Below are 57671 nucleotides of genomic sequence, written 5' to 3'. Positions count from 1 at the left end.
TTTAGTAAAGTATAACAATCAAAAACTGAATTTATAGACGTTACTTCTTTTGCAATTTTTGAATACGAAGTGTTGTATGCTTCTTTATTTACTTTGTAGGCGGGTGTTTTTCTTATTTTGCTGTCTAAAAAGGTTAAATCAGTCTTGCAACTGCAATCTTTGTCTTGCGAGTAAACACTTGTTGTTAAGTTACTTAAGAGGAATAATAAAAATATTCTACTTTTCATTTTGGTTAAATTAATGCAACGGTCTTTTACAAGAATAGTTGGGTGGTTAAGCATCTAATTTAATAAATAAAAATTGAATAGAAAATCAGTGTAGTTTTGTAAATAGCATAGAACCAGTAAATTAATTGTGTATTTTACTAAGTGTAAATTTTAATAAATGTTTTAGAATTTTTAAATACTTCAAATCTAATTTCACTTCCTATACTTAAACTAGAAAAACTTTGCGTTTTAGATGTTATAGAACGGGGATTACCCGCCTCTAGCTTTAGATAGTAATTACCTTTATGATAACCTGCTCGGCTAACAATACCATATTGCCTTAATTTCTTTTGTTCTAGTACATCTTTTTTTAGTTCGCCAATTTTTAAGGTTTTAAAGGCTATAAAAGCAATAATACCAGTAACAACAAATAAACCTAAAAGCATATTAAATAAACCGTATGTATTGTATAGGCTAACTTCGTTTTTATCTGGAAGAGCAAATAGACCTGAGTAGATTACAAAAAGGACAGTAACCCAAAGTATTATATTGCGTTTAGACTTCTTTAAATGTTTTTTTAAAAAGGTAATTTCAGATCTAGTTCTTGTGTTTCTTTTTTGTTTTTGTACGGTTTCATTTATGTAAGTAGGCTTAGCTTTTACTTTTTTAGTTCATATTCATTAAGCTGACCGTCAGATGTAAGGTGTTCGGCATCTTTTAACTCAAAAGTTCTACCAAATATAGAATTTATGTCATCAAAATACACTCGTATTTTATTGTCTTCTATAACATAGGTGCCTTTATTAGTTATTGTTTTTTGGGAGTAGTTCCAGTATGTTGCCGTAATATTTGTTTGGTCTACAAAAGTAATAGTAGCAAGGGTTGTAAGTATTTCTTTTGCAAATTCTGGGTTTGCTTTGGCATCATCAGGAGACATTTGGTCTTCTGCGTAGCCTTTATCTTCAAAGATTTTACCATCTAAATAAGCGGTAGTAACCTCATAATCTCCAATACAAGAAACCAGTAAAAATGTAATAAGTAGAAAGGGTATTTTTTTCATATATTTTTGTTTTTAGTCCCAAATTTTAATTAAAAAGAACGGTGTGTTTTTATTTCCATTAGAAGTTTTTCAGCTTCCTCTACATACCTTTTTGGCACAGGAAATGTATGTATTATAGTGTAAATACTATCTGGGCCATCTTGGTTACGTGACAACTCACTAGACGTAAACACTATTTTATTTGTTGCTTTATCATAGTCTATCTCAGTTAATTTTTTAAGTTTTATATTAAAAGGACACGTAAATGATTCTGAAACAACAATACCTTCTGTTGAAAAAATTACGACAATATTTTCGGCTTTTAATGCTTGTCTAAAACTATTAAAATCTCTGATAGATAATACTATTATAAGAGAAAAAGTAAGTAGACCAAAAATTGTATCAAGACTATTTATGCCTGCAGCAAAAAATATAATGGACATAAATAAAATAAATAAACCTATATATTTTAAGCTTTTTATAAAGTCTTTCTTAAAAGAATTATTATAATCTTTTTTAAAATTAGATGACTCATCTTTTGTATAGATCCATTGGGCAATATGTTTGTTTTGGTTTAAAATTATATTTTTTACATCGTATGTAGCACCATACATTAAAAGTCTAAAAAACCTGAAGAAAAAATAAGAAAAATAGACTGATAATGAATAGTTAAAAAGATTGAAGAAACTTTTTTCCTCCATAAAACTTCGAAACAAAAAAAGAGAGTAAAAATAAAGTATCACACCTAATAACACACCAATTGTAGTTATTACTACCTTAATTTTGAAGCTTTTTATATTTAATATTCCTTTATAAATAAAATTCATCTATATCCTTTCTCTTAAATAAGGTGTAACGCTTTGGCTTAACTAAGCAGATAAAAACAAGGAATTAATTATATACTGACTTGTACTTCCTGTTTTTTAATATTTAGCCAATAATAAGGTTTTTCTTATAAAAAAGTATAGATTAGCTAAGATTTAAGATTAAAAAATATGAAAATCTATAAAATTACAGATCAGCAAAGGCTTCAAGAATTAGCAAGTAAAACCAAAAAGAACACTATTATTTCTACCATAATAGTACTTGTTATAATAGCGTCTATTACTGTTTATTTAATAGTAAGTGGAGATGCAAAAGTTCCTGTAATACCTTTAACTTTAGTAGTGTTATTATTTGTTGTGCTTTTTTCATTAATGATAAAACAAGTAAACGATTTACTGTATAAATTAGCAAAGTATAAATATGTTAGATTAGATAGTGCTTCTGTAACTATTGGTACAAGTGCAGAGTTTAAAGAAGAGCTTAATTTTATACAAAAACACTTATTTAGCCGTGTTAATAGGTTTGGTGCTCATAATGATAAAACATTTTATGCCAATAAAATAAAGTCTATCCAGGATAAGAAAAATGCGGTACAAATAAAAGTTTCTGGGGTAGTTGGTAACGTAGTAGCAATACCAAAAGAAATAGATAACCTATCCGAAATTAAAGAAGAAATTACCAGAATGATGCGGTCTTAGTGTTTCTGTTTTTTATGAAGTTCTAGTTTTGTCAATCCAATCAATTAAGTTTTCAGGAGGTATATCATACCCAACAGCTTTTTTTCCGCTCCAGTTTAAACCAACTAGTTGTTTATGCGTTTTTAATACTTTTAACCAGTAATTGTAAAACGTATTTAAATCTAACTCTACGGGCTCAAAACCCTCATAAGCTTTAACCGTTTTTATAATTATTTCTGCTCTAGATTTACTAGACCAAAATGGCATAGCTCTAATGCCGTCTCCGTTTTTTGGCGCAGGAAACCCACCATTATCTTTTATAGTCCATACTTTGCCGGAAGATGCTACATCTTTATAAAATAGTGCGGCTTGTGAAGCAGATTGTGACATATTTAATTTTTGTAAGGTATTTTAAGTAAAAACTGAATGAAATTTTGACGCTTCGGGACTATTATGTAGACGAAAACCATTTTCTATTTTTCTATCCACCACTCAATTCCATCTTTAAATTCATTTTTAACAAAATCATAAGCAATAAAGAACCCAGATTGTAGAGATGGATGTTCACTTTGCAGAAGTTCTCTTTCTTGGTTTTTCATTCGCCAATGTGCATCAAGTCTTTTTAGTTTTTTGAGTTCTAAAATTGGTTTATAATTTTTGTCTCTTATTGATGCACAAGACATATCAAGTTCAATTAGTTCATTTAAGTCTGTAAAAGGTTCAAGACTATTTAGCATTAAATTTTTTGGAGCAAATGTATCCCCGCCAAGCTCCAAGGATTTTAACCATTTCATTTTTCCAATTAATTCATAATTAGCGACTTTAAAAGACGCGAGAATTGAAAGACTCTCTAATGATTTTAATTCAATTAATGGAGAAACATCTTCTAGTCTTGAAAAATTACTTAGATACAAGGCTTTCAGTTTTGTTAGCTTTTTAATTGAGCCTATGTCTGTAACGGTAGAAGACCAAATGTTTAAAACTTCTAAATTCTTCATTTTGCATATAACATCAAAGTAGTCTTGGTCTACTTTATGCCTAAGGTTTAGTCTTTTTATATGGCCAAGTTGCGGTAGTTTTTCTTTCCATTGTTCATCAATTTCCTTTCTTTTTTTTAAAGAAGTATTTGGAGGAAAGTCCATAGCCAAAGTGGAGATAAAAATGTTGTTTGTCTCCAAGATTCTATCTTTGTACTCCTGAAAAGTCTGCTCTTTATCCAATTCCGCTATGGTAGGGTAATAGGTATCTGCTATCTGGTCTTTTCCAATAATTGGTGTCTTCATGTAAAGTTTTCTAATTACCTTTCTTTTCTTAATTAGCCAAAGTTAATGATTTTCGGTTTGGCATAGACTTTAGCAATTCCGAGTAGATTAGGACGTAGTCGAATCTAACTTAATTGCGATGTTGGCGGTAGTGGTTCTTTTGTCCGACCGTCAAAATTCTTCTTCTGTCATTACGTTGTTTACCACAGCACCTGTGGTATTTCCTGTTGCTACTGCAATAGCGACAGAACGCATAGGACTTGAATTATCTCCACAAGCAAAAACATTTGATAAAGTTGTTTTCTGAAAAGAATCAACTTTAATTAAACCTTGTTCTGTTAGTTCACACCCTAACATTTCGGGAATTTTACAATGTTGTTTAAAATCAGGATAGGAGTAAATCGCATTGAGTTCAAATGCGGAATTATCTTTAAAAATAAGTTGTTTCAGGTGACCGTTTTCGTTTTGCAATTCGGTAATTTCTTTCTCAATTATCGGAATATTGTGATTCCTGATTTTATCGGTTTGTTCTTTCGTAAGAGTGGATTTTCCATTGGTAAAAATGGTAAGTTGTTTTGTCCAATTACGAATAAGTTGCGCGTAATGATACGCAAAATCTCCATTGGCTAAAATTCCTGTGTTTTCTCCTCTTACTTCGTAACCGTGGCAATATGGACAGTGAATGACAGAAATGCCCCAACATTCTGAAAACCCTTTAATGTTTGGCATTATGTCTTTTACACCTGTGGCAAAAATCAGCTTTTTGGCTGTAAATGTTTCGTCTGTTTCAGTGGTAATTGCAAAACCGTTTTCGATTTTCTTTCCGTTTACAGCAAGGTCTTTGTGAATTCTTATGGTATCATATTTCAAAACCTGTGATTGTGCTCTTTCTGCTATTACGCTGGGCTTTTCTCCGTCCTGTGTGATAAAGTTATGCGAATGTGGAGTTTGTCGGTTGCAAGGCAGACCGCTGTCAATGATTAAAACATTTCTTAAAGCTCGTCCTAAAGCCATTGCAGAAGAAAGTCCTGCGTAACTTCCGCCTATAATGATTACGTCAAAGTTTTTATTGTCGGTCATAAGATTGATTTTTGAGAATGATATCAACGGAATAGGTAAAGCTAAAGCAGTTAAAGCAAGTCCGCATTGTTTTATGATATCTCGTCTTGTCATTATTTTAATTTTTAGCAAAGATAGAAAAGTTTTACTTATTGCGAAATAGTCGCAATAGGTAAATGCGAATAATTTGCATTAACTTTGCAACAGAAAAAATGAAATGAAACGCAGGAATACACCATCAAAAGAAGCTGTATTACATTTATTGGTAAATACAGGAAAGGCAATGAGTCGTGACGCTATTGAGCAAAAATTAGAAGTAGAAATTGACAGAGCTACTATTTACAGGGTTTTAAACCGATTTTGTGAAGATGGAATGGTACATAAAATTGTTGCTGAAGACGGGAAACAATACTTTGCGGTATGTATTAAATGTGATGAAAAACAAATACCCGATAATCACTTTCATTTCCGCTGTAAAAACTGTGAAACTATTGAGTGTTTGCCAGAAGCTGTTCAGTTTTCTGCGCCTAATGGCTACAATGTCGAAAGTGTTAATTGTGTGCTTACAGGAATTTGTAAAGATTGTTCTTAAATCTATTTTTTTTCGAAAATTTAAAGTTTGCACAGTGTTTACCATTACCGCCAACGCTCTTGTGTATGAAACGTAGCATATAAAAAGACACTACTTTTTCGGTTAAACACAAAGCCGAATTTTTATATTTTATTTTAATTTTTCCTGTCCAAAGCAAAATCCCAAAGATTTTTCGACTCAATAAAAATAAGCTAACGCTGCGAATAAATAGCTTAGCCCGCATTACGTTTAGGTTTTGTTGTGTGTAGTTTTTATTTTTTTCATACTTACATATTCAATAATTTTTCCACTAATAAAAACAAAGAATGATATAATTCCAGAAAAAATAAGTCCAGTTAAAAATGAGAAGTTTTGTCCTGTATCCGAAATCATTTTTTGCATAGCTTCTTTTTGTTCAGGCGTGATTTCCTCTCCGTTAAAAAATCCGTCTCCATTCAAGTCAAATTTTTGTAGAGTCAGTTCCGATGTAATGTCAGAATAAGTCGCTCCTCCAACAATCAGAAGATAAATTCCGAAAAATACAGTTGTGCTTATCCAAAACCATTTCCATTTTCCATTCGCGAATAACTTTTTTCTTTTCAGAAATATTATTCCTAAAACCAATATTGAAATTAGGCTTGGAATTATTAAGTGATATGGTAAACTTATTTGGCTCATTAATTTCGTCTCGGTTTTGTCAAATTAGATACAACGTGATTGTGTATGGTTAGTACGGGAATTATAATTACTGAATTTCCGATTAAGCACTTAGCCAAAACTTTTTATTTTGTTTTATCTTTTCATTTTAAAGCTAAATCAAAAAGATTTGGCGGACTTAGTTTAAAAGCACTAAACTTTGAGTTAAGCACTAAAACCTGTATTAATTATAGCCATTGTTACCACACATTTTTTTCTTTCGGTGTTGATTTATATTCACTATTTGCACTTTCCAAAATTTTCTTTTCAAATATTTTCGGAAAGTATTTCATTATTATTTTTGATTTTAACTTTGTTAATCCGCTAACATTTTGGTCTGATTCTTTCCACAAGTTTTCTGCATCTTTTTTAGTCAGTATTTTTTCAATTCCGTTTTTAGTGTCAATTTTTATTAGTGGAAATTTAGGTTGATTTTCTCCACAAAGCGTTATCTGTTTTTCTAATTTCGAACTGATGGATTTCATAAAATAGGTAATCGTATTAAATTCCAATTCCGTTTTAATTTCAGTTGGATTTATGTCAAATTCGATTTGGTTTTCGAGGAAAAAGTAACATTTTACTACAATTCCATTTAAATCAATAGTAGCAGATTTAGTTTCTAATTGTCCAGTTTCGTCCGCAAGCATTATTTTTACGAATTCAAAGTCAATTTTATCCGTCAAATTTTCCTCATAAACCCCAAAAGTCAATTTGTATTCAGAGTTTAACAAGTCAACTACTTTTTCCCAATCCGAAATCGTAGTGTTTTGGATATAAATGTCTCTTAAGGCTCCATCCTTTTCAAAAATCCATTCTATGTTCCTCCAATTTTTCAATATCGATTTTTTAATGTGTGGTAACGTTTATGTATAAGAATAGTTGCGGGTTTGTATGCGAGGATTTTCAGAAGGAAAATCAGACGTTACAAACACGCAACGACCTTTGATTAAGCAATAAACCGCAATTATTTTTATACGGTGTTGTGCAACGTATTTATAATTTCTTTGTAATCCAATTTGATATTTTTTCAATTCGGAAAATTAATAATAAGGCTAAAATAGTTTTTAAAATATAATTAGAGGTTGCAAAATCAGGCAATTCAACGTCCTCATTTCCACTCAGTTTTGAAATCAATATAACGCAATATTCGATAAAACTTGGAATCAAATAGATTGAAGTTGCTAACCAAACAATTCCGACTGTCAACAAAATTACTTTTGACAGTGATTTCGGATTTAGTTCTGTAATGATTTCTTTTTCCGATTTGATTAATTTTTGAGAAATCCATTCCGCTTTCACGAATAGAAATATGGAAACGACAATGTTCGCTATTATCAGAAATGTTCCTGTAAAATAGAATTTGTCAATCGGTTCAATCAACATTTCGTCAAATCGAGCTATAGTTGCAGATAAATAAATTGACAAAAAATAAGAGCCAAAATGGTCAAAAATTTTCGTCAGTAAAAATATTCCAGCAATTCTAATTATTAGAGCTGTTAAAATTCGGTTTGTCATTAACTTTCGGTTTTGGTCATATGTTGCACAACTATATATAAACTCAATTTATTGCGTTTATTCCGCCAATATGGGTGTGTAAACGCACATTTAGCTTTTTAGTTGGTTTTTTTAGGTTGCTAATTTTCCTACAATGTAAAATTATTTTTTGTACTACAATTACGGAAATGTGTAATTGGTTCATTTTTTAATATAAATGGTAATTATAAACACAAAAAAAAATCTAGAGAAACAAGCCCTCCTAGATTTTTTAACTACTATAAATGTTTTAAAAAGTGTGCTACATATTGTATACGCCACCGTTTATGTCTAGTGTAGCGCCAGTTATAAAACCATTGTACTCAGACGCTAAATATACTACCGCTCTGGCAACGTCATCTGCATTACCTGCACGTTGTATTGGTATGCCAGCTGTTGTTGCTGCGGCAGACTCTTTTGTGGTGTGTGTGTTATGAAAAGAGGTGCCTAGAATAAGCCCTGGTGCAACTGCATTTACTCTTGTGCCTTGTGGGCCTAACTCTGCAGATAATGCTCTTGTAAGCGTTAAAATTGCGCCTTTGCTGGTAGAGTAGGCTAATGAACCTGGGTGTCCGCCTTTACGGCCTGCTAAAGATGCTAGGTTAACAATACTACTGTTTTCGTTTTTTGCTAAATAGGGTGCTGCAGCTCTGGTTACAAATAACATAGAGGTTAGGTTAATGTCTAGTACTTTGTGCCAAAAATCTGCATCTATCTCATTCAGCATTTTACGAGCCACTAAAGAGCCTGCGTTGTTAATTAAAATGTCTAGGCTACCAAAATTTTCAACCGTTTTGTACACCAATGTATTTGCATCTGCTTCTTTGGTTAAGTCGCCACTTATAGCTACTGCTTGTTGCCCTTTGCTTGTTGCATATGCAACTAGTTGGTTAGCCGTATCTGCACTAGAAAAATAGTGTATGGCTACATTGGCACCACTGTCTATAAAATGTTTTGTTATTGCTTCTCCTATACCTTGTGCACCTGCGGTTATAAGTATGTTTTTGCCTGTTAATTTAGTAGTATTCATAGTATTATAAATTAAAAGTTTTAATCGTTTTTTTCAAAATAACCTTTGTTAGTCACAGCAGCATCACTTACTGTTATACTTGCTGTTTTAAACCAAACTTCTGCATAGTTACCGTCTGCATATTGTTTTTGTATATCGCCACCGTGTGTTTCTGCACCAGAACACCAGTTTTTATTTATTTCTGGAGATTTACCATTGGTTTGGTTGTATGCACCAAGTTTAAAAAAGCAACCTTCGCCTGTATAGGCTTCTTTACGTTCTAGGCCATCTTGACCAATAGGTATAAACAAGGCTTGTGTTTGTAGTGGTATATTTGCCTTTGTAGTATAGTTAGACGTTATTAAGTTTTTTGTAAATGTTTTAGTCTTGTGCCCTTGGCTCATAAAAGTTAAGGTCATAATACCGTCTTTAACTTCTACGGTATAACTAAATTCTTCATCTAAGGCTATGCCATCTTCTGGTTCTTCTGGGTAGCTGTTTTCTGTGTTGCCAACAACAGAAAAATCGTTGCCCCAAACTGCAGTAGAATAATCCCATCGTTTAGAGTTATCCTCTCCAGCAGTATTAATTTCGTAATGCCAAAAAACAGAACCTTTTGTGTGTCCAGGGAATTTCTTGTAAAATATTTTTAATGGTTCGTTCTCGTGCTTATCTGCACTGTGTATTTGACCAACAACCACAGCGTAAGATGCTGCTACACGTGCGTCTCCTGTTGCAGAAACATTCATTACTTTTAAAGTAGCCGTTAATTTATCGTTGGCAGTTTTTGGATACCATTTTTTAGCTTGCGCCAATTCTGTTCTTGTATTATTAGACGTTCCGTGAGTGTCTCCGCCATTTGGCGCTTTAAAAACAACCCAATTGTCTTTGCCATCGTTTGTAGTGTAAAAAAAATCTTTGTTCTCAAAATTATTGGCAATACCAGCGTTAGAACCATCACCTAGAATAAGTTTCCAATGGTCAAAAAAAGGAATAACGTCACTAGCAAAAACAGGTTTTTGGTTCTCTGTAGTACTTGTAATTTCTGGTGTAGTTGTCTCTGCTTTTTTATCCTTACAACTCGTTAGTGTTAGTATAAAACTAAGAGTTAAGATTTTTACTGCGGATGTAACAGTTTTTCTATGGCTTATATTAATTGTATTCTTCATCTAAATCTATGTTTTTTATATGCATTGATAATTTAAAAAAGTGATCGTTCATCATTTGTGTGGCACCATCAGGATCTTTAGCTTCTATGGCTAAAAATATGTCTTCATGCTTTCTAATTTCGGTGCCCACACGGTCACCTTCACAAACGGTATCTCTTTCGTACGTTTTTAATATAGGCGGAATTAATAAGAGCATTAAAGACACCATACTGTTGTTCTTACTTGCTTTTGCTATGGCTAAATGAAATAGTAAATCTTCCTCTAGATAATCGTCGCCAACCGAAATTTTAGCTTTAAAAGCGTTAAAAGCTTCTTTAATTTGTTCTAAATCTTTAGCTGTACGTCTTTTAGCAGCTAGCCTAACCGTTTTTAGTTCTAAAGAAATTCTAGTTTCTACAAGGTCGTTAAAAGAAGGTGCATCTAGAGATACAATTTCTTCTACCATACCATTAAAACCAACCAAACCAATGGCTAGTATAGTACCGCTTTGCGACATAGATTTTACAACACCGTAAAACTCTAACTTACGAATGGCTTCTCTTATGTGGTTTCTTTTAACATCAAACTTCTCAGACATTATTCGCTCTGACGGTAGTTTATCGCCGCGCTCTAGCTTTTTAGCATTTATAAGGTCTCTAATGTTGCAGATTATAGCATTCTGCATTAATCTATTAGAGTTTTCATCTATCAAACTTATTTTCATAGAAATGTGTTTTTTATATGTGAATTACACAATTTTAGTATGTTACTTTCTTGGTTACGCAGCGTTATAAAAATCAATTTTAATAATCTAAAAGCGCTAGTATGCCGTTGTATGAGATTACTAAAGAAAAGAATAAGGCAGCAAACAACCCAATGTACACACCTAAGCTTGTCTTGTAGTTTTTCATAATTTTTTTATTGCTAAGTATTAATATAATGCCAAGTACAACTATGGGCAATACAAATACATTAAATACCTGTGATAAAATTTGTACCTCTATAGGGTTTGCTCCAAAAGCAGGACCAATTAGCGCTACCAAACAAGCCACAGCCGTAATAATTCTAAACTGTTTAGAGTTGGTGTCTAATTCTCCCGACTGATAATCTGCAATTAATAATGGTGCAATTAACAGACAAGGAAATATAGAAGATAAACCAGCACTTAATGCGCCAAAAAAGAAAATAGTAACCGCCCATTTACCAGCAACAGGTTCTAAGGTATTTGCCATATCTATTACCTGTGTAACTTCTGTGCCTTGGTAAAACAGTGCGCCAGCAGCTACCGCCATAATTGTTGCGCTAATTATAAATATTAAGATTGATGCTGTAATGGCGTCTTTCTTTTGTTGTTGTAGGTTGTTAATTGTCCACCCTTTTCCTTTTACAAACAAAGGTCTAGATAAAAATGTAGCTGAAGCCATAGTGGTGCCAACAAACGCAGCAACTAACATTTTGCCTCCAGGAACATTTGGTATGGTAGGTATTAAACCTTTAACAACATCTATAGTAAGTGGTTGTACAAAGAAGAATGATAAAAAGAACGATAAGCCCATTATGGTTACAAAGATGATAAGTACTTTCTCGAAAAAAGTATACTTACCAACCAACATTAACAGGTAAAATGTAATAATAATTACGGTCGCAATTATTAATATAGTCTGATACTCAAACGCTCTTAGACTCTCAAAGTTTATGGCTAGGATTTCAAAAATAATATTAGACGATATTCCTAAAATGCCCATTAAAGAATTCCATTGCCCAAACGTAATACCCACAATAATTAAAATGGCTAAAACTTTACCAAATTTAAAATGTTTTTTAAACGAGTACAGGGCAGTTTCGCCAGTAATTAAAGCATAATTACCGTAGGCAAATATTAGTACTCCAGAAAAAATACAACTTAGTAAAAGCACCCATAATAATTGCATACCAAACTTACTGCCGGCAACAATCATAGAAGTTACGCTACCAGTACCAATGGTGTAACCAATGGCAAAGATTCCAGGACCAAAGCCCAAGATAAGCGCAAGTATTTTTTTAAATAATGATTTTTTAGTTTTAGTTGTTGGCATATTTTAGTGGTTTTTCCAGTCGGTATGGTAAAATTTGTTTGTGTTATTGTCTATTCTTTGGTAAGTGTGCGCACCAAAATAATCTCGTTGTGCCTGTATTAAATTTGCAGATGAATTTGCTACTGCAAAACCATTTAAAAAATTAATAGATTCACTAAAGTTAGGAATAGGAATTTCGTTTAAAATACACGCTGCAACCACTTTTTTAATGCTTGGTTTTAGTGTGTTTATTGTGCTAATTATATCTTTGTCTGTAAGTATGTTGTTGGTGGTTTTAAAAGTTTTTACCAAGCCAGACATAAAATCAGACCTAATAATGCATCCGTTAGTCCAAATTCTGGCTAGTTCGCTTAAATTTAATCCCCAATTGTAACGTGCAGAAGCTTCGTCTATTAATCTAAAACCTTGGTAATGATTAATTATTCTTGCAAATTGGTATGCCTCTAAAATAGCTGCAACACTAAGATCTAGGTTTGCATCTGTAGTTGTACTAAAATGTTTGCTGGCGGCAATTCTTTCGTCTTTAAAAAACGAGATGTAACGTGCAAATAGGGCAGAAGCTATCATTGTGCTTGGTACGCCCAATTCTGCAGTAGCAATGGTTGTCCAGTTGCCAGTACCTTTGTTCCCAGCCTTGTCCATTATTTTGTTTACCAACCAATCATCGCCTTCTTTTTTTCGTAGAATATCAATGGTAATTTCTAGCAAATAACTGTTTGCAGTATCTTTATAACCCTCTAAAATAGTAGCAATTTGGTCAGGGTTATTCCCCATTGCTGTAAGCATTAAAAATACCTCTGCTAACAATTGCATTTCTACATACTCTATACCATTGTGTACCATTTTTACAAAATGTCCGCTACCTTCTGTGCCAATATGTGTGCAACATGGCATATTATTGGCGTCTTTGGCTGCAATTGCTTCTAAAAAGGGCTGTACCTTTTTGTAGGCTTCTTTATGGCCTCCAGGCATAATAGACGGACCTTTTAAAGCACCTTCTTCTCCGCCCGAAACTCCAGCGCCTATAAAGTGTATGTGTTTAGACGTTAAATAATCAAAACGTTCTTTTGTTTTGTTGTAGTTAGAGTTTCCGCCATCTATTAGAATATCACCTTCGTCTAAAAAAGGCAACAAATATTCAATAACATGGTCTACAATTTTACCTGCATTAACCATAAGCATAATCTTTCTTGGTTTTTGTAACGAGTTTACAAAAGAGGCTATATCATCAAAAGGCAAAGCAGTGGCCAATTCTTTAAATTCGTTTTTAAAATTTACTGCAACATCTTCTTCTTTACCACTAAGGTGTCTGTTAAATAACGATATATTAAATCCTTTGCTTGCTAGGTTACGACTAAGGCTTTTGCCCATAACGCCTAATCCAAACAAACCAAATTCAGCTGTATTTTCTAATTCTTTACGTATCACTTTTACAATAGTGTTAGGTGTTAAACTTATAGCTACTTTAATGGCATTTTTTGGTTCTTCTAATGTGCTAAACTGAGATTTTAGTAAATCTGAACTCATAAAATGACCTTTGCGCTCGTTAATTCTTTTTTCAATTAGCTCAAAAGAACCTGTTAGAAAAACCCATTTTGTACTGTTTTTAATAGTAGCGCTTAAAATAGTACGGTAACTCTCTTTTAAAGCAGAACAAACTATAATGCAACCTTTGTCTTTAAGTTGTTGTATGGCAAGCTTATTTAAGGTTTGTAGCCAACCCAATCTATCGGTATCGTTTAAAGGTTCTCCTTTAGACATTTTTAAAATGTTTTCTTTAGGATGATAATCGTCTCCATCAAAAAAAGGAATAGAAAGTTCTTTAGACAATAAGTTGCCTATGGTGCTTTTGCCTACACCAGAAACTCCCATAATAAAGATAATTTGTGCTTCGATTTTAGATTTATTTTAAATTGGGCACCCAAACTGGGTACCCAAATATATGTTTTTTATTTTTAATAATTAGTTGATAGCGTGATTATTATAAAATTGGATGTAAGAGGGATGTATAAAGAGTATAAAAAAAAGGATGCTTTTTATGCTTTAAAAGAGAGAGAAATAGCATAAGAAAAAAGGAAAGTAGAGGCAGAAACTAGAAGTGTCTGTTTCTGCCTGTGTTTTGGGTTGTACGTATATTTTAGACTAATATACTTTACCGCTTTCTTTAATAATTGTGTCTAAAGAAGGACTGTTAAACTTATGAAAATCTGTATGGTTATTATCTAAAAAATTAGTTAGATGAGTTAGCGCATCTGCTTGTAAAACACCTATAGCGGCGGTTTTTTTTTCTTCAACTGCTTTTTCTTTAGATCCTCCAAAAAACTGACTAAATTTTGAAGTAGGAACTATTTTACACGCCCTAAATTCTACAACTAGTTTAATTTCATCTGGCTGTACACGTGTACTTGGGTGTAGGTGCGGATGAATATGAAGAATATCTTCTCTTTTATGATTTTTAAATGTAACCGAAAAATTCCAAGAGTTGTTATCAACTATATCAGAATCGTTTTGGTTTTCTGGTGTAGCTTTAGTTAGTAAGTTAAACCAATTTATACTTTTGTATTCTTCTAATACCTCTTCTGGCGAAGAAACTATTTTCTCTGTCTTTTTTTCATTAGACATAAAGTTTTTAAAGGAAATAGAATATTTTACCATTAGTTATTTTTTGAGGTTTATAAGACTAATTTAGTTATTTTTTACTACAGTATTTTGTTGGCAACCGTTTTTAATTTTCATCCCACGACATTCTTATTTGACTTTGACCGCACCTTTCTAGAGATTCAATAAGATCAGCTTTATCATAATACATTTTAAATTTATCCGGAACAATTTCATTAATCAATTCAACAGTTGGGCTCAATTCCGAGTGATAATAATTTTGAATCTGTATTCGCTTAGTTTTTGATCCTTTTATGAATTCGTAAACCTTAATGTCTCCGTCTGCAATACAAGGATTTGAATAGAATACTCCCAAACTGTCAACATTTATTTCCGATAGTTTGCGGATTTTACTAGAAGGTAGATTAGTTGTTGCGTATAATATACTGTCTTTTTCATTTTCAAGTTCTCCTCTAAAAGTTATTGTCAATTCTTTATCAGTCAGTTAATACAGAACTGAATAAGCCAGAGAATAATTATAATCAGCAACGGACAATTCGAAAGGATGTATTGGCTCCTTTTCACAAGAAATTAGCGTTAAAATATATACAGAACAAATAAGGATTCGATATTTTCTCATATGGTTGCCAACGGTTAGTATATAGAAAGTAGGGCAATTGATAAGCACTATCGTTTCGGTTTATTACTTAGCTAAATATAAATATTTTGCTTTTATATTTTGTTCTATAAACGCCAAATTTTATAGTTAGTGGACTTTGTTAATATGCACAGAACTTTCTATTAAGCCACAAACGCCCTATGTTTTTTATACACTTTTGGCAACTTGCTTTTTTCAATTTTCAAGGTAAGGTAAAATGTATTTTTTAAAAATTGCTTCTGGTTGTTGTGTTTTTCCATTTCTATAATTTCCAGATGTAACAACAACAACTACTTTTAAATAAGGAATAACAAAAATATACTGTCCACCAGCTCCTCTTGCTTCAATAGATTTTATGCTCTTTTCGTTAACTTGATAAGTGTTGTGCCACCATAAATAACCATAACCGTTTTTATCAACTACATTCTCTAAATTACGATAGTTTTTAAAGGAGTTTTCAACCCATTTTTTAGATATCACACGTTTTGATTTTCTCTTTCCTTTATTAAGATAAAGTTCGCCGAATTTCAACATATCTTTAGGGGTAAGATACATTCCTCCACCAAAATATGGTTTATCTTTTAAGTCGGATTGAATAATGTAATTTGAAATTCCTAGTTTTTGAAATAAAAACTTATCAATAAACAATTCCAAAGGCTCAGAAATTACTGAATCCATAGCAACACCAAGTAAAGCTGGGTTTGCAGAACCATAATTTGCTTTAGTGTTTGGTTTATGAATCATTGGCGCTTTTAGAATTGCCTCAATCCAATCTGGTGTTCTTTGATAATTTTGCTCTGTTGCAGAAGATTTTGGATTTGCATTTATACCATAATCAATAGCATCTATACCAGAGCTCATTGTTAATAGACTCTGAATATCAATTTTAGTTTTTAGACTATCTTTATGTATTTGATATTTTTTAGGTAGAAAATCAAAAATAGATTGCTCAACATTTTTAAATAATGATTTGTCTTTTGCAATTCCAACTATTGAAGATGAAATACTTTTAGATGCTGAAAGCATATCGTGCGGGATGTTTGCATTGTATCCATCAAAGTAATTTTCATATATAATTTTTCCTTTTTTTGAAATTAAAACGGAATGTGTATTAGGTAATGAATCCTTGGAAATAAGTTTTTCCATTTCGGTAAGTTGTAGAATAGAAGTTTTATTGTCATTTTTAAAACCACCAATTTCCCAATCTGTTGTAGATTTGGTTAAACCTATTTGTGTAAGTAAATTGTTTCCTAAATAGATATCTAATAGTATTTCATTTGTGGCTAACTTTCCTTTAAACTGCAAGCCTGTTTTAAAATCGGTAAACGAAAGCGAGTCATTTTCTTTTTTAAAATTATCACACCAAGTTCCTGTAAATCGGTTATCTCCAAAAATTGGGTAAGCTTCATATTCATTTCCTGCTCCATTTTCAACACTTAAATAAAAATTTAACGATTTTAACTCATCTACCATTAATATATTCCAAATACCAACAAAAGTATTATTGTCTGATTGTGTAAGTTTTAAGTGATAAAGAAGCATTCCAGACTTGATAAATCCGTTAATTTCTTTACCGTTTTTGGACAAAACACCTTTAAAATAATAATTTTCAGAAAAAGGTATTTCTATTAAAGAAGCACTTTTTATATTAAAAGGATAATCAATAATATTTGTTCTGTTAAAAATTTTAAATCTAGCTTTTTCAAGCCCTAAATTTTCTATTTCTACTTTTAGGTTGAATGTCTTTGAATTTTCTATTTTTCCTTCCCAACCACTTGTATATTCTACCATATTCTGCGTATAGGCAGAATATGAATAAATAATGGCAAGTAATAGTATCAAATCTTTGACTCTCATTTTGTGATTGATTTTTAGATGAATTGCAAAGGTGATATTATTCTATTTACCAAAATTGTATATAATTAACATTAGTAAATATTCTTTAAAAATTTTGTTGGCGTTGAATTATATGTTTTCTTAAAGTTTGAAATAAAGTGGCTTTGGTCATAGAAACCACACTGATAACAAATTTCAGTCATAGAAAACTTTTTAGAGAGAAGTAAATGAAACGCTTTATTTAATTTAATCAATCGGATGTAATTACCAAGACTTGTTCCAAAATAGCGGTTAAATTCTCTAGACAAATGGATTGGATGGATGTTTAATTTTGAACTTAAACTTTTTAAAGAATAGTCTGTTTTTTCCTCAATCAATAATTCTTTTAGTTGACTTACCCAAATTGGTTTTTTTTGATTCCCTTTTTTTGATTCTTTTATAGTATTAAATATGTCAATCAAATTACTCTCAATACTTAAATTTGAATACTGGTCGTTAATTTTAGTCTCAATAAACACCTGATTCATCAGATTCTTTATCATTGGATTCTGTAGATTGATACTTCCTTCAAAATCTGTTATTTGAATATCAAAATTTGAAAACCAATTCTCATTCAGCTCAATGTGAAAACCTCTGGTAAATTCAGGAGGTTTTATATTGTAATGTGAGTCTTGCCAATTATGAAACAGTAGATTTCCAGGCTCTAAATAGTAAGATTCTTTTTTGTTAGATTCAAATAATTTACCTTGAAGTAAATAAGTGAAATATGGATTTTCGTGATAATGCCAATCAACCTTACTATGTGTATATTCTGTATCTGTAATTATTAGATTTTTAAAAGCTGATTTTTGATAATGACTTCCGTAAAATTCTCCTTTTTTTAGTTTATTCATTATTTTTTTAGCTTGTTGCCAACGTTTAGTATAAGAAATGTAGGGCAGGTGATAAGCGCTATCGTTTCGGTTTATTACTTAGCTAAATATAAATATTTTGCTTTTACCTTTTCTACTATAAATGCCAAATTTTATATTTAGCGGACTTAGTTAATATTCAAAGACCTTTCGGTTTAGCCACAAGCAAAATCTTTTTAATTTGTTTTATCTTTTTTGTTCTAAAGCCAAATCAAAAGATTTCTCGGACTTCGTTTAAAGCTCTAAACTTTGGATTAAGAACCAAAACCCGTATTAATTATAGCCATTGTTGGGCTTTCGTTTTTTTATTTTTTCCTTAATTCTTTCTAATATTCTTTCTTCAAATTCATTTTTAGCTTTAGAGTTTTTCCACCACCAAAAATATTCATTTGCATCAATCCAATTTCCGAGGTCAGTTTTGTTTTTATAATTTGCAAAGTAAAATGTTGTCGTTGTTTTGTTTTTCGGTCTTGTTAATGCGTGAATTATCTGATTTTTATCTTTATACTCAAAATAGATTGAGTACCAATGTTTACTTTTATGGTCAGCAAAACTATTCGTGTTTAAATTGTTTTCCGATTTCACCTCATTTATAATTTCGATAAGAATTCTTTCAGAAACATTCAATTCATAAGTTTCAGCTTTTCCATAACTTCCTGGGGAAAAAGACCAACCGATATAATAAAATAAAAGTCCAACCGCTAAAAGTCCGATTGTAATTAATAAATATTTTCTTTTCAATTTTTTCTAAATTTTCTTTTCAGAGTTCGATTTTCAAATGAATCCCAACGGTCTAGTGTATGATTTCGTTGCGTGTTTAAGCTCTAAAGTTAGCAAATAAATCCAGATAGAAAATCCGCGAGTCCCAACGCTTCGGGATTTGTAAATTGTAGAGGACTAAGCCTTTGCTATTGCAAAATTAGGACTAATATATGATGATTCTTATAAAAGTATTTTAGTTAAAAATTAATGAGTTTTTACTTGTTTTTTACCACAGTACTTTGTTAGCCATAGTTATTCTATCAGTTTAATGTTTTTCGCACATTCTCCTTGTGGATTAGTTCCGATTTCAAAACTAACTAATTGACCGTTTTTAATTTTTTTCCATTCTGTTCTATTCTCAACATCAAGGAAGTCATACATATTTGCATAGAAACTGGTTTTATCTTCTTTTTGTATGAATACAAATGGTTTACTAGCATTATTTTGATTTCGGCTAATTGTTCCCATATGCTTTAAAGCATTATCGTCAGGATTGAATTCTTCTAATAACGAACTAAGGGTATAATCATCAAATTTTTCTGAATATCTATGAATTATTTTTGGTTTTAAGAGAGTTAAACCAATTTTAGTATTGTTGTTAGTTATAACTTCTTTAAAATAGCTTTGTTCATCTTGTAATGTAGTTAATGGGACTAGTTGAAAACAAGATAAAAGAGCTTCGCAAAAGTTCTTTATCATTTTTGGGTCTAGAATTTTCTTTTCAGAACATTCATAATAAACACTTATAGCCTTTTTAAAATGACGAACTGAATTATCGAAGTCCCTTTCTATAGTAGCAAAACTTTGTCCCATATGATTATACAAAGAAATCAACTCTGTATATGCAATTCTCTCACTCTTTGAGTCTAATTGATTTTCAAGTAATCCTTTTAATTTGTGAATAGCTTTGTTATATTCTCGTTTTCTATTATAAATCCTTACAAACAGAAATGAAACAGAAGGGTTGTCTGATTTATATTCAAAAAGTTTTTCAGCTTGAATAAGAGCATTGTCTGGGTCTTCCATTTGAAATAATAAGAACTGCGAATAGAAGTATAATAATTTATGATTATCAGGTTCTACTTCTAAGCCTAATTGATAATCATCTTCTGCTCCCAGTAAGTCTCCAGATGTAGCTTTTATGAATGCCCCAACTCTATATGATTCAAAATGACTTGGCACAATATTTCTAGCTTCATTTACTTTGATTAGAGCATTTTCGTATTCTTTCTTCCAAGATAAACCTAAAGCTTCTTGCAAAAATTTAGCTGCAATCTTTTCATTTGAATTTCTATAAGTTATTGCATTAATTTCAAAAATATTATAAGAATTTATCTTTTTCAATTGAGAGGCACTAAGTGTTAACTCTCTAAGTTTTGCAGAAATGTTCTTAATGAATGCAATGTCAATTGTATAATTTTTTGTCAGATAATCTTTTGCAAAATCAGAGATGAAATAGTTTGTTTCCTCAATGTTTTCCCCATCAATAATTTCCGTACTTATTAAAGTAGTTTTAAACAGTTCTAAGAGATGTTTTCTAACTTCAATTGGTTTTAATTCTGATAAATAAATAATCTCTGCTGTTCTTAGGCTTTTCCTTGCAGCTCTCAAAGTATTCAAGATATTTATTGCACCTGTACTTAACTTATCATACACGTTAGTAAGACAAAAATTGAGTAAATCTTCTTTGTTGTTTAAAACTTCTGTTGGGCTGATACCAGCTTCTACAGTATTTACAAACCATTTTATAGCTAGAGGATTATGATATAGTTTTGTTGAAATATCAATTAGAGTTTTTTGAGGTAGTTTTAAAAGTGTTTCGCTATCTCGTATTCTTGCAATCTCTCTTATTAATTTTGCAGATTCAGAATCACTAAAACCTTTAAGCTTTCTTCTGTATTCTAATTCCCCTAAACCTATTCTTGATGTAATTACAATATTGCATTTCATTTGAGCTTCTCTAATAAACTCAATAACATCTTCACTCTGAATTGTTTCTAAATTATCAATTATTAGAAGTGTTTTAAATAATGAAAAGTACTCCAGTATTTCTTCTAATTTATTAGTGGAAGTTTTTTCTACTTCAAGTGTTGTAGAGATTAAATCTACTAAACCAGTATAGTTTGTTATGGCATCATAAATTTCTTGTATTCCTTTTGAAGTTAGCATTGTAGTTTTTGCAGAAGTCCAGATTACTAAATCGAATGGACTATCTTTTCCCATATCTACAATGTCATATGCAATTTTTAATGCTAGTGCAGTTTTCCCTATTCCTCCATCTCCAATAATACTGACAACTTTATTTGAAAAAATTAATTTTTTTATATCTTCTACATCATTTTTTCGCCCAATAAAACCGGTTTCATCAAAGTCCGGTTTAGGTAAATTATGCACGACTATTTGCTCAGGCTTTTGATACTCTAGAGTTGGAAGTGTCAATGTCAAAACATAAGTTGGGTCACTCTCAATTTTGTTTTTTGTCTCTAAAGTAATTAACCAGCGAATTGGATTGCTTTGCTTTAAATCAGAAACAAAATTGTAAACAGTCGTAAAATCGCCACCTAAAAGTGGCCTAGTGTGCATTACTCTATTGCGTATAGGTGTCAATTCTTCTAGTGCTCCAAAAATACTTTTTAAGTAAGTGCTACTTTCTTTTGTTAGAAAAGTGTCGTTTTTTCTTAATATTACAAACGTGTCGTGAAAGTCTAAATAGTCAATTGAATCTTCCAAATTTAAGTATATATCTACACCTGGATTCTCTTTCGTATATCTTTCAACGACTTTATTAATTAGTTCCTCATTTTGAAAAAAACTTAAATCAGAAAAGTAAGGAACTACTTGTTGTCTTATAGTAGATTTTAAATCAATTTCGATTCCATATATTAAAGCAGCTAGAGTTAATCTTACTTCTGTTATTTTTGACATATATTATTGTTTTTTTCTAATTATGGCTAACGTCTCGTATATGAAAAGTAGCACTGAAAATAAGCGATAACTTTTCGGATTAACACAAGCCGAATTTTTAAATTTTTCTATTTATTTTTCTTTTCTCAAATAGCCAAATTTAAAAATTTGGCGACCTCGAAAAAGTGCCCGAACCTTTGTGTTAGCAACTGCTCGCGCTATTTTTTATATACGTTGTTGCCACTAGTACTTATTCCGTGTTTAAGGATTCTAGTTTTGAAATTGTTCTGTTCAATACTTGAGTGAAATATCTATACTGTGAGCGAATCTCAATATACAACATTCTTAAATGATTATATTGATGAGAGATATCTCTACCTAAAACTGATATTTCTTTACCAACTGGATGCGTTCTAAATAAATTTGTGCTAACTATTTGCGCTTGAATTGGTCGGATTATGTTTTTATAATAATCAGTCAGAGCTCTTTTTCCAATAATATTTTGATGATAATATTGCACTTTTGAATCTAAAAGTAGAAATGTAGGATCTTGAAGATAATTTGGATTATTATTCTTTTCATACTCGGTAAATTCAACAACCTTGTCCAGATATTTCTTGTCTAATCCGACAAAAACAGATTTGAGTGTTTCACTTCTTTGCACTACTATCGAATGATAATCATCAACGACAACCATTAAATTTTTAATGAAATCAATTTGAGAGAAAGCAGTATTAAAATCTGAACTATTTTTAAATGTTTTGAATAAAAGAGGCGATTCCAAATTAGAAAGTCGGTCGTAAGTATTGGTTAAAATCTTTGGTGCAGTCGTTGGTACTCCGTTATCTAAACTAATCGTTTCTTGGTAAAACTTTTTGTAGCCATTTCTTAATTCAGGAACTATATTTTTCTTTAAATCATCAAATTGATTGTTGAAATAATCCTTTAATTTTTGTAATTCTTTTTGTTCATTATTTCTTTTAAGCAATCGGTCAATTAAAATTCCAAGTGCGAAAATTAAAATAGTAAAAACAACTGTGAAGATTGTATCATTGGAAACACCAAAAAAGGTGTCAGTTTTTTGATTCAAGTGACTATGTAAATCCGTATGAATCGAAGAAATATTTTCGTTGAGATTTTTGACTTGAACAAACAAACTATCTTGAATTGAGATATTCAAAGAATCATTCGTAATGCTTGATGTTGGTTCGTTTTGCAATGTTCGTTTGTATTAGTGGCAACTATATATAAACTCAATTAATTGCGTTTATTCCGCCAATATGGGTAAATAAACGCACATTTGGCTTTCTAGTTGTTTTTTTGGTTGTTAAATTTTCCTACAATGTAAAACTATTTTTTGTGCTACAATTACGGAAATGTGTAATTGGCATATTTTTTAGTATGGTTGGTTGTTTTTTACATATTTTGTGGCTAAAACGTATACCTAAACTTTTTGTTAATTTCTTTCTGCCTTAACTTTAAATACATCCACTAATAAAATCCTATTTTTACACCTTGCTATGAAAGTATGTATTGCAGAAAAACCAAGTGTTGCCCGTGAAATTGCCGCTGTATTAGGAGCTAATACAAAGTGCGATGGCTATTATGAGGGTAATGGGTATGCAGTAACCTATACTTTTGGTCATTTGTGTACCTTATTTGAGCCTAACGACTACAAGCCACATTGGAAAAGTTGGGATATTAACAACTTACCAATGTTGCCAGATAAGTTTAAAACCAAAGTGGTAGATAACGCAGGTATTCAAAAACAATTTGGCATTGTAAAAAAATTATTTGACAAAGCAAGCTTGGTCATTAATTGTGGTGATGCCGGGCAAGAAGGAGAATTAATACAACGTTGGGTAATAGACCAAGCAGCCTACAAAGGAGAAGTGCAACGCTTATGGATATCATCATTAACCACCGAAGCTATAAAAGAGGGTTTTGAAAAACTACAACCTTCTGCCAAATACGATAATTTATACTATGCAGGTTTTTCTAGAGCCATAGGAGATTGGCTTTTGGGGATGAATGCTACGCGTTTGTATACCGTAAAACACGGTGGTTACAAGCAAATGCTATCTGTGGGTAGAGTGCAAACACCTACATTGGCAATGATTGTTAGTCGTTACCAAGAAATTGAAAACTTTAAACCACAACCGTATTGGGAGCTGCAAACCTTGTACCGAGATACGTTGTTTAATTGTGAAAAAGGTCGGTTTTTAAAGAAAGAAGAAGGTGAGGCTTTTGCAAAGCAAGTAAAAGAGAGCGATTTTGAAATTGTATCTACCACCAAGAAAAAAGGAAAGGAATATGCGCCAAAGCTTTTTGACCTTACTGGCTTGCAGGTATATTGCAACACAAAGTTTGGGTTCTCGGCAGATGAAACCTTAAAAATAGTACAGAAGTTATACGAACAAAAAGTAGTTACCTACCCTAGAGTAGATACTACCTTTTTACCTAATGATATATACCCAAAAGTACCTGGTATTTTACAAAAACTAACCAATTATAAAAAATTTACTCAGTCGGTTTTAGCAGGTAAAATAAGAAAGTCTACCAAAGTATTTAATGATAAAAAAGTAACAGATCACCACGCTATTATTCCTACAGGAGTACAAATAAATTTGCAGTACAGTCAGCAACAGGTGTACGATATTATTACCAAGCGTTTTATTGCTGTTTTTTATCCAGATTGTATAGTGGCCAATACAACTGTATTAGGAAAAACGGATACTGTACCATTTAAAACTACAGGAAAAGAAATTTTAGAAAAAGGATGGAGGGTTGTTTTTGAAAATCCGGATTCTAAAACCAAAACAGAAAAAGGAATATTACCTTCTTTTGTAAAAGGAGAAAAGGGACCACACGAGCCATCTTTTTTAGAAAAGGAAACCAAGCCACCAAATCAGTTTACAGAAGCAACTTTGTTACGTGCAATGGAAACAGCAGGTAAGCAGGTAGATGATGATGAGATGCGAGAGTTAATGAAGGAAAACGGAATAGGAAGACCTTCTACCAGAGCCAATATTATAGAAACTTTATTTAGACGCAAATACATAGAGCGTAAAAAAAAGCAGTTATTACCTACCCAAACAGGCATACAGCTTATTGCTATTATAAAAAACAAATTGTTAACCTCTGCCGAGCTTACTGGGTTGTGGGAAAAACAATTAAAAGAGATTGAAAACGGAAATTACCATGCTGGTGTTTTTATAAAGAACATGAAGCAGATGATAGACGATTTGGTATACGAGGTGCGTATAGAGAAAAGGCATATCAAAATTTCTGAGGCAACAGTTGCAGCAGCTCCAAAACCAACAAAAGAAAAGAAAACAGCAACTGTACAAGGTAAACCGTGTCCTAAATGTAAGCAGGGCGAGTTGTTAAAGGGAAAAACGGCTTATGGGTGCAGTGCCTATAAAACAGGTTGTAAAATGGTATTGCCTTTTGTTTTTCAAGAAAAGAAAATATCTACAAAGCAGTATTTGCGTTTGTTAGATAAGGGGTGTACTGTTAATCTTAAAGGGTTTAAAACAGAGAATGGCACAAAAGAAGGCTTGTTGCGTTTTAATGACGATTTTGAATTGGTTTTAGAAGAAAAGAAGACCGCTGTAAAAGTAAAACAAGATGAGGTACCCAATCCTATGCCTTGTCCTTTATGTAGCCAAGGAACGGTATTAAAAGGGAAAACAGCTTACGGCTGTAGTAATTACAAAACAGGTTGTAGTTTTAAGTATCCTTTTGCTGTTCTAAGAGAAAAAGCAGCAGGCACACCCTTAACTAAAGAATTGGTTTTTAAGTTACTTAATAAAAAGTAATGATTGGGGTTTTTATATGATAAAGCTATAATTTATTACATAGTTTTTTTAAGATTTTAAATTGATAGATACGGCTCTCCTTTTAAACCAGGTAATTTAACAAAAGCAGTTTTGATTTTATGTAGCTAGATTTTTATTCTTTATAGATAATACTGTCTAAAACCCAATATTTAGGTTTTCTGTTATCTCTATATTCATTTATTGCAATTATGCCTTTTTCTAAGCTATAGTAAAAATCGATAATATCGGAATTTTTCACTTCTAAAAGATTCTTATATGTGTTACCGTTTATTATAATCTCTTCTTTATTTTTTGGTTGTGAGTTCATAATATTAGGGTCTGCACTTTTTATATCGGTTATTAATCCAGTAGTACTGCTACCGCCTCTGTAAAAAGCCATACGATCATGCTCTGTAAAGTCAAGTGCTTCTTTTAAATAAAATTCGGTTTCCAGTTCAAAGAAAAAATCTTGAAGTACATCTGAGCTTGTTTTCAAAGATATCTCTTGATACTCCTTGGTAAATTTTAACGTAGTTTTTTTGTTATCTGTTTCCTCTGAAGGAATAGTCGTTTCTTTGGGCCTGTTGTAATTGCTAAAATTCACAATATTATAAGTGATCTTATTTCCTAAGGAATCTTTAAAAATTAGCTCATTTTCCTTATTTTGATAAGGGAAAAGAGCTTTAGATTTTTCAGATATTTTAAAATCTTCTAAGTTTAATCCTGACTGGTTTTGCTGTTTACATGAAACAATGGTAAGGATTAGTATAAGTAAAGCTTTTATTTTCATACCGTTTTTATATTAGAGGTTTAAGTATGTTTTAATCAAAATACTCGTTTCCGTTAGCATCTATATAGCCTGTTTTATTGTTGTTGGTTGTAAATTTAGCCAATCCGTTAGCAAAAGGTTCTAAGTCTTTGTATGTAACTTCTGTAATGTTGTAATACCCAACTTTATTGTTTGTCTGTACTTTTAAAACGCCGTTTACGTAGCTTACAGCATCAAAATAACGTACCGTATTGTTGTATAAAACACCTTGTTTTTTGCCTTTACTAAGTAGTACAGCATTTAAAAATATTTCTGTAGCGTAAAACATAGATTCGTTAGCATCAAACGTTACTTTTTTTGTTCCATTTGGAAAATTAATTTTATCAATTCCCGCAGCACTTATACTTTCAATTTCTTTGGGCGCAACGTTTTCTTCTCCATCGTAACCCACTAGTTCTGTTACAATAAATCTATTTTTTTTGCGTAGTATTTTATAGGTGTAATTTGGTACCGTGCCACAAACTTCTGTTATTAAGTTAGCTTCTTTTACTTTAGCGCCATTTTCATTAATATAAAACATTTCATTTTTATTGTCTAAAACCTGTAAAAAGCCATTTAACCTAACAGCTGTTTTTAGATTTTTAAAAATCACTTTTTCATCATTTTTATGCAGCTCAAAACTGTTTGTATTTAAATTTTTATACAGTTTAAAATTGGTTCCAAAAGCAGAAATTAACGAATCTTTTTTTTGTGCAAAAGAACTCATTGTGCTTATTGTTAAAATAAAAATTAAAAGTGTTTTCATAGGTTGTTTTTGTTAAACTAAGCTAACAAATTAACGGGAGTAATCATTTCGTGACTCTTGTAACTTAATACGTATACTGGTTTTTCTTTTTTTGACGGATTGGCTATTACAAATTCTATGGTGTTGTTTATGTACTTTTCAAAAATAATATTAGCTTTTTCGGTAGCTTCTTCTTCGGTTATTGTATTTGCTTCCAATTCCTTATTAAGAGCTTCTATTTTAGGGTTCACATCTTTATCGTCTACAATAAATTGCTCAAGGGCAATATTTTTTTTTGCTAAAATTTTAGCAGATTTATTAGCTATTAAAACGTTTGCTATTTGCCATTCTTTTTGACCTTGACCATTGGTTTCAAAAACAATATAGCCAACAGTACCTGTTATGGAATATACAGGTGTGTTTTGTTCTAATTTAATCTTGTATAGTTTTTTTAAATTGTCTATTTCTCTTCCTGTTAACACTCTGTCATGGGTTAAATCTTCTAAGATACTAGACTGGGTTCTTTTTATATCACCTTTGTTTTGGTAATAGCTAATAACACTAATTATACCTACAACAAGCATAATAGCAAATAAGATTAATTTAATGTAACCCATAGTTTTTTTGGTGTTTTTTGGTTTTTTATAAAAGCAGAAATATGCTTTTTTATAGTTTGGTTTAAGTGCAATTTATAAGCACTACAGTAGTAACTAACGTCTTTTTAATAGAATAGTTGTGTGGTAAATTAGAAATTTAAGAGGATTTAATTAAATAAGTTTTTAATTTTTTCTTAATTGATGTTCGCCTTGGACTAACTTCCAAATTCCTAAACCAAAAAGTAATATTGCAGGTATGCTTATTCTTCCTTTGGTAAGTAAAAAGATATTAATTAAAATAGAAACAACCAGTAATACAATGCCTATTGTTGTGTTCTTTTTACCTTTTTCTCTTAATTTATTTTGTACTTCACTTAAGTAATTAGAGTCAACATTAAAGTTTTTCTTTAAGTCATTATCTATTGTTTCTTGTGACTCTCCTTCAGCTTTTTTAGATTCAATATAGTTTAGAATTATATTTTCTTGCGACTGCTCTTTTTTTATTACATCAAACATATCTATACCCATAGTATTGAGCTTAAATTTAATGTTTTCAATAGATTCACCTGCTTTTAATTCTTTTTTAATATAATCTTCAGGATTAAAATTGTTTCTTAGTTCTTGCTCGTTCTTTTGGTTTATAAGGTGTTTGGTTATTTTAGAAGCTTCATCTAACTCACTACGCTTAATTAACTCTTCTTGCAGTAGTACAACAGCTTCAGGTTTTAAACCATCTATTTCTTAGCAATACGTAATAGCTTGTCGGTAGAAAATACTGAATAATTTTTCCTTATTTCGTTTAAGTTAGACATTGTAATAGTAGTAAACTGTTATGGGGTAAGCTCTCTTTTTTTGTTAGATCTTTTTATTTTTTACTGCGGCAGCGCTTTTTTTAGAACGGACTGCATTTGCTTTTACAACTCTAGGTTTTTCTTCAGTAATTTTCTTTTTTAAGAAAGCTATATATGCTGTAAAAATATCTTTGTTGTTTTTTCCTTGGTGGCCTTCAATTCTATAAAACTCATAATTGGTATCATTTATTCTGTTTTCTATATACTCACCAAAATAAATTCTTCTGCCGCTTACTTTGTCATCTTTAGCAAGAGTAGATTTATTTTTAAACCAATCTTTAGCAAGCTTCTCTAAATAAATTTCTTTTAAATCGTTTGCTTGGGTAATTAACGGGTTGTTTTCTGTATTTACTATAGGTTTACTTCCTGGATTTTTTTTAATGATAATATCAATTCCTGGTACTGGATCATTTCCACCAATTTTGTTTTGAGAAAATCCGATAGTAGAAATTAAAATCAATGCTAATAGTATAGTTGCTTTTTTCATAACAGGTATAGTTTAAGTTAATAGTTTTTTACTAATTCAATTTCAATGCCAAGATCTGCTTTTTAGATTGTACTGCGTTTACTTTTACAACTCTAGGCTTTTCTTCTGTATTTTTTTAAAGCTCATATATGTTTCGTTAAATATTATTCAGTGGTTTTAGTATTTAAAATTAGCTTACCATAAAAAAACCAAGGTATTAATGTCATCCCAAGAGCATAGCTAGCCTCTTTATTGTGTTGCTTTGCTAGCTCTAGATTTATAAAATACTTAGGAATTATTCTAACAAAAGGAATTAATAGAAAAATAATCCACCAGGTTGGTTTTTTAGAAATTTTTAGAAAGACTAAATCCTTTTTAATAGGGATTAAAGAGTATAAACCCTTTTTGTTATAGTTTAAGAATAGGACATACGAACTGTAGAAATATATAACAAACAACAATGATATAGCAGGAGAGCTTATCATAAAAAATAAAAAGGATCCTAGATTCATATTTTTAAAAGAAAAATATGAAATAAAAGGGGTGTAAAAAGGAAGCAATGAATGAGCGCCCACACCAACCATACCGTCATTAGAATCGAATAAGGATGTAATTATTATATATATGTAATGAAAAACATTGCAAACAATAGCAAAACAGATAAGGCAAATGAGTAGCTCTTTAAAGGAATATTTAGTCTTTCTAATTTTAGAAATTAAAATAATTGAGCAGAAAGTAAAGAGTATAGTACAAATAACCTGGTACATATAATATGATTCAAATTCCATTCTTCTAAAAAAAATAAGATCATTAAGCAAGTAACTAAAATCACCAATAGGGCCTACTATTAAGCCATAAAGTAAACCAATTACTAAAACTTTTTTTAGTTTTAGGTTAAAGAAAATATCTGTTTTGGTCACAAAAAAAGCTAAATAAGCTACAACAATAATACTTATCATTCTGGTGTCAAAAAAGAATCTACCTCCAGCTCTTATCAGCAAATAGTTAGGTAAAACCCAATTATATAGCGCTATTAGAAATATAATAGCTAGACTGTATTTAGGTATGTTTTTGTATGTCATTTTTTCTATTTAGAACTAATTGATTTTGTTTTAAATACTGCGTAAGATAATAAGGAAAGTATAATAGTAATAAGTTTTCTCATTTTGGTTATTGTAGCAACGAAGTAACAAATACAATTTAGTGATACAAACTATTTATGTATTGTAATTTATTTTTGATTCATATTTTTCCTACAATTTAAGTTTATTTTTTTAATTGAAATATTTTTATTTAAAATGAAGCTATGTAGGCACTGTTATAGATAGTTTTTATGTCAACTGTATTGTCTATCTAATTAATAAAACTAGACAAATAAAAAAAATCCAGAGAAGCGAGCTCCTCTGGATTTTATAATTAAAATTATTGTATTGCTTTTTTAGAAAGCGTAACGTTGTGGGCCACCTCTTCTAATTTCTTCGTTAGCGTAAGATTCAAACTTTTTAAAGTTTTCACGGAACGCGTTAGATAATTTAAAAGCTGTTTTGTAGTACTCCTCATCGTTGTTCCAAGTTGTTTTAGGACTCAATACTTCTGACGGTACTCCAGGACAGTGTCTTGGTTGTGCTACGCCAAATACAGAGTGTATGTGGTATGTGTCATAAGAATACAATCCTAAATCGCCATTTAATGCAGCGTTTATCATTGCGCGTGTGTATTTAAGTTTCATACGTGTACCTATACCGTAAGGTCCGCCTGTCCAACCTGTGTTCACTAGCCAAACATTAACACCAGCTTCTTGCATTTTTGCACTTAGCATTTCTGCGTATTTAGTTGGGTGTAATGGCATAAATGGTGCGCCAAAACAAGCAGAGAAAGATGGTACTGGCTCTACAACACCAGCTTCTGTACCTGCTACTTTAGCTGTGTAACCAGAGATAAAATGGTATGCTGCTTGTGCAGGTGTTAACTTAGATATTGGAGGCAATACACCAAAAGCATCTGCAGTTAAAAAGAATATGTTTTTAGGGTTAGTACCAATAGATGGTTCTTGTATGTTTTCTATATTGTAAATAGGGTAACTAACTCTAGTGTTTTGTGTAATAGAGGTGTCTGCAAAATCTACAACACCATTATCATCCATAATAACGTTTTCTAGAATTGCTCCTTTTTTAATTGCCCCAAAAATTTCTGGTTCATTTTCTGCAGATAAGTTAATTACTTTAGCGTAACAACCACCTTCAAAATTAAAAATAGAATTTTCATTTGTCCAGCCGTGCTCATCGTCACCAATTAATTTTCTGTTAGGATCTGCAGACAAGGTAGTTTTACCTGTGCCAGATAGGCCAAAGAAAATAGAAGTATCACCATCTTTACCAACGTTTGCAGAACAGTGCATAGGCATTGTGTCTTTGTAAACAGGTAAAATAAAGTTTAACGCAGAGAAAATACCTTTTTTAATTTCTCCTGTGTAACCAGTACCACCAATTAAAGCAATTTTTCTTGTAAAGTTTAAAATTGCAAAATTGTGTTGGCGTGTACCATCTACTTCTGGGTCTGCCATAAAACCAGGTGCATTAATAACTGTCCACTCTGGGTCAAAGCCTTTTAACTCTTCCGTAGTAGGTCTTAAAAACATGTTGTAAGCAAACATGTTAGCCCAAGGGTGCTCGTTAATTACTCTAATGTTTAACTTGTAATCTTTATCAGCGCATGCGTAAGCATCTCTTACATAAAGTTCTTTTTCGTTTAGATAAGTAATGACTTTGTCGTAAAGTGCATCAAATTTATCTGGTGCAAAAGGAATGTTAATATCTCCCCACCAAACTTTTTCAGCAGTTACGTCGTCCTTTACAATAAATCTATCCTTAGGAGATCTACCTGTAAATTCGCCAGTATTAATTGCTAAAGCTCCAGAAGAAGCCTCTTTACCCATACCTTTATCTAAAGTTATTTTGTGCAATTCTGACGGAGATAATTGATAATTAATGTCAGTGCTTGTAATACCATATTCCTCCAACGAAATCGTTTTCGTGTCTGGACTATAAGTGCTCATAGTTTAAGTTTTTATGTTAGTGCAAAGCTAAAAAAAAATTATGGTTATCTAATTTAATTATCAAATGTTTAGTTAAAATGTTTAAAAATACGATAACCTAATAAAAACCATCCAATTATTAATAATAATCCACCTATTGGAGTTGTTAGTGCTATAGATTTTGCGTTAAATCCTAAAATTGTATCAATACTTAAAATGTAGATAGAAAAACTAAACAGTACTATGCCAGCTACTAAAAATATAAATATTTGTTTCTTGTGCTTTTTTTCAAGCTGTGGTAATAGCCCTAGAGCAAGTAAAAGTAGTGCGTGGTACATCTGGTAATCTGTACCTGTTTTGTAAGATGCTATAGATTTAGCGTCAACTAAACCTTCTAATCCGTGTGCACCAAAAGCACCAAAAATTACTGCAGTAAGTCCAAAAAACACTCCAGCGGCTAAAATTGTTTTGTTCATAACAAAAACTGTTTGTAAATTTATAAATGTAACAAAACTGATTATTTCATCAGTATCACCATCAAAAGTAATAAAACAGATGTTAAGACAAATACTTGTATTGGGTGCCGGAAAATCTACAGCTTATTTAGTAGACTATTTATTAGGTAAGGCTAAAGAAGAAAAACTACATATTACTATTGCAGATCTGCAACCAGAAAATATAGCAGCAAGTATAGCTGGTCACAATGCCTGTACTGTTGTTGGTTTAGATATTTTTAATATTGAAGAAAGGCAAAAGCTAATAGAAAAAGCAACCATTGTAGTGTCTATGTTGCCTGCTAGTTTGCATATTTTGGTAGCTAAAGATTGTGTTGGTTTTAAAAAGCATTTGGTTACTGCGTCTTATGTTAGTGATGAGTTAATGGGTTTAGATAAGCAAGTAAAAGAAAACAAACTTGTTTTTATGAACGAGATTGGTCTTGATCCTGGTATAGACCATATGAGTGCTATGCAGATTATAGATGACATTAGAGATAAGGGCGGAAAAATGTTATTGTTTGAGTCTTTTACAGGTGGTTTGGTTGCTCCAGAGAGTGATACTAATTTATGGAATTATAAATTTACTTGGAATCCTAGAAACGTTGTAGTTGCTGGTCAAGGTGGTGCGGCTAAGTTTATGCAAGAAGGCACATACAAATACATACCTTATAATAAGTTGTTTAGAAGAACAGAATTTTTTGATGTAAAAGGTTTTGGTAGGTTTGAGGGGTATGCAAACAGAGATTCTTTAAAATACAGAGAAGTATATGGTTTGCAAGATGTGTTAACCTTATATAGAGGTACTATGCGTCGTGTTGGTTTTTCTAAGGCTTGGAATATGCTTGTAGAATTAGGAATGACAGATGATACCTATACTATTGAAAACTCTGAGAATATGAGCTACAGAGAATTTACCAATTTGTTTTTACAATATTCGCCAACAGATTCTGTAGAGCTTAAATTACGTCACTATCTTAAAATAGATCAGGATGATGTTAGGTGGGCAAAACTAGTAGAACTTCATCTTTTTGATGACACTAAAAAAATTACAATTAAAAACGGAACACCAGCACAAATACTACAAGAAATATTAGAGCAAAGCTGGACATTAGACAAGGATGATAAGGATATGATAGTGATGTATCATAAATTTGGGTACAGTCTTAATGGAGAAGAAAAACAAATAGATTCTAATATGGTGGTTTTGGGTAAAAACCAAACACACACAGCTATGGCAAAAACTGTTGGCTTGCCTGTAGCTATTGCAACCTTATTAATTTTAAATAATAAAATCACCAATTATGGTGTGCAAATACCAATTAAAAAAGAAGTTTACGAGCCTATTTTAAACGAGTTAAAAGAGCACGGTGTAATTTTTAACGAGTTTAATACAGCGTATAAAGGGTACAATTCTATTGCAGAGCATAGTTAGTATTTAATACCATTTGGGTATATTTATGGTTAATTTATAACTAGACTTATGAAATTAGATAACGATAGAATTAAAATTGACGGAATTGACAAGAAAATTATAAGGTATCTTATGGAGGATGCGCGTAAACCTATTTTAGAAATAGCGCGTAATATTGGTATTTCTGGAGCAGCAATTCATCAACGTTTACGTAAACTAGAAACTTCTGGTTTAATGTCTGGTTCTAAATTTATAATAAACCCAAAAGTTTTGGGATATACTACTATGGCTTACATTGGTATTTACTTAGATAAGGCTATGAGTAACCCAAGTGCCGTTAAAGAATTAGAGAAAATCCCCGAAGTTTTGGAGTGCCATTATACTACAGGTAACTGGTCTGTTTTAATAAAGGTTTTGTGTAAAGATAACGAGCACCTAATGCAGGTGTTAAACAAGGAGATACAACAAATAAAAGGGGTTTCTAGAACAGAAACTTTTATTTCTTTAAATCAGCAAATAGATAGGCAAATACAAATATAATTGTAGCTTTTTATGACTAATGTCCTAGTTTTAAATTCTTTTATGTCTTAAATTTGGGGCGTGAAACAAACCTTACTCATAATAGCATTTGTAATATGCCTTAAACCAATGTTCCCGTTTATGGACTATGTGGTTAATTATGATTATATCTCTACAGTGCTTTGTATTAACCAAGACAAGCCAGAACTAGAGTGTAATGGTAAGTGTGCTTTAATGAAATCTATAGAGAAATCTACACAAGAAGAACACAATGAGCAAGGTGTTGTAAAATCAGAGTTTCAATTACTATATCATCAAAATAATCAAGATTTGCCTGTTAACTCAAATCTTGTTACACAAAAAAAAGTTGTAATACTTTCTGCAGAAAACAACTATAGTTACAACACAGTATCTAGTCTTTTACGTCCTCCAATTTCATAATTATTTTAGGTAAGCTTTTTCTATTTGCGACTTTTCAATCTTTTGTAAAGTCTATATAGTAGTATGGTTTTTTATCAATCTAAAAGCTTACAAACACATCTTGTTTACAGTATAAATAGTATGCGCTAATACTTCTTTTTTATAAAGATGTATCTGTAGTTGTATACATACGTCTGTAAACTAAAATAATAGTATAAAAAGGAATTAAGGACATATTAAAGAATAGAATGAAAACAAATATTTTAAAATCGATACTAGTAAGTTTTAGTTTAATAGCATTAGCATCTTGTTCGTCTGATGATGATGGGGAAATGGATAATGTAAACCCAGGAATGGTAACTATAGAGTTTGATAGCAATTTTGCAGGAAACGAGTTGACAATAGGAAACGCTAACACGGCTAACACAAACGGTGAAGCTTTAACCGTAACACGCTTTAACTACATAGTAAGTAATATTGTTTTAATAGATGAAGATGGTATGGAATATACATACCCAAAAGAGAATAGCTACTTTATTATTAGTGAAGATAGTAATGATGCTTTGGCAGATAATACATCTATTGTTTTAAACGATGTGCCAGCAGGGAAATATACAGCTATTAAATTTGGTGTTGGTGTAGATAAAGAAAAATACGATCAAGGTTTAAGTGGAGCAGGTGATTTTTGGGATGCTGCACAGGAGTACGATATGACTTGGTCTTGGGCTGCAGGATACAAATACATAAATTTTGAAGGTACTTATACTTCTGCAACTATTACAGATGAGGCTTACAAAGTACATTTAGGTAGAGCTAGTGATGAGGTTACTAACTATACAGAAACAACTATAAATGTACCATCTGGTTCTGCAATAATTGTAAACGAAGATATGGCTCCAGAAGTACACGTTACTACAGATGCAAGCGCACTTTTAACGGCTTCAGAGGCTGTAAGTTTAGAGGCGTATGGCAATGCAATTATGGGTGGTGAAGGTGCTGTTAAAGTAGCAACTAACGTACCGTTAGTTTTTGCTGTAGATCACGTGCATAATAACGAAGCAGGCAATAGTAGTCACTAAACAGTAGGTGTTTAAGGTGTTGTGCTTTTTATATTGCAGCACCTTAAGTACTATTGTTTTTATGTAGTTGGTATGAGGAGAAGTATTTTATTTTTAATGATCTTAACCCTTATTGGGTGTCAAAATAATGACGATGATGGGTATACCAATGTTTTGGTAGAATTAGAGGTTCCTGCGCATTTTCCGGAGGTAACATATAATTTAACAAACAACCCATTAACCAAAAACGGTATAGAACTAGGACGTAAACTGTTTTATGAGGGCGCAGTGTCTTCTACAGGAACAGTTTCTTGTGGTACGTGTCACGAGCAAAAATATGCATTTACACATCACGGACATACATTTAGCCATGGCGTAAACGATTTGGAAGGGACAAGAAATACACCGCCTGTGCAAAATATGGCTTTTTTAGAAAATTTTGCTTGGGATGGTGCAACAGGTCATTTAGATCTTTTTCCTATAATTCCGATTACAACCGAGGTAGAGATGAATGAAACCTTGGAAAGTGTTATAGAAAAGTTGAAAAATAAAGCAGGTTATAAAGCTCTTTTTGCTGATGCTTTTGATGATGGAGAAGTAAACTCCGAGAACTTTTTATTAGCATTATCACAGTTTATGGTAACAATGGTTTCTGCAGATGCTAAGTATGATAAATACATAAGAAACGAAGAGCAACTAACGGAAGATGAGCAACAAGGTTTAGCAATTTTTGAACAAAAATGTGCTAGCTGCCACGCAACAGCATTATTTTCTGATGGTAGTTTTAGAAACAACGGCCTACAGCCTAATCCTAAATTAAACGATTTAGGTAGAAGTAAGGTAACAGGTTTTGAGGCAGATAATTACAAATTTAAAGTGCCAAGTTTAAGAAACATTGCAGTTACAGCGCCTTATATGCATGATGGGCGTTTTGGCTCGTTAGAAGCTGTTTTGGCATTTTATAATAGTGGTGTGGTAGATTCTAATACACTAGATCCTTTATTGCATAACAATGGTAGTTTGGGGATACCTACTACCGAGCAAGAACGGACTGTGCTTATTGCTTTTTTAAACACCTTAACAGATAATACCTTTTTAGAGGACGACAGATTTTCAGAGAAATAGAATATGAAAAATTTAATAATAATAGGATGCCTTTTTGGTCTTTGTAATGCGTTTGCAATGCATAAAACGGAGTCAAACGATAGTTTGCAAACAACAGTAACAACTGCAAAACATTATGTTTTTGATGATTTTTGCGATACTTGTGGTTGTAGTGGTAATGGTGGTAGTATGGGGTTTGGTACTGGTTTAGACACCAACTTTGCTGGAGTACGCTACATATCTCAGAGTTATAAATCTAGAGACGGTATTTTTAACGATTCACCTTGGATAGATGAAAACTTTAACACACTACAAACTTGGGGTAGAGTGCCGGTTAGTAAGCGTTTTTTAATAAATGCAATTGTGCCTTATCATTTTCATAATAGAGAATTTGCAGATAAGTCTACGCAAGATATAAGTGGATTAGGAGATATTACCGTTTTAGGGTTTTATAAAATTTTAGCAAAGCAAGATAGTATTATGGTTGTTGGGCCACAACACTCTTTACAAGTTGGTGGCGGTGTAAAAATACCAACAGGTAGTTTTGATAGGGCTAATAATACAGGTAGTGTAAACACCAGTTTTCAACTAGGAACAGGAAGTTGGGATTATATTACAGCTGTAAATTATGGACTTTCTCATAACAACTGGGGTGTCTCTGCAATGTTAAATTATACTTTTAAAAGCAAAAACTCTAAAGACTACCAATTCGGAAACCAATTAAACTATGGCGTAAATACCTATAAAACGTATTACATAACAGATGCTTTTGCATTAACACCTGTTGTAGGTGTTGGTGGCGAAAATTATAGCAAAGATGAGTCTTATAGTTTAACGGTGCTTAATACGGGTGGCGATGTGTTTTTTGGCAAGGTGGGTCTAGAGGCTAGTTATAATAAATATTCTTTAGGTGTTACTAGTATGTTGCCAATACAGCAGAATTTAAATGCAGGAAAAGTTGAGGTTAAAAACAGGTTTTCTTTGTATTTAAATATCAATATATAGCAAAGTATAGTTGGGCGTAATGAACAATTCTTATGAAGGTTGGTTCTAAAGGTTTGGGGGAATTTTTTAGAACAGCATTATGTCCAATAAAAAAGGGTGTCTACTAGTAGACACCCTTTTGCTTTTTGTGTTTTTTTATAAAATTAATCTCTTGCAAATACTCGGTATGCCCAGTATACTAGAGACGCTAATGCACCTAAAGCGGCAACTAAATAAGTTCTAGCAGCCCATTTTAAAGCATCTTCTGCGCCTGCGTATTCTTCTTGGCTAAGCATATTTTTATTTTTTAACCAAGCTAAGGCGCGGTTACTAGCATCGTATTCTACAGGTAGTGTTACAAAACTAAATAATGTAGCAAAGCCCATCATAACTAAACCGGCAACAGCAACATAAAATCCAAGACTACTGGCAATACCAGATACTGCCATTAAAATAACGCCACCATAAACTACCCATTGAGACATACTAGATGTTACACTAACAATAGGTACTAATTTAGAACGCATTGTTAACCATTGGTATGCGGTAGCGTGTTGTACAGCATGTCCACATTCGTGAGCAGCAACCGCAGCTGCAGCAGCGTTACGTTGGCTGTAAACACTCTCGCTAAGGTTCACGGTTTTGTTTGCAGGGTTATAATGGTCTGTAAGTCTACCTGGAGTAGAAATTACTTGTACGTCTCTAATACCATTATCAGCTAGCATTTTTTCAGCTATTTCTGCGCCACTCATTCCGTTGCGCAATTGTATTTTAGAGTATTTTTCAAATTTGCTTTTTAATCTGTTACTAACAAGCCAGCTAACTAAAGCAACTGCACCAATAATAATATAATATGTATACATAGTTTGTGTTTTAAAAAAAATAAATATAACAATTAAAAAGCAAAAACCTCGCCAAATTTGGTGAGGTTTAATTTACTGACAGTTCTTAGTACTTATGCAAGGACATCTTCCCAGCCAAAAGCTTCTAGTATTTCGTTATAAACTACTTTTCCGGCTACTATATTTAATCCTTTTTGTAAAGAAGCATCTTTTTTGCAAGCTGCTTCCCATCCTAAATTTGCTAGTTTTAAAGTGTATGGTAGTGTAACATTGGTTAATGCCATTGTAGATGTATATGGTACAGCACCTGGCATATTTGCTACAGAATAATGTACAACGTCATCTATAATATAAATAGGATCTTCGTGTGTAGTTGGCTTTGTTGTCTCTACGCAACCACCTTGGTCTACGGCAACATCTACAATTACGGTTCCTGGTTTCATCTCCTTTAACATATCTCTTGTAATAAGGTTAGGAGCTTTAGCGCCTTTTAAAAGTACACCACCAATAATAAGGTCGTGTGTTTTAATGTGTTTTCTAATATTAAACTCGTTAGAAAATTCTGTTGTTACGTGTGGTGGCATAACATCGTTAACATAGCGCAAGCGTTTCATATTTACATCTAGTATGGTTACGTGTGCGCCCAAACCAGCTGCCATTTTAGCAGCTTGTACACCCACTACACCAGCACCTAGAACTAGAACTTTACCTGGAGCAACACCAGGAACACCACCTAAAAGTACACCTCTGCCTTTTACGGGTTTCTCTAGGTATTTTGCGCCTTGTTGAATAGCCATTCTACCGGCAACTTCGGACATTGGAGTTAGTAATGGTAAAGTTCCTTCTTCATCTTCAACCGTTTCATAAGCAATACAAATAGCCTTTTGTTTAATCATTGCTTTGGTTAGTGCTTCACTAGATGCAAAATGAAAATATGTAAATAAAATTTGTCCTTCTTTAATAAGGTTGTATTCCTCTGCAATAGGTTCTTTCACCTTAACAATCATATCACTCATTGCGTAAACCTGTGCAATAGTGTCTAAAATAGCTGCGCCAGCTTGCTGGTAATCTTCATTGCTAAAACCACTGCCTAAACCAGCTCCAGACTGTACATAAACAGTATGGTTATTTTTTGTCAATTCAAAAACCCCACCTGGTGTCATACCAACTCGGCTTTCGTTATTTTTAATTTCTTGAGGAATACCAACAATCATAATTAACTATTTTAGATTTTGGTGCTAAATTAAATTAATTACAAAAAATAATAGCTGAATAATTGATAAAAGTAGGGGGTGTGGATTAAGAATATCGTTTTTAAACAAAAACACCCCTAAAAAAATAGGGGTGTAGTTAAAATAAATATGATTATTGAGGTTGTTACCCTACAATATTTATGATTTTTCCAGGAACAACAATAACTTTTTTAGGTTCACGACCTTGTAATTGAGCAATAGTTTTTTCGTGAGCCATTACTGTAGCTTCAATTTCATCTTTAGATAAGTCTAAAGGTAACTCTAGTTTAAATCGCATTTTACCATTAAAAGAAACAGGATATTCTTTACTGCTTTCTACAAGGTGTGATGCATCAAACTTTGGAAAAGGAGCTGTAGCAATAGAAGTGTTGTGTCCTAATTGTTCCCATAACTCTTCAGCTATGTGTGGCGCATAAGGAGAAACTAAAATAGCTAAGGCTTCTAAAATTTCTTTGCTAGTACATTTTTGACTAGACAACTCGTTTACGCAAATCATAAATGTAGATACAGATGTATTAAAAGAAAAGTTCTCTATATCTTCTGCAACCTTTTTAATGGTTTTGTGTAATGTTTTTAAATTGTCTTTTGTTGGTGTGGCATCTGTAAATTTAGCGCCATTATCATCTAAATATAAACGCCATAATTTTTTTAAGAAACCGTGCGTACCTGTAATACCAGCAGTGTTCCAAGGTTTAGATTGTTCTAGTGGGCCTAAAAACATCTCGTACAAACGCAAACTGTCTGCGCCATATTCCTCACAAATACTATCTGGACTAACCACATTGTATTTGGATTTAGACATTTTTTCTACCTCACGAGAAACTTTAAAAGTGCCATTTTCTTCAGTAATAAATTCAGCGCCTTTATATTCTTCTCTCCAGTTTTTAAAAGCTTCAATATCTAATTCATCAGAAGCATTTACAAAAGAAACATCTGCGTGAACTCCTTGACGAATACTTATCTTGAAGTTTTCTATATCATTTATTATTTCGTTATAGGCTTTGATTGCATTATCTGTTTCAGGTTTATTTGCTTTTAATAAATCTTTTAGTAATTCTTGATCATTGGAACGACCAGCAGAGATATAAATATTAGAATTTACGTTATAGGTTCCTCCGTAATATCCTTCTGTACCCCATTTTCCTCTCTCGTATTGGAAACCATCAATTCTCCCGACAAAAGCACTAGTACCTGTAATCATTCCTTGATTAATAAGTTTTTTAGCAAACTCATTTTTAGGAACTACACCTTTATCAAACAAAAATTTCTGCCAAAAACGTGCATATAATAAGTGACCAGTTGCGTGCTCACTACCACCAATGTATAAATCTACATCTTGCCAGTAGTTAATTGCATCATCAGAAAATATGGCATCTGTATTATTAGGATCCATATAACGGTTAAAGTAGAAGCTACTACCTGCCCAACCTGGCATTGTATTTAACTCTAATGGAAATATAGTTTCATTGTTTATTTTGCTATTGTCTACAACTTTATTTTCTTTGGTACACCAAGCCCAAACGTTAGCATTACCTAGTGGTGGCTCGCCAGTTTCGGTTGGTAAATATTTTTCTACCTCTGGTAATGTAATAGGTAAATGCTTGGCATCTATCATTTGTGGCATTCCGTCTAGATAATACACAGGAAAAGGTTCTCCCCAGTAACGTTGTCTGCTAAAAACAGCATCGCGCAAGCGGTAGTTAATTTTTCCTTTACCGTGACCTATTTTTTCTAGCTCGTAGATGGCAAGTTTCATTGCTTTTTTATACGGTAATCCGTTTAAAAAGTCTGAATTAGCAATTACAGTTTTATCTTTATCTGCGTGTGCTTCTTCAGAAATATCTACGCCTTCAAAAACATTAGGAATAGCAATGTCGAATTTTTTGGCAAAATCATAATCACGTTGATCTCCACAAGGTACAGCCATAACAGCACCAGTTCCGTAACCAGCTAATACGTAATCGCCTATCCAAATAGGAATAGGTTCTTTTGTAAAAGGGTGTTCTGCATAAGCACCCGTAAATGCACCAGAAATAGTTTTAACATCTGCCATACGCTCGCGCTCACTACGTTTTGCAGTGGCTTGTATGTAGGCTTCTACTTCTTGTTTTTGCTCTGGAGTAGTAATAGTTGCTACTAGCTCGTGTTCTGGAGCAAGAGTCATAAAGCTAACTCCAAAAATAGTATCTGGGCGAGTAGTAAAAACATCTATTTGCTCTTTATGGTCTTTTACATTAAAAGTAACTGATGCGCCTTGACTTCTCCCAATCCAGTTGGTTTGTGAGTCTTTTAAAGGTTGCGGCCAGTCTATTGTGTTTAAATCATCTAATAAACGTTGTGCATACGCAGAAATACGCATACTCCATTGTGTCATTTTTTTACGAATAACAGAATGTCCACCACGTTCTGATACACCATTTATAATCTCGTCATTAGCCAGTACAGTACCAAGAGCCGGACACCAGTTAACTTCTGTTTCTGCTAAGTATGTTAGTCTGTATTGTAGTAGTAATTCTTGTTGCTTTTTAGTGTCAAATGCTTTCCATTCATCAGCAGTAAAAACAATAATATCTTCATCAGAAATAGCATTTACAGTAGCGTTTCCTTCTTTTTCAAATAAAGCAATTAAAGTAGAGATGTCTTCAGCCTTATTGGTGTCATTATTATACCAAGAATTAAATAACTGAATAAAGATCCACTGTGTCCACTTGTAATAATCTGGGTTAGAAGTACGCACTTCACGACTCCAATCAAAAGAAAAACCAATTTTATCTAGTTGTTCTCTGTATCTGTTTATGTTTGTTTTGGTTGTAATTGCGGGGTGTTGTCCGGTTTGTATTGCATATTGCTCTGCAGGTAAACCAAAAGAATCGTACCCCATTGGGTGTAATACATTAAAACCTTGGTGTCTTTTGTAACGCGCATAAATATCACTAGCAATATAGCCAAGTGGGTGACCAACGTGTAACCCAGCACCAGAAGGGTAAGGGAACATGTCTAAGACATAAAATTTTTCTTTGTCAGAATTATTTTCTGCTTTAAATGTTTGGTTTTCTGCCCAATATTTTTGCCATTTGGCCTCAATTTTACTAAAATCGTAGTTCATATGCTTATCTTTCTAGACGTTGTCCAGGGTTAAATGTGCCGCAAAAATAAGGTTAATCATTGAAAGCGGAAAGTCTAATGATGTGCATTTGAAGTCTATCTAAATAGAAAGTGTATTATTCCAAATTACTTTACTATTTTTACGTATTGTTATAAGTTATGAGTAAATCTTTTGAACGTTATCAAAAAAGGAAATTAATTTCCTCTTATTTTTCTGTAGTACTTAGTATAGCCTTGGTGTTATTTTTGCTAGGTATACTAGGTTTGTTGGTTATAAATACCAAGAAAATGGCAGATCATTTTAAAGAACAGATTACAGTTTCTGTTTTTTTAAAGGACGAAGCAAAGCAGGTAGAAATAGACCAATTGCAAAAAAGTTTAGCAATGGCCGACTATACCAAGCTAGCAACTTTTGTGTCTAAAGAAGAAGCTGCAGAAAAACATACGGAAGCTATTGGTGAAAATTTTATGGACTTTTTGGGGTATAACCCTCTAAAAAACTCCATAGATGTGCAGTTAAAGGCAGATTTTGTATCTCCAGAACAGATTGAAGAAATAGCAAGTAACATAGAAGCAAAAGATTATGTAGAAGAAGTTAGTTATGACAAGCCTCTTATTTCTTTGTTAAATGATAACGTAAAGAAAATTAGTTTGTGGATCTTGGTTGCTAGCGGAGTATTTGCTTTTATTGCATTTTTGTTAATTAACAGTTCTATACGTTTGTCGGTATACTCTAAACGTTTTATTATAAAAACGATGCAAATGGTTGGTGCAACCAAACGTTTTATACGTAGACCATTTTTGTGGACTAATATTAAGTTGGGTATGCTGGGTGCTTTAATAGCTATTATAGGTTTGGTAATTGCCATATATTACATAAACGATTTTTTCCCAGAACTAACATTATTAAAAGAACCGCTTATTTTAGGGGGGGTGTTTGCTGCTGTTTTTGTGTTGGGAGTGTTAATTTCGTTTATAAGTACGTTTTTAGCTACACAACGCTTTCTAAATCTTAGGACAGACGATTTATATTATTAGATTTGCAACGTTAAAAATTAGATAAGGATTAAAATTTTTACAAATGAGAAAAAATAATAACACCACAGAAGAGAATTCTAAAAGAGAATTTATTTTTCAGAAGAAGAACTATATATTTATGGGTATAGGTTTGGCTCTTATAACACTTGGTTTTGTTTTAATGAGCGGTGGTGGTAGTGATGATCCAAATGTATTTAATCCTGAGATCTATAATTTTAGAAGAATACGCCTTGCACCAACTTTGGTGTTAATAGGTTTGGGTATAGAGGTCTATGCCATTTTATTAAATCCACATAAGAAGAAAGACTAAATTTTGGACATATTACAAGCAATTATTTTAGCAATTGTAGAAGGTATTACGGAGTATTTACCGGTATCATCTACAGGGCACATGATTATCGTTTCTTCTTTTTTTGGGATAGCCCAAGAAGAATTCACAAAATTATTTACCATAGTTATACAGTTAGGAACCATCCTATCTGTATTTGTACTTTATTTTAAACGCTTTTTTCAGAGTGTAGATTTTTATTTAAAACTATTAGTTGCTTTTATGCCAGCTGTAGTTTTGGGTTTATTGTTAAGTGATGTTATAGACTCGTTATTAGAAAGTCCAATAACAGTAGCTATATCTCTAGTAATAGGAGGTTTTATTTTATTACGTGTAGATCATTGGTTTTCCGATTCAGAAGAAAAAGAAATTACATATTTAACAGCGTTAAAAATTGGCTTTTTTCAATGTTTAGCAATGATTCCTGGTGTGTCTAGAAGTGGTGCTAGTATCGTGGGTGGTATGTCACAAAAACTATCTAGAACAGTAGCTGCAGAATTTAGTTTCTTTTTAGCAGTGCCTACAATGTTAGGAGCAACTTTAAAGAAAAGCTACGATTTTTACAAACTAGGATATACCTTAACAGGAGAACAAGTTAACTTGCTAATAATAGGTAATGTGGTTGGGTTTTTAGTAGCGCTATTGGCTATAAAAACTTTTATTGGTTATTTAAGCAAACACGGTTTTAAAATGTTTGGTTACTACCGTATTGTAGTTGGGTTGGCAATCTTGGCAATTCACTATTTTGTATACCCATTAACAGTAATTTAATTTTTACAGCGTGATTACCAAGGAAGAATTTTTAGAAGGGCAAATATTGCTTATAGATAAACCATTAACGTGGTCGTCTTTTCAGGCTGTAAATGCGCTAAAGTGGGGTATTCGTAGAAAGTTCGATTTAAAGAAGATAAAAATTGGACACGCAGGTACATTAGATCCTTTGGCAACAGGTTTATTAATAATATGTACGGGGAAATTCACTAAAAGAATACCTACATTACAAGGACAAGAAAAAGAGTATACCGGTACCATTACATTAGGCGGCACTACACCGTCTTATGATATGGAGACTAATGTAGATAAAACATACCCAATAGAACATATTACAGAAGAGCAAATACACGCTGCTACTTCTAATTTTATCGGAAAAATACAGCAGGTGCCGCCAGTTTTTTCAGCCTTAAAAAAAGATGGAAAACGTTTGTACGAGTATGCTAGAGAAGGGCAAGCCGTAGAAATAAAATCTAGAGAAATAGAAATTACAACTTTTGAAATTACAAAAATAGATTTGCCTAATGTAGATTTTAGAGTGGTGTGTAGTAAAGGTACTTACATACGTTCTTTAGCAAACGATTTTGGTGTTGCATTAGAAAGTGGTGCATACTTATCTTCTTTAAGAAGAACCAAAATAGGCGATTTTAACGTAGATAAAGCAGTAAGTCCTGCAGATTTTCATACAGATGTATTAGGTATGGAAAAGCCTAAGGAGAAGTAGAATCTTTTATTTTTTTTGAAAAAGGTAAAATATTTTTAAGAAAAAAAGGTTATAACATATATGTTTAAAGATAGTAGATACTTATCGTTTTTAATCACATTGTTTTCTATGTCTATTGTAATATTGTCTTTGTATAATATTCATTTAGGTTCAAAAGAGAAGAGGGAAGAGTATGTTGTAGAGCTAGCGATGCTAGAGGAAGAGGAAATCTTAGAAGAAGAAGTTCAGAAAGAAGAGCAACAACAAGCAAATCAGCAAGAAATAAAAAGTCATTTAGCGTATAATGAAAAGGCAAAGCCAACTTATGGTAATCCAGAGCCTTTAAAAACGTTAGAAGAATTAATGGAAGAAGCTAAGTCTGAAGCGGAAAGTGATCCTAATTCTAAATTGGTAAGTTCTGAAAATGGTTATGCTGCTAGTTTAAAAGAATTAGCGAAAAAACGTGAAGAAGCTAAACAGAAATTAGGAGAAAAAGACGCTAAAAAAGATGAGGTCTCTCATAACTTAGCAAAACGTAAAACATCTATATCATATTCTTTAGTGAAAAGAAATGCCTATGATTTGCCTCCGCCAACATACACTTGTATAGAAGGTGGTAAAGTAGTTGTAAACATAGAAGTAGATAATTTGGGCAACGTTGTAGATGCTCAATTTAATAAAAAGAGTTCAGGAACAAGCAATGGCTGCTTGGTAGAAAATGCTATAGAATATGCTTTAAAAGCAAAATTTAATAGCTCTACAAAAGAAAGTCAAAAAGGAACAATTACCTACCTATTTCAAGGGAAGTAATTGTACCAAATCTTCAATAGTATTTTGTCCTTTATCCTTATTGTACCACACTTGTAGTTCTTGTTTAAATTCAGCATCTAAAGCACCGTGTTCTGCTTTGTAAGCTTCAACTATTGCTGTTAGTTTACTAGGTCTTGGGCCCCAATTTCCTATAACTTTTTGTGTGTCATTATCTATAGCGATAAGTCTAGGTATAGACAATGTGTTGTTGTATAAAAAGTGATTCATTAATTCTAGATTTTCATCTCTAAGAATAACTTTTACATCAATATTAGGGTTTTGTTCAGCAATTTTTTGCATTACAGGCATAGACTGTGCTGCGTCACCACACCAACTTTCTGTTAATACCAACCATGTTGTTTTGGTGGCTACTTGTTGTGTTTTGTAAATAGTAGTAGCATCTAACTTTGCAGTTTTGTCTAAACGTTTCATACGCTTATCATTTAACATTGTGTAGTTTGCTAAGGCATCAGTTTGTAAAACACCAGTAGATTTATTACTAGCTACTAAATTCTGCATTAGTTCTCTGTACTCTGTGTAAGATAAAGCAGTAGAAATTGCATTGTTAATTAATGATGTTACACTATTATTTATTGTATTTGTAGTATTCATAACTAAACGTTTTACTTTTTTATTCAAAAATAATATACAAACTATTTACATAAGCTGATATTCGTCACATTGGTAGTAAAAAGTTATAGAAACTTACATATTTTAAAATTATGATAAGTTTAACTAAGCTACATTACAATTACTTAACATAGTAAAGTAAACTTAAACTTTAAGTAATAGATTTCTAACATAGAAAAAATAGATTTGGCTTTTGTAAAATAAATATAGTTTATGCAGGTTTTACGTCCAGATTTTAGAAGTCAAAAAGATTTTTCATTTTATAATTTTTTAAAGGAAGAAGTAGTTTTTGGCTTAGATAATTTTGTTACTGAGATTGTTTATGATAAGAATACTTATATATATCAGCCTCCAAAAGTTGAAAATTATATTTATGAAATTGTTTCAGGAGCAGTTAAGCTAGGGGGTTATTCAGAAAAAGGAGACGAGTATACTTATGACGTTATACATACAGGGGACTTTTTTGGAAATTTAAAGTATTTAAATGGCCAGTTTTCAGAATTTGCTAAAACTTTGGTAGGTGTAAAGGTTAGGTGTTATGATTTAAATTTTTTTAAAAATGAAATAAAGAAAAACCCAGAGGCAGCAGAATGGTTTTTTGCCTATTTAACCAAAAGGTGGTGCTTGGCAGAAAAAAAAATGTGTAAAGTAAATGAGCGTTCTATTATTGGTAAATTAAATTTTTTAAAAACAGTTTATACTATAGACGTTTTAGATGCTAAAGGTAAAGTACATAATATACATTGCTTATTAACCCAAAAAGATAAGGGTGACCTTATTGGGGCCACCCGACAAACTATTGCTAATGCTTTAAAAAATAAATCAGTTTGTTTTAGATAATATTCCAGGATATAGAATACCATCTTTTGCTGTAAAATTTAGTTTAAGCAACTTGCTAATTACAGGGGCAATATCTTCTAGGCCCATTTTTTCTATGGTTTTACCCTTGTTAATACCGGCGCCAAAAGCAACAAAACCAGTTTCTATTTCTTTAAAATCTGGAAAATAACCGTGTGTGCCACCTTTTCTAGCAGAAAGTATGTTACCATTTGTTCTAGATGACATTGCAATGCCTGGTATTGGTGCTAGTGCTAATACTGCGTTAGGATCTGCACCAATTTTATCTAGTTCTTCTCTGTTTACAACTCTAAATAGCTTTTTAATGTTGGCAGGTAGGTTATTTAATTTGTTGCGTACTTTATCAATTGTTTTTTTGTCCTTTTTATCTTTTACCATTAAAAAAGCAGAGGCTCCAGATGTATGAAAAGCAGCTTTCCAATTGCCTCTATCTTTTTGGTCTTCTATTAAACCTTCTTCTACCAGCCAAATGTTAGGGTTTAATGCAGAATGTATATCTACAAAACCGTGATCGCCCGTAATAATAAACGTTGTTTTGTCTTCTATTCCGGCTCTTTTTGATGCTTCCATAATTTTACCAATGGCTCTGTCTACTGCTGCAATAGAAGTATACACTTTTTCTCCATCTCTACCTTGCTCGTGCTGAAAATGATCTACAGCAAATAAGTGAATAGATATAAAGTTTGGCTTATATTTTTCAAGCGTATAAGCAGCCATTTCTCCTATTCTATCTTCTCTATTTAAATAATCGCCATTAAATGTATTTTTATTTAATTTGCCCAATACTTCTTCTTCCATTTCAGCTAAAAAACCTTTAGGAGTTTCAAAATCTCGCATAGGTTTAATGCTTCCGTAATCTCCTTTTAAATACCAATATTCTGGTATGTTATAGTTTACATCTGCACCTACAGAAACAGGCCAAAGAAAACTAGCGCTTGTTTTATTAGCTTCTTTAACAGCGGTCCAAAGTGTTTTTGTTTTAATAAGGTTATTCTCCCAATACCAACGGCCAGTTTGCCCTTTTTCTTCAAATGGACTGTTGTAGTAAATGCCGTGTTCTTTTGGGTAAGCGCCAGTGATTAATGTAGTGTGTGATGGGTATGTTACAGAAGGGAAAATACCTCTAACGCCAGTTGCAGATACACCTTCTTTAACCATCATTTTTAGGTTTGGAGCAGGCCACTTTTCTTCTAAATAAAAATCTGGTCTAAAGCCATCTACAGAAATTAAAATTACGTGTTCTGCTTCTTGTTTTTCTTGAGCTTCACAGACTTGTGAAGCAATTAAAAGTCCTATTAAATATATAATTTTTTTCATATCTCTTTTTTAAAATGAAGGGTTTGCTTTAGTGTAACTAGCAAACCCTTCTAACTATTGAACAAAAAATAAAAATTCTTAATTAAAGGTATATCTAGCTCCTAATTGCAACCTCCATGGAGTTCCGTTTATAGGTTCTGTACCGCTAGAAGTTTGTACAGAATAATCATAGTTTTGGTTTGCCTGATCAAAACCTGTTATTCTCATTAAATTTTTATTGCCAAAGTTATGAGACTGTCCCCAGTCTTTATTTAGCATATTAGCAAAGTTGAAAATATCCATAGATAGTTCTAAACCTTGTTTTTTGTTTTTCGTTTCAAAACGCTTTTGTAGTCTTAAATCTACTACAGCAGAAAAAGGATTTTTTCCACCGTTACGCTCAGCAAAACCACCATAGCTATCTTTTAAATACTCTTTAAAACCATCTGGAGTTTCTGGGTCGTTTAATATTTGGTTATAGCCATCTATGATTGACTGAGGAGTGCTTGGATCATTTGGGTCAAAAATATAAGCTACGTCATTACTAAGGTTAAAATCTCCGTTAGCACTAGTGTTACTATTCACTTTAAATGTATATCTAGTACCACTTTGGCCAATTACTTTTGCACCTAAAGTAAACCCTTTCCAAGTTGGTGTAGCACCATTAAAAACTAATTTAGTGTCAAAATGATTGTCTGCAAAACCATAATTTAAATTTCTAGGGTCACCAGATACTGGTAAAAAAGTAGAGGTGTTAGCAACACAACAGTTGTAAGAGGAGTTGTCTTTAGCGCTGTTAAAAGTAACGCTTGCATTTAAATACCCATCTTTACCTATTTGTGCAGAGCCTTCTAAAACAAAAGCAAGGTTATCTAATATACCATCAGATGTCATTACTAATGTTCTACCAACTTGATCCGATATTCTAGAGTTTGTCCAGTCTGTAGAACCATTTTCTGTAATAGTATTTGCAGGAACAAAAACCTCTCTTCCTTGTTCTGTGACAAAATAAGGCTCTGTAACCAAATTAGCTTCTTGGTATGTATAATTGTTTTTAGTGTGACTAAACAAAGTATTAAAGCCTAAACTATATTTGCTTCCAAAAAAGTGCGTGTAGCTTAAGTTGGCCTTATATGTAGTTGGTACTTCAAAATCTTTGCCTACAGCATTTATTGTAGAAAAAGGAGTAACGCCTGTAGGTACTCCAGGTACTGTACTTGGATTATTTCGGTACGAAGGAAAATCTGGAGAAGGAACATTATCGCCTGTTACATCTATTGCGCCTATAAGTGTACCACTGTTTTGTATGTTGTTTACTTGCGCATAATAATGAGGTTGAGCAGAGAAAACGCCACCACCCAATTTAAATACATCTTTACTTTCTCCTTTTAAATTATAGGTAAGCTGAAATCTAGGCTGTATGTTGTTGTAATCATCTAGCTTTTCATCTGTTCGTATCCCTAATTCTTGATCTACTATTGGGTTATATTCTGCTGCGTCTAAAAATTTTGTTGCATCCCAGCGTACACCAGCTACTAAATTTAAATCTGGAGTAATATCAAAATCTACTTGTGCAAATAAAGATAAATCTAAAACAGTCTGTTTAACAATAGGTAAGCCTTGTAAGGGTACTTCTCTTGCATATCTAGAGGGTGTTAGGCTTTCAAAATCATCTAATGAATCAAAATAAAAACGACCATTTTGCTCATTAGAAAGTAATGTTTCTAATGACGTAATCATATTATCTGTACCAAAAGTAAAGTTTACATTATCAGTATTAATATATGTGGTATTGGTAAACTGTATTTGGTTTTCAACATTCGTTTCAGGAGAATAACGTTGACCGCCTAACTGTACACTTTTAGTGCTGTTGTTTCCGTTTGGTAAAACTGATGATACTTGTACTATTGCTCTTGGTATATTAGAAGATGGTAATTGTGTGTTAGGTGTGTAGGCTCTTTCTGCATGTTGGTACTGAAACTTAAATTCATTTGTAACAGAAGGGCTAAACATAGAACGCAAAGAAATCATGGTACTGTTTTCTTTAGAAGCAAAATCAGAATATGTTTCTGCTAACTCTATGCTAGAGTTGTCACTAACGCTAAAAGGGTTGTCCCATTTGTTATATAAGTTACGTAGCGTAAGTCTGTGTTTATCATTTATTTGCCAATCTAAACGAATAAAAAGGTTGTTAGCTTCTGTTTCACGATCAAACTGACCAATTTGTTGTTGGCTACCTAAGCCATAAGAAGTTCTCCCGATATTTAAATAACGATCTAGGTTGGCTTGTGTTATGCCTAATCTGTTTTCATCATCTGTACTTTGTATATCTGCAATATATCTTGGTTCTCCAGCATCTTGCCTTTCGTAAACAGCAAAAAAATGAAGTTTATCTTTAATTATTGGTCCGCCTAAGCTAACTCCATATTGTGAATTGTAAAAGTCTGCTGTACGCTCTTGACCTTGAATGTTGTATTTGCTTTGTAAACCATCTGCTCTGTGGTAAAAGAAAGTACTCCCTTTAAATTCATTAGTACCAGATTTAGTAACTGCAGATATAGAACCTCCGGCTTGCCTACCTTGTGTAACATTATAATCATTAGTAGAAACTTCAAATTCTCTAATAGCTTCTTGTGAAATGGTGTACGGTCCGCTACCAATGTCACCAGCAGTTAGTTGGTTTCTTGCATTTGTACCATCAATAGTTACGTTGGTAGAAGTACCTCTTTGTCCGCTTAAATTGTAGCTGCCACCACCTTGTAGTGGAGATAAACTAGTTAAGCCTGTAAAGTTTCTTCCTTCTGTAGCAAGTTTTTTAATTTGCGTGGCGCCAATTTTAGTAGAAGCACCAATTTGTTCAATTCTTTTAGATAAACTGTTAGATGATACAATAACCTCATTTAATGTTGTAGAAGACTCTTGTAGTTCAAAATTAATAGTAACTGCATCACTTAAATTAAGCATAATACCTTCTCTAACAGATTCTGAAAAACCTAAGTATTTTGCGGTAACTTTATAAGGTCCGCCTAACGGTAATTGTTGAAATTTAAAATCACCATTGTCATTAGTTAGCGTTCCAGAGATGAAGCCTGTAGAAATATCTTTTATCACAATTTCTGCGCCCATAAGAGGTTCTCCAATATTATCTTTTACAGATCCCTTAATGGTGGCATTTGTAGCTTGTGCATAGGAATTTATTGAGGTTCCTAGTAAAATAAATAAAGCTATTACCCGTAAGTAATTCTTGTATTTTGTTTCCATTTTTTTATAGTTTGTTATTTAATTGGCTGCAAAAGTAGTGGCAGCAACAAACTGAAAAATGTTAGTTTTTAACATTAAAGATAGACTTAACTTTAACTTTATATTTTGATAATATTGGTTAGTATTTATTTGCTGTTAGTTTATTTTTAGAGAAAAAGTGGTTATCAGTAAAACTTAATATATCTTTAAAAGTATAAATAAGAAGAAAATGGAAAAGCACAGATGTGGTTGGTGTTTAGGAGATGATTTGTATGAGGCATATCATGATGAAGAGTGGGGAACTCCTGTAAAGGATGATAAATTGTTATTTGAGTTTTTAATTTTAGAAACTTTTCAGGCTGGTTTAAGTTGGATAACCATATTGCGCAAACGAGAAAACTTTATAAAAGCATTTGATAATTTTGACTATAAAAAGATAGTAGATTATAAGCAAGATAAAATTGATCTTTTGTTACAAGATGCAGGTATTATAAGAAATAAGTTAAAAGTAAATTCTGCTATATCTAACGCTGAGGCTTTTATTAAGGTGCAAGAAGAATTTGGTAGTTTTAGTACATATATATGGAGTTTTGTAAACAACAAGCCCATAAAAAATGCGTTAACTAATTATAAAGAAGGACCAGCTAACACGCCGCTGTCAGATACTATTAGTAAAGACTTAAAAAAAAGAGGATTTAAGTTTGTTGGGAGTACTGTAATATATGCATTTATGCAAGCTGTTGGTATGGTTAACGATCACGAAATTAGTTGTTTTAGGTATAAAGAAGTATAGTATGTTTAGATTAAAAAAGATTGGTTTTTCTATTGTTTTGTTTTTTTTCTGTGTGATAACAACTGTAGCACAAAATAAAATTGAAAGAGAACATAGGATTTTAAAATCTCAGTTTCCTGAGATACGTTATGCTAAAGAAACATTAGGAGATAATGTAAAAAAAATAAAATACTATAAAGAAGTAGGCACAGAAAATGTTGTGTTTACTGCTAAGTTTAAAAAAGTTAAATTACACTATCAAATGCAATATTCTAGTGAGGGCGACTTACAGAATATAGGGTTTAGGGTAGAAGAATTAGATTTTCCTGCTGAAGTCCTTTTGAATATAAAATCACAATTTAATTCGTCTTTAGAAAATTATAAAATTCGTAGAATGTACCAGCAGTATCCCGTAACTTCTAAAGAGGACGAGGAAAGTGTTTTTAAAAGTGCATTTCAGAATTTAATAACATCTAGTATAGAGTATAAGTTTGTGGTAAAAGGAAAAAAAGATGGAGATAAAGTATATAAAGAATTTTGGTTTAATGCAGATGGAGCACTGCTAAGAGCTAGAAATATGCTACCAGCAAATTTTGATAGAGTATTGTATTAATAGTAAACAAAGTATATGAGGAATAGTTTTTTAATAGTAGTTCTTTTTTTAAGTTTAATAAGTTGTGGTAATGGAGAAAAGTCTGATCTTACTAAGCAATTAGATATTACAACAGCTAGTGACGAGTATCTAAAAGGGAATGTAGATGCTGCTAATAGTTTAATGGAGAATTATGTAGTAAAAGAAAAACAAAACGAGTATGCTTGGACACTTTTGGGTAATACATATATAGCTTTAGAAGATGATGAAAAGGCTAGAAATGCATTTGATAATGCAGTAAAAATAGACCCTAATATGGAAGAAGCGGTTACAGGTCTAGGAATTGTAGAGCGTATGGCCGGTAATTATGAAAAAGCAGCTAAGTTGTATGAAAGGGCTATAGAAATAAACCCCAAATATGCAGAAGCTTATTCTAGTTTGGTTGTAATTTATTTAAAACAAAAAGAGTTTGCTAAAGCAACAGAAGTAGGGGTAAAGAGTTATGAGTTAGATAAAGGAAATCCTGTTATTGCGGCTAACTTATGTGTTGCATTTCATTATGCAGGAGATTCAATTTCTAGAGAAAAATATTTTAACGAAGCTAAAATTAATGGTTATAAAAATTTAGCGGGTATTAGAGAAATTATAGATGGTGAGTTAACTGTTTTTGATTAAGTTATAGTACTAGTAAATTACAGCCTCTAATATCAGAATTATCAAACCTGCCAATAATTTCAAAACTATTGTCTTGGTGTACCTTACCTAAATCTTGTGTAGCTATAAAAGAGCAAGAATTTATATTGGCAAGATCTATAACATTTATACCTCCTGTTTTACCTGTAGTTTGTAGTGTTAATGGGTCTTCCGGGTCTCTAGTTAGTATTTTCATCCAAGGCGGAGTGTTAAAAATGCCATTTCCTTTAGAGTAGCCTTGAGATAATAACTCGGTCATTCCGTATTCAGAATGTATTTCTGTAACACCAAACCCTTTTTGTAGTTCTTGGTGTAGTTCTTCTCTAATTAGTTCTTTTCGCCTCCCTTTCATCCCTCCAGTTTCCATAACTATGGTGTTTTTAAGGTTTAGGTTGTATTGCTCGGCAACATCTAAAAGGGCAAAGGAAACACCTATTAAAAGTACTTTTACACCCTTTTTTTCTAAGGCTTGTAGTTTGGTAACAAGTGCATCAATATTATTTAAATAAAAACCGCTATCTGGGTGGTTGCTCTTTTTTATAAGGTCATCTGCCATATAAATTAAAGAAGAACCTTCTCGTTCCAAATAAGATGGTAATAGTGCTAAAACACAATACTCCCTTATATCTCCGTAAAAATATTTAAAACCTTTTAAGTAGCTATCTATATATACTTGTACATTAGAAACATAGTGTTTACTTGTAACTGTGCCGGTTGTACCGCTACTGCTAAATGTAATTTCTGGAGTAGCATTTTGTATTAGTACCTTTTTAGATTTAAAAAACTGAATTGGTAAAAATGGAATATCTGTATAATTAGTAACAGAAACTATGTTTTTATTAAGGAGATTACAAAACTCCTGATAAACAAGGTTGCTTGTATACTGAAATTTAAATACAGCTAAAGCAGCGGCATTAAATTCGTCTTCAGTTTGTATGTTAAATATAGAGTCTGTATTCATTTTTACAATTAATAGTGCAAAAGTAAGCAACTACTTAGTTGTAGAAAACAAAAAGCCCTAACAAGTTGTTAGAGCCTTTATGTGGTTGTCTGGGTTTAATTTTTATTTTACAACTAATTTGCGTGTAACTGTTTTTTTATTTTCTGTAACCTGCATTAAATACATACCAGGTATTAATTTCTCTATATTTAATTGCTTGGCAATTATTCTTTGTTTTAAAACCACTTCTCCAAAAATATTATAGACTACAATGTCTTTCGCTTTGTTTTCTTTTGTAGTAATATAAACTGTGCGTTCTGCAACAGGATTTGGGTATAGTTTAAAATCTGCAATTTGGGGAATATCGCTGTTTTGCATAGGAAAGTTAACCACCTTTTCTTGGGCAGAAACTAGTAGGCAAGACGTCATTAAAAACAAAATGTAGATTTTCTTCATTCTTTGCTGATTTGGGTTTAGCTCTGTAAATGTAGAATAAGTAAAGGCCTAAAAATATTTAATGTTGTGAAAACAGATTTTTTGTAGGTAAAATCGGCTTTTGTTGATTGTTAGATAATATAATTAGGAAAAAGGAGTTGTGTCGATGAACTACAACTTATTTAATGATAAGCTTACGTGTTGCAATTTTATCTTTTTCAAAAATACGAATTACATAAACACCAGCATCTAAATTAGAAAGGTCTAATTCCTTGCCAATCAATTTTGTTTCTAACGCTTTTGTACCTAAAACATCAAAAATTAATATTTTTTTTGGAGCATTTTTCTTAGTGCTAATGTAAATTTTTCCATTAGTCACAGGATTAGGGTAAAGCTTTAAACCTTCTATATCAGAGCTAGTCTTAGTGTCTTGCCCAAAGGCAGCCACTGTAGAAAATGCAAAAAATAAGACAAGGTATAAGTGTTTCATATAAAGCTGTGTACAATAAATATACTACAAATATACTAAACTGTAACTTTTTACGTTGTATAAAATTTAACATTTTCGATAAAAGGAAAAAACAAACTTTTTTGAAAGTTATTTCTTTCAGATTTTACATATGTTTTTTTACTCTAATATTTTGTGCTACACCAATTTTTGATACAAAAAAACCGCCTAAACTTAGTCTAGGCGGTTCATTTTAATGTATGTTTTTTATGGCTTATAAACCAACTGTCCAACCAGTAGCCCAGTCAGGAGTAGCAGCACCATTACCAGCACCAGTTGCAGTACCTTCTGTGTAGAAATCTTGCTTAGCACCTGTGTAATCAGTTTCAACAAATCCAGTTGCTTTAGCGTCAAATTGGATGTTAGTAATAACTAAATCACCAGCTTCAATTCTTGTTGCTGCAGGAGCATCTGTACTTTTAACTTTAATTCCTAAATCAATTCCAGAAGTGTATAAGTTATCAATTGTGAATTTTCCACCACCTTCTTTGTAGTAAAGTGCACCTTCTGTAACAGGACCAACAACAGTAATGTTGCTTAATGTAGTTGTAGTTACAGGATCTACACCAGCAGGTTCTTCTGCAAGGTTAGAACCTTCTATACCAGCAAAAGCAGCTCCAGAGATATACCAAAATTCTCCGTTACCATTCCATCCGTCAGCAAAGTCAATACCGTCATCACCAGAGTTAGTAGACACTAAGTATTTACCAGTAACAGTACCACCAAAGAACTCAATACCATCATCGTTACCGTTGTAAGACTGTATATACTCTA

The 57671-nt window shown here is 32.2% G+C and carries 58 protein-coding genes (2 of these 58 cut by a window edge); 18 read left to right on the top strand and 40 right to left on the bottom strand.

Annotation, left to right across the window (positions count from 1 at the left end; translation table 11 throughout):
• The 4 genes from BT107_RS13530 to BT107_RS13515 form a co-directional block, all read right to left on the bottom strand.
• Positions 1–227: the start of a S41 family peptidase gene (locus BT107_RS13530; protein ID WP_170854739.1), read on the bottom strand. It extends 1009 nt beyond the left edge of the window; the window shows 227 of its 1236 coding nt (coding positions 1–227); the start codon lies at positions 225–227; its stop codon lies off the left edge, out of view.
• A gap of 137 nt (positions 228–364) precedes the next feature.
• Positions 365–652, bottom strand: a complete 288-nt coding sequence (locus BT107_RS13525) for a hypothetical protein (RefSeq protein ID WP_072304358.1) — start codon at positions 650–652, stop codon at positions 365–367.
• 212 nt (positions 653–864) lie between these two features.
• A complete protein-coding gene (locus tag BT107_RS13520; protein ID WP_072304357.1) occupies positions 865–1266 on the bottom strand; it encodes a hypothetical protein in 402 nt (133 codons plus the stop codon).
• A gap of 29 nt (positions 1267–1295) precedes the next feature.
• Positions 1296–1946, bottom strand: a complete 651-nt coding sequence (locus BT107_RS13515) for a hypothetical protein (RefSeq protein WP_139254324.1) — start codon at positions 1944–1946, stop codon at positions 1296–1298.
• Between the two features lie 294 nt (positions 1947–2240).
• Between BT107_RS13515 and BT107_RS13510 the strand changes: the two genes are divergently transcribed.
• Positions 2241–2768, top strand: coding sequence for a hypothetical protein (locus BT107_RS13510; RefSeq protein WP_072304355.1), 528 nt, complete (start codon positions 2241–2243; stop codon positions 2766–2768).
• A gap of 12 nt (positions 2769–2780) precedes the next feature.
• Here the strand turns inward: BT107_RS13510 and BT107_RS13505 are convergent, their stop codons facing one another.
• From BT107_RS13505 to BT107_RS13495, 3 genes are all read right to left on the bottom strand, one after another.
• Positions 2781–3137, bottom strand: a complete 357-nt coding sequence (locus BT107_RS13505; RefSeq protein WP_072304354.1) for a DUF2750 domain-containing protein — start codon at positions 3135–3137, stop codon at positions 2781–2783.
• Between the two features lie 83 nt (positions 3138–3220).
• Complete coding sequence (locus BT107_RS13500; protein WP_072304353.1) at positions 3221–4030, bottom strand: leucine-rich repeat domain-containing protein; 810 nt, start codon at positions 4028–4030, stop codon at positions 3221–3223.
• Positions 4031–4180: 150 nt separating this feature from the next.
• On the bottom strand, positions 4181–5089 hold the full coding sequence (locus BT107_RS13495) for an NAD(P)/FAD-dependent oxidoreductase (RefSeq protein WP_425291843.1): 909 nt from the start codon (positions 5087–5089) through the stop codon (positions 4181–4183).
• 196 nt (positions 5090–5285) lie between these two features.
• On the opposite strand from BT107_RS13495, the gene BT107_RS13490 reads away from it, so the two are divergent.
• On the top strand, positions 5286–5660 hold the full coding sequence (locus BT107_RS13490; RefSeq protein ID WP_072304351.1) for a Fur family transcriptional regulator: 375 nt from the start codon (positions 5286–5288) through the stop codon (positions 5658–5660).
• A 228-nt stretch (positions 5661–5888) separates the two neighbouring features.
• Here BT107_RS13490 and BT107_RS13485 read toward each other — a convergent pair whose 3' ends face one another.
• The 15 genes from BT107_RS13485 to BT107_RS13415 form a co-directional block, all read right to left on the bottom strand.
• The gene (locus BT107_RS13485) at positions 5889–6317 is read right to left on the bottom strand and encodes a hypothetical protein (RefSeq protein ID WP_072304350.1); all 429 of its coding nucleotides are present in this window, start codon (positions 6315–6317) and stop codon (positions 5889–5891) included.
• Positions 6318–6535: 218 nt separating this feature from the next.
• Positions 6536–7171: a hypothetical protein gene (locus BT107_RS17550; protein ID WP_072304349.1), complete on the bottom strand. Its 636-nt coding sequence runs from the start codon at positions 7169–7171 to the stop codon at positions 6536–6538.
• Between the two features lie 157 nt (positions 7172–7328).
• The gene (locus BT107_RS13475; RefSeq protein WP_244543131.1) at positions 7329–7850 is read right to left on the bottom strand and encodes a hypothetical protein; all 522 of its coding nucleotides are present in this window, start codon (positions 7848–7850) and stop codon (positions 7329–7331) included.
• A gap of 280 nt (positions 7851–8130) precedes the next feature.
• Positions 8131–8898, bottom strand: coding sequence for an SDR family NAD(P)-dependent oxidoreductase (locus tag BT107_RS13470; protein ID WP_072304348.1), 768 nt, complete (start codon positions 8896–8898; stop codon positions 8131–8133).
• Positions 8899–8918: 20 nt separating this feature from the next.
• Positions 8919–10046: a polysaccharide lyase family 7 protein gene (locus BT107_RS13465; RefSeq protein WP_072304347.1), complete on the bottom strand. Its 1128-nt coding sequence runs from the start codon at positions 10044–10046 to the stop codon at positions 8919–8921.
• Entirely contained in the window at positions 10030–10749 is a 720-nt protein-coding gene (locus BT107_RS13460; RefSeq protein ID WP_072304346.1) for a FadR/GntR family transcriptional regulator, read from the bottom strand. Before BT107_RS13460 ends, BT107_RS13465 begins: the two co-directional genes overlap by 17 nt.
• 79 nt (positions 10750–10828) lie before the next feature.
• On the bottom strand, positions 10829–12100 hold the full coding sequence (locus BT107_RS13455) for an Nramp family divalent metal transporter (RefSeq protein ID WP_072304345.1): 1272 nt from the start codon (positions 12098–12100) through the stop codon (positions 10829–10831).
• A 3-nt stretch (positions 12101–12103) separates the two neighbouring features.
• Entirely contained in the window at positions 12104–13972 is a 1869-nt protein-coding gene (gndA, locus tag BT107_RS13450) for an NADP-dependent phosphogluconate dehydrogenase (RefSeq protein ID WP_072304344.1), read from the bottom strand.
• Positions 13973–14242: 270 nt separating this feature from the next.
• Positions 14243–14755 carry a hypothetical protein gene (locus BT107_RS13445; RefSeq protein WP_072304343.1) on the bottom strand — a complete coding sequence of 171 codons (513 nt, stop codon included), beginning with the start codon at positions 14753–14755 and terminating at the stop codon, positions 14243–14245.
• A 70-nt stretch (positions 14756–14825) separates the two neighbouring features.
• A complete protein-coding gene (locus BT107_RS13440) occupies positions 14826–15188 on the bottom strand; it encodes a hypothetical protein (protein ID WP_072304342.1) in 363 nt (120 codons plus the stop codon).
• Positions 15189–15551: 363 nt separating this feature from the next.
• Entirely contained in the window at positions 15552–17213 is a 1662-nt protein-coding gene (locus tag BT107_RS13435; RefSeq protein ID WP_072304341.1) for a serine hydrolase domain-containing protein, read from the bottom strand.
• Positions 17214–17284: 71 nt separating this feature from the next.
• Positions 17285–18085 carry a helix-turn-helix domain-containing protein gene (locus BT107_RS13430; RefSeq protein WP_072304340.1) on the bottom strand — a complete coding sequence of 267 codons (801 nt, stop codon included), beginning with the start codon at positions 18083–18085 and terminating at the stop codon, positions 17285–17287.
• A gap of 291 nt (positions 18086–18376) precedes the next feature.
• Entirely contained in the window at positions 18377–18844 is a 468-nt protein-coding gene (locus tag BT107_RS13425) for a hypothetical protein (RefSeq protein ID WP_072304339.1), read from the bottom strand.
• Between the two features lie 273 nt (positions 18845–19117).
• Complete coding sequence (locus BT107_RS13420; RefSeq protein WP_072304338.1) at positions 19118–21790, bottom strand: NB-ARC domain-containing protein; 2673 nt, start codon at positions 21788–21790, stop codon at positions 19118–19120.
• Positions 21791–22019: 229 nt separating this feature from the next.
• Positions 22020–22988, bottom strand: coding sequence for a hypothetical protein (locus tag BT107_RS13415; RefSeq protein WP_072304337.1), 969 nt, complete (start codon positions 22986–22988; stop codon positions 22020–22022).
• Positions 22989–23289: 301 nt separating this feature from the next.
• On the opposite strand from BT107_RS13415, the gene BT107_RS13410 reads away from it, so the two are divergent.
• Positions 23290–25590 (top strand): DNA topoisomerase 3, encoded by a 2301-nt coding sequence (locus BT107_RS13410; RefSeq protein ID WP_072304336.1) that lies wholly within the window; start codon positions 23290–23292, stop codon positions 25588–25590.
• A gap of 133 nt (positions 25591–25723) precedes the next feature.
• On the opposite strand, the gene BT107_RS13405 is transcribed toward BT107_RS13410, so the two are convergent.
• The 8 genes from BT107_RS13405 to BT107_RS13370 all read right to left on the bottom strand — a co-directional run bounded on the left by BT107_RS13405 (position 25724) and on the right by BT107_RS13370 (position 32566).
• Entirely contained in the window at positions 25724–26380 is a 657-nt protein-coding gene (locus tag BT107_RS13405) for a hypothetical protein (RefSeq protein WP_072304335.1), read from the bottom strand.
• Positions 26381–26411: 31 nt separating this feature from the next.
• Positions 26412–27164: a hypothetical protein gene (locus BT107_RS13400; protein WP_072304334.1), complete on the bottom strand. Its 753-nt coding sequence runs from the start codon at positions 27162–27164 to the stop codon at positions 26412–26414.
• A gap of 17 nt (positions 27165–27181) precedes the next feature.
• Positions 27182–27760, bottom strand: a complete 579-nt coding sequence (locus tag BT107_RS13395; protein ID WP_072304333.1) for a hypothetical protein — start codon at positions 27758–27760, stop codon at positions 27182–27184.
• Positions 27761–27922: 162 nt separating this feature from the next.
• The gene (locus BT107_RS13390; protein WP_072304332.1) at positions 27923–28267 is read right to left on the bottom strand and encodes a hypothetical protein; all 345 of its coding nucleotides are present in this window, start codon (positions 28265–28267) and stop codon (positions 27923–27925) included.
• Positions 28268–28594: 327 nt separating this feature from the next.
• Positions 28595–29077 carry a hypothetical protein gene (locus tag BT107_RS13385; RefSeq protein WP_072304331.1) on the bottom strand — a complete coding sequence of 161 codons (483 nt, stop codon included), beginning with the start codon at positions 29075–29077 and terminating at the stop codon, positions 28595–28597.
• A 143-nt stretch (positions 29078–29220) separates the two neighbouring features.
• Entirely contained in the window at positions 29221–30138 is a 918-nt protein-coding gene (locus BT107_RS13380; RefSeq protein WP_072304330.1) for a DUF5684 domain-containing protein, read from the bottom strand.
• 356 nt (positions 30139–30494) lie between these two features.
• Entirely contained in the window at positions 30495–32111 is a 1617-nt protein-coding gene (gene pckA, locus BT107_RS13375; protein WP_072304329.1) for a phosphoenolpyruvate carboxykinase (ATP), read from the bottom strand.
• A gap of 68 nt (positions 32112–32179) precedes the next feature.
• Positions 32180–32566, bottom strand: a complete 387-nt coding sequence (locus tag BT107_RS13370) for a DUF423 domain-containing protein (RefSeq protein ID WP_072304328.1) — start codon at positions 32564–32566, stop codon at positions 32180–32182.
• Between the two features lie 79 nt (positions 32567–32645).
• Between BT107_RS13370 and BT107_RS13365 the strand changes: the two genes are divergently transcribed.
• The 6 genes from BT107_RS13365 (at position 32646) to BT107_RS13340 (ending at position 38104) form a co-directional block, all read left to right on the top strand.
• Positions 32646–34019, top strand: a complete 1374-nt coding sequence (locus BT107_RS13365; protein ID WP_072304327.1) for a saccharopine dehydrogenase family protein — start codon at positions 32646–32648, stop codon at positions 34017–34019.
• Between the two features lie 48 nt (positions 34020–34067).
• Positions 34068–34538 carry an Lrp/AsnC ligand binding domain-containing protein gene (locus tag BT107_RS13360; RefSeq protein WP_072304326.1) on the top strand — a complete coding sequence of 157 codons (471 nt, stop codon included), beginning with the start codon at positions 34068–34070 and terminating at the stop codon, positions 34536–34538.
• Between the two features lie 108 nt (positions 34539–34646).
• Entirely contained in the window at positions 34647–34958 is a 312-nt protein-coding gene (locus BT107_RS13355; RefSeq protein ID WP_139254322.1) for a hypothetical protein, read from the top strand.
• Between the two features lie 227 nt (positions 34959–35185).
• Positions 35186–36016, top strand: coding sequence for an MbnP family protein (locus tag BT107_RS13350; RefSeq protein ID WP_072304324.1), 831 nt, complete (start codon positions 35186–35188; stop codon positions 36014–36016).
• Between the two features lie 72 nt (positions 36017–36088).
• Positions 36089–37120: a cytochrome-c peroxidase gene (locus BT107_RS13345; RefSeq protein WP_072304323.1), complete on the top strand. Its 1032-nt coding sequence runs from the start codon at positions 36089–36091 to the stop codon at positions 37118–37120.
• A gap of 3 nt (positions 37121–37123) precedes the next feature.
• On the top strand, positions 37124–38104 hold the full coding sequence (locus tag BT107_RS13340; RefSeq protein ID WP_072304322.1) for a transporter family protein: 981 nt from the start codon (positions 37124–37126) through the stop codon (positions 38102–38104).
• Positions 38105–38247: 143 nt separating this feature from the next.
• Here the strand turns inward: BT107_RS13340 and BT107_RS13335 are convergent, their stop codons facing one another.
• From BT107_RS13335 to BT107_RS13325, 3 genes are all read right to left on the bottom strand, one after another.
• Positions 38248–38946 carry a zinc metallopeptidase gene (locus BT107_RS13335; RefSeq protein WP_072304321.1) on the bottom strand — a complete coding sequence of 233 codons (699 nt, stop codon included), beginning with the start codon at positions 38944–38946 and terminating at the stop codon, positions 38248–38250.
• Positions 38947–39038: 92 nt separating this feature from the next.
• A complete protein-coding gene (ald, locus tag BT107_RS13330) occupies positions 39039–40139 on the bottom strand; it encodes an alanine dehydrogenase (protein WP_072304320.1) in 1101 nt (366 codons plus the stop codon).
• Between the two features lie 163 nt (positions 40140–40302).
• Positions 40303–43284, bottom strand: a complete 2982-nt coding sequence (locus BT107_RS13325) for a leucine--tRNA ligase (RefSeq protein ID WP_072304319.1) — start codon at positions 43282–43284, stop codon at positions 40303–40305.
• Between the two features lie 158 nt (positions 43285–43442).
• Between BT107_RS13325 and BT107_RS13320 the strand changes: the two genes are divergently transcribed.
• The 5 genes from BT107_RS13320 (at position 43443) to BT107_RS13300 (ending at position 46933) form a co-directional block, all read left to right on the top strand.
• Positions 43443–44321, top strand: a complete 879-nt coding sequence (locus BT107_RS13320; RefSeq protein ID WP_072304318.1) for a cell division protein FtsX — start codon at positions 43443–43445, stop codon at positions 44319–44321.
• Between the two features lie 43 nt (positions 44322–44364).
• The gene (locus tag BT107_RS13315) at positions 44365–44631 is read left to right on the top strand and encodes a DUF3098 domain-containing protein (RefSeq protein ID WP_072304317.1); all 267 of its coding nucleotides are present in this window, start codon (positions 44365–44367) and stop codon (positions 44629–44631) included.
• 3 nt (positions 44632–44634) lie between these two features.
• A complete protein-coding gene (locus BT107_RS13310) occupies positions 44635–45420 on the top strand; it encodes an undecaprenyl-diphosphate phosphatase (RefSeq protein ID WP_072304316.1) in 786 nt (261 codons plus the stop codon).
• Positions 45421–45430: 10 nt separating this feature from the next.
• Positions 45431–46144 (top strand): tRNA pseudouridine(55) synthase TruB, encoded by a 714-nt coding sequence (truB, locus tag BT107_RS13305; RefSeq protein WP_072304315.1) that lies wholly within the window; start codon positions 45431–45433, stop codon positions 46142–46144.
• A 108-nt stretch (positions 46145–46252) separates the two neighbouring features.
• The gene (locus tag BT107_RS13300) at positions 46253–46933 is read left to right on the top strand and encodes an energy transducer TonB family protein (RefSeq protein ID WP_244543130.1); all 681 of its coding nucleotides are present in this window, start codon (positions 46253–46255) and stop codon (positions 46931–46933) included.
• Here BT107_RS13300 and BT107_RS13295 read toward each other — a convergent pair.
• Positions 46916–47545 carry a thioredoxin family protein gene (locus BT107_RS13295; RefSeq protein ID WP_072304313.1) on the bottom strand — a complete coding sequence of 210 codons (630 nt, stop codon included), beginning with the start codon at positions 47543–47545 and terminating at the stop codon, positions 46916–46918. The two genes, BT107_RS13300 and BT107_RS13295, sit on opposite strands and share 18 nt — an antisense overlap.
• Before the next feature lie 231 nt (positions 47546–47776).
• Here BT107_RS13295 and BT107_RS13290 point away from each other — a divergent pair, with 231 nt between their 5' ends.
• Complete coding sequence (locus BT107_RS13290; RefSeq protein WP_072304312.1) at positions 47777–48403, top strand: Crp/Fnr family transcriptional regulator; 627 nt, start codon at positions 47777–47779, stop codon at positions 48401–48403.
• Here the strand turns inward: BT107_RS13290 and BT107_RS13285 are convergent.
• Complete coding sequence (locus BT107_RS13285; protein ID WP_072304311.1) at positions 48386–49738, bottom strand: alkaline phosphatase family protein; 1353 nt, start codon at positions 49736–49738, stop codon at positions 48386–48388. The two genes, BT107_RS13290 and BT107_RS13285, sit on opposite strands and share 18 nt — an antisense overlap.
• A 78-nt stretch (positions 49739–49816) precedes the next feature.
• The gene (locus tag BT107_RS13280) at positions 49817–52978 is read right to left on the bottom strand and encodes a TonB-dependent receptor (protein ID WP_072304310.1); all 3162 of its coding nucleotides are present in this window, start codon (positions 52976–52978) and stop codon (positions 49817–49819) included.
• A gap of 208 nt (positions 52979–53186) precedes the next feature.
• Between BT107_RS13280 and BT107_RS13275 the strand changes: the two genes are divergently transcribed.
• From BT107_RS13275 to BT107_RS13265, 3 genes are read left to right on the top strand one after another with little or no spacing between them, the layout of a single operon-like run.
• Entirely contained in the window at positions 53187–53750 is a 564-nt protein-coding gene (locus BT107_RS13275; RefSeq protein WP_072304309.1) for a DNA-3-methyladenine glycosylase I, read from the top strand.
• A gap of 1 nt (position 53751) precedes the next feature.
• Entirely contained in the window at positions 53752–54342 is a 591-nt protein-coding gene (locus BT107_RS13270) for a hypothetical protein (protein ID WP_072304308.1), read from the top strand.
• 15 nt (positions 54343–54357) lie between these two features.
• The gene (locus BT107_RS13265) at positions 54358–54996 is read left to right on the top strand and encodes a tetratricopeptide repeat protein (RefSeq protein WP_072304307.1); all 639 of its coding nucleotides are present in this window, start codon (positions 54358–54360) and stop codon (positions 54994–54996) included.
• Between the two features lies 1 nt (position 54997).
• Here the strand turns inward: BT107_RS13265 and BT107_RS13260 are convergent, their stop codons facing one another.
• From BT107_RS13260 to BT107_RS17630, 4 genes are all read right to left on the bottom strand, one after another.
• Positions 54998–55975: a LuxE/PaaK family acyltransferase gene (locus BT107_RS13260; protein WP_072304306.1), complete on the bottom strand. Its 978-nt coding sequence runs from the start codon at positions 55973–55975 to the stop codon at positions 54998–55000.
• A gap of 102 nt (positions 55976–56077) precedes the next feature.
• Positions 56078–56410 carry a T9SS type A sorting domain-containing protein gene (locus tag BT107_RS13255; protein ID WP_072304305.1) on the bottom strand — a complete coding sequence of 111 codons (333 nt, stop codon included), beginning with the start codon at positions 56408–56410 and terminating at the stop codon, positions 56078–56080.
• 157 nt (positions 56411–56567) lie between these two features.
• Positions 56568–56879: a T9SS type A sorting domain-containing protein gene (locus BT107_RS13250; protein ID WP_072304304.1), complete on the bottom strand. Its 312-nt coding sequence runs from the start codon at positions 56877–56879 to the stop codon at positions 56568–56570.
• A gap of 232 nt (positions 56880–57111) precedes the next feature.
• Positions 57112–57671 carry the 3' portion of a hypothetical protein gene (locus BT107_RS17630; protein WP_211435265.1) on the bottom strand. Its footprint extends 1666 nt past the window's final position, so the window shows 560 of its 2226 coding nt (coding positions 1667–2226); its start codon lies off the right edge, out of view; the stop codon is at positions 57112–57114.

The sequence above is a fragment of the Cellulophaga fucicola genome (genome assembly GCF_900119145.1).
GTDB classification, from domain to species: domain Bacteria; phylum Bacteroidota; class Bacteroidia; order Flavobacteriales; family Flavobacteriaceae; genus Cellulophaga; species Cellulophaga fucicola.
The sequence above is the reverse complement of the archived record's forward strand: the minus strand, read 5'-3'. Positions and strand labels throughout refer to the sequence as shown.

Excerpts from the sequence above, each read along its gene's own strand:
- BT107_RS13515 (WP_139254324.1), bottom strand. The coding sequence starts at position 1,946 with ATGGAGGAAAAAAGTTTCTTCAATCTTTTTAACTATTCATTATCAGTC.
- BT107_RS13475 (WP_244543131.1), bottom strand. The coding sequence starts at position 7,850 with ATGACAAACCGAATTTTAACAGCTCTAATAATTAGAATTGCTGGAATA.
- BT107_RS13285 (WP_072304311.1), bottom strand. The coding sequence starts at position 49,738 with ATGAAAAAAATTATATATTTAATAGGACTTTTAATTGCTTCACAAGTC.
- BT107_RS13485 (WP_072304350.1), bottom strand. The coding sequence starts at position 6,317 with ATGAGCCAAATAAGTTTACCATATCACTTAATAATTCCAAGCCTAATT.
- pckA (WP_072304329.1), bottom strand. The coding sequence starts at position 32,111 with ATGAGCACTTATAGTCCAGACACGAAAACGATTTCGTTGGAGGAATAT.
- BT107_RS13490 (WP_072304351.1), top strand. The coding sequence starts at position 5,286 with ATGAAACGCAGGAATACACCATCAAAAGAAGCTGTATTACATTTATTG.
- BT107_RS13380 (WP_072304330.1), bottom strand. The coding sequence starts at position 30,138 with ATGACATACAAAAACATACCTAAATACAGTCTAGCTATTATATTTCTA.
- BT107_RS13300 (WP_244543130.1), top strand. The coding sequence starts at position 46,253 with ATGTCTATTGTAATATTGTCTTTGTATAATATTCATTTAGGTTCAAAA.
- BT107_RS13320 (WP_072304318.1), top strand. The coding sequence starts at position 43,443 with ATGAGTAAATCTTTTGAACGTTATCAAAAAAGGAAATTAATTTCCTCT.
- gndA (WP_072304344.1), bottom strand. The coding sequence starts at position 13,972 with ATGGGAGTTTCTGGTGTAGGCAAAAGCACCATAGGCAACTTATTGTCT.
- BT107_RS13395 (WP_072304333.1), bottom strand. The coding sequence starts at position 27,760 with ATGGGTTACATTAAATTAATCTTATTTGCTATTATGCTTGTTGTAGGT.
- BT107_RS13335 (WP_072304321.1), bottom strand. The coding sequence starts at position 38,946 with ATGTATACATATTATATTATTATTGGTGCAGTTGCTTTAGTTAGCTGG.
- BT107_RS13360 (WP_072304326.1), top strand. The coding sequence starts at position 34,068 with ATGAAATTAGATAACGATAGAATTAAAATTGACGGAATTGACAAGAAA.
- BT107_RS13470 (WP_072304348.1), bottom strand. The coding sequence starts at position 8,898 with ATGAATACTACTAAATTAACAGGCAAAAACATACTTATAACCGCAGGT.
- BT107_RS13250 (WP_072304304.1), bottom strand. The coding sequence starts at position 56,879 with ATGAAACACTTATACCTTGTCTTATTTTTTGCATTTTCTACAGTGGCT.
- BT107_RS13370 (WP_072304328.1), bottom strand. The coding sequence starts at position 32,566 with ATGAACAAAACAATTTTAGCCGCTGGAGTGTTTTTTGGACTTACTGCA.
- BT107_RS13510 (WP_072304355.1), top strand. The coding sequence starts at position 2,241 with ATGAAAATCTATAAAATTACAGATCAGCAAAGGCTTCAAGAATTAGCA.
- BT107_RS13400 (WP_072304334.1), bottom strand. The coding sequence starts at position 27,164 with ATGAAAACACTTTTAATTTTTATTTTAACAATAAGCACAATGAGTTCT.
- BT107_RS13345 (WP_072304323.1), top strand. The coding sequence starts at position 36,089 with ATGAGGAGAAGTATTTTATTTTTAATGATCTTAACCCTTATTGGGTGT.
- BT107_RS13385 (WP_072304331.1), bottom strand. The coding sequence starts at position 29,077 with ATGAAAAAAGCAACTATACTATTAGCATTGATTTTAATTTCTACTATC.
- BT107_RS13520 (WP_072304357.1), bottom strand. The coding sequence starts at position 1,266 with ATGAAAAAAATACCCTTTCTACTTATTACATTTTTACTGGTTTCTTGT.
- BT107_RS13420 (WP_072304338.1), bottom strand. The coding sequence starts at position 21,790 with ATGTCAAAAATAACAGAAGTAAGATTAACTCTAGCTGCTTTAATATAT.
- BT107_RS13280 (WP_072304310.1), bottom strand. The coding sequence starts at position 52,978 with ATGGAAACAAAATACAAGAATTACTTACGGGTAATAGCTTTATTTATT.
- BT107_RS13430 (WP_072304340.1), bottom strand. The coding sequence starts at position 18,085 with ATGAATAAACTAAAAAAAGGAGAATTTTACGGAAGTCATTATCAAAAA.
- BT107_RS13270 (WP_072304308.1), top strand. The coding sequence starts at position 53,752 with ATGTTTAGATTAAAAAAGATTGGTTTTTCTATTGTTTTGTTTTTTTTC.
- BT107_RS13275 (WP_072304309.1), top strand. The coding sequence starts at position 53,187 with ATGGAAAAGCACAGATGTGGTTGGTGTTTAGGAGATGATTTGTATGAG.
- BT107_RS13255 (WP_072304305.1), bottom strand. The coding sequence starts at position 56,410 with ATGAAGAAAATCTACATTTTGTTTTTAATGACGTCTTGCCTACTAGTT.
- BT107_RS13390 (WP_072304332.1), bottom strand. The coding sequence starts at position 28,267 with ATGGGTATAGATATGTTTGATGTAATAAAAAAAGAGCAGTCGCAAGAA.
- BT107_RS13365 (WP_072304327.1), top strand. The coding sequence starts at position 32,646 with ATGTTAAGACAAATACTTGTATTGGGTGCCGGAAAATCTACAGCTTAT.
- BT107_RS13505 (WP_072304354.1), bottom strand. The coding sequence starts at position 3,137 with ATGTCACAATCTGCTTCACAAGCCGCACTATTTTATAAAGATGTAGCA.
- BT107_RS13405 (WP_072304335.1), bottom strand. The coding sequence starts at position 26,380 with ATGAAAATAAAAGCTTTACTTATACTAATCCTTACCATTGTTTCATGT.
- BT107_RS13295 (WP_072304313.1), bottom strand. The coding sequence starts at position 47,545 with ATGAATACTACAAATACAATAAATAATAGTGTAACATCATTAATTAAC.
- BT107_RS13500 (WP_072304353.1), bottom strand. The coding sequence starts at position 4,030 with ATGAAGACACCAATTATTGGAAAAGACCAGATAGCAGATACCTATTAC.
- BT107_RS13435 (WP_072304341.1), bottom strand. The coding sequence starts at position 17,213 with ATGAGAGTCAAAGATTTGATACTATTACTTGCCATTATTTATTCATAT.
- BT107_RS13495 (WP_425291843.1), bottom strand. The coding sequence starts at position 5,089 with ATGACCGACAATAAAAACTTTGACGTAATCATTATAGGCGGAAGTTAC.
- BT107_RS13465 (WP_072304347.1), bottom strand. The coding sequence starts at position 10,046 with ATGAAGAATACAATTAATATAAGCCATAGAAAAACTGTTACATCCGCA.
- BT107_RS13460 (WP_072304346.1), bottom strand. The coding sequence starts at position 10,749 with ATGAAAATAAGTTTGATAGATGAAAACTCTAATAGATTAATGCAGAAT.
- BT107_RS13340 (WP_072304322.1), top strand. The coding sequence starts at position 37,124 with ATGAAAAATTTAATAATAATAGGATGCCTTTTTGGTCTTTGTAATGCG.
- ald (WP_072304320.1), bottom strand. The coding sequence starts at position 40,139 with ATGATTGTTGGTATTCCTCAAGAAATTAAAAATAACGAAAGCCGAGTT.
- BT107_RS13325 (WP_072304319.1), bottom strand. The coding sequence starts at position 43,284 with ATGAACTACGATTTTAGTAAAATTGAGGCCAAATGGCAAAAATATTGG.
- BT107_RS13260 (WP_072304306.1), bottom strand. The coding sequence starts at position 55,975 with ATGAATACAGACTCTATATTTAACATACAAACTGAAGACGAATTTAAT.
- BT107_RS13265 (WP_072304307.1), top strand. The coding sequence starts at position 54,358 with ATGAGGAATAGTTTTTTAATAGTAGTTCTTTTTTTAAGTTTAATAAGT.
- BT107_RS13290 (WP_072304312.1), top strand. The coding sequence starts at position 47,777 with ATGCAGGTTTTACGTCCAGATTTTAGAAGTCAAAAAGATTTTTCATTT.
- BT107_RS13455 (WP_072304345.1), bottom strand. The coding sequence starts at position 12,100 with ATGCCAACAACTAAAACTAAAAAATCATTATTTAAAAAAATACTTGCG.
- BT107_RS13355 (WP_139254322.1), top strand. The coding sequence starts at position 34,647 with ATGTTCCCGTTTATGGACTATGTGGTTAATTATGATTATATCTCTACA.
- BT107_RS13410 (WP_072304336.1), top strand. The coding sequence starts at position 23,290 with ATGAAAGTATGTATTGCAGAAAAACCAAGTGTTGCCCGTGAAATTGCC.
- BT107_RS13315 (WP_072304317.1), top strand. The coding sequence starts at position 44,365 with ATGAGAAAAAATAATAACACCACAGAAGAGAATTCTAAAAGAGAATTT.
- BT107_RS13525 (WP_072304358.1), bottom strand. The coding sequence starts at position 652 with ATGCTTTTAGGTTTATTTGTTGTTACTGGTATTATTGCTTTTATAGCC.
- BT107_RS13445 (WP_072304343.1), bottom strand. The coding sequence starts at position 14,755 with ATGGTAAAATATTCTATTTCCTTTAAAAACTTTATGTCTAATGAAAAA.
- BT107_RS13350 (WP_072304324.1), top strand. The coding sequence starts at position 35,186 with ATGAAAACAAATATTTTAAAATCGATACTAGTAAGTTTTAGTTTAATA.